This is a genomic window from Streptomyces sp. NPDC048417, from assembly GCF_040651615.1.
Lineage (GTDB): Bacteria > Actinomycetota > Actinomycetes > Streptomycetales > Streptomycetaceae > Streptomyces.
On sequence record NZ_JBEZKI010000029.1, the window covers coordinates 1 to 57,671 of the forward strand.

The 57,671-nt window shown below is 70.8% G+C and carries 40 protein-coding genes and 4 pseudogenes (1 of these 44 running past the window's edge); 22 read left to right on the forward strand and 22 right to left on the reverse strand.

Going from position 1 to position 57,671, the window contains the following annotated elements:
- Positions 1 to 54: 54 nt before the first annotated feature.
- From AB0D59_RS37275 to AB0D59_RS37290, 4 genes are all read right to left on the reverse strand, one after another.
- Entirely contained in the window at positions 55 to 3,384 is a 3,330-nt protein-coding gene (locus AB0D59_RS37275) for a lectin (RefSeq protein WP_362575153.1), read from the reverse strand.
- Between the two features lie 362 nt (positions 3,385 to 3,746).
- Positions 3,747 to 6,671 (reverse strand): hypothetical protein, encoded by a 2,925-nt coding sequence (locus tag AB0D59_RS37280; protein WP_362575154.1) that lies wholly within the window; start codon positions 6,669 to 6,671, stop codon positions 3,747 to 3,749.
- A gap of 2 nt (positions 6,672 to 6,673) precedes the next feature.
- Positions 6,674 to 8,521, reverse strand: a complete 1,848-nt coding sequence (locus AB0D59_RS37285; RefSeq protein WP_362575156.1) for an HSP90 family protein — start codon at positions 8,519 to 8,521, stop codon at positions 6,674 to 6,676.
- Positions 8,522 to 8,593: 72 nt separating this feature from the next.
- Positions 8,594 to 9,577 carry a hypothetical protein gene (locus AB0D59_RS37290; protein ID WP_362575157.1) on the reverse strand — a complete coding sequence of 328 codons (984 nt, stop codon included), beginning with the start codon at positions 9,575 to 9,577 and terminating at the stop codon, positions 8,594 to 8,596.
- 495 nt (positions 9,578 to 10,072) lie between these two features.
- Here AB0D59_RS37290 and AB0D59_RS37295 point away from each other — a divergent pair, with 495 nt between their 5' ends.
- The 3 genes from AB0D59_RS37295 to AB0D59_RS37305 all read left to right on the forward strand — a co-directional run bounded on the left by AB0D59_RS37295 (position 10,073) and on the right by AB0D59_RS37305 (position 12,629).
- A complete protein-coding gene (locus tag AB0D59_RS37295; RefSeq protein WP_362575159.1) occupies positions 10,073 to 11,035 on the forward strand; it encodes a redoxin family protein in 963 nt (320 codons plus the stop codon).
- 24 nt (positions 11,036 to 11,059) lie between these two features.
- A complete protein-coding gene (locus AB0D59_RS37300; RefSeq protein WP_362575161.1) occupies positions 11,060 to 11,956 on the forward strand; it encodes a dihydrodipicolinate synthase family protein in 897 nt (298 codons plus the stop codon).
- Between the two features lie 166 nt (positions 11,957 to 12,122).
- Positions 12,123 to 12,629: a pyridoxamine 5'-phosphate oxidase family protein gene (locus AB0D59_RS37305; protein ID WP_362575163.1), complete on the forward strand. Its 507-nt coding sequence runs from the start codon at positions 12,123 to 12,125 to the stop codon at positions 12,627 to 12,629.
- A gap of 208 nt (positions 12,630 to 12,837) precedes the next feature.
- Here AB0D59_RS37305 and AB0D59_RS37310 read toward each other — a convergent pair whose 3' ends face one another.
- The 3 genes from AB0D59_RS37310 to AB0D59_RS37320 form a co-directional block, all read right to left on the reverse strand.
- Positions 12,838 to 14,811 (reverse strand): discoidin domain-containing protein, encoded by a 1,974-nt coding sequence (locus AB0D59_RS37310; protein ID WP_362575165.1) that lies wholly within the window; start codon positions 14,809 to 14,811, stop codon positions 12,838 to 12,840.
- Positions 14,812 to 14,879: 68 nt separating this feature from the next.
- Positions 14,880 to 18,440, reverse strand: a complete 3,561-nt coding sequence (locus AB0D59_RS37315) for a choice-of-anchor D domain-containing protein (RefSeq protein WP_362575167.1) — start codon at positions 18,438 to 18,440, stop codon at positions 14,880 to 14,882.
- 277 nt (positions 18,441 to 18,717) lie between these two features.
- Positions 18,718 to 21,540: a discoidin domain-containing protein gene (locus AB0D59_RS37320; RefSeq protein WP_362575169.1), complete on the reverse strand. Its 2,823-nt coding sequence runs from the start codon at positions 21,538 to 21,540 to the stop codon at positions 18,718 to 18,720.
- A gap of 304 nt (positions 21,541 to 21,844) precedes the next feature.
- Here AB0D59_RS37320 and AB0D59_RS37325 point away from each other — a divergent pair, with 304 nt between their 5' ends.
- Both AB0D59_RS37325 and AB0D59_RS37330 read left to right on the forward strand, forming a co-directional pair.
- The gene (locus AB0D59_RS37325) at positions 21,845 to 22,576 is read left to right on the forward strand and encodes an ABC transporter ATP-binding protein (protein ID WP_362575171.1); all 732 of its coding nucleotides are present in this window, start codon (positions 21,845 to 21,847) and stop codon (positions 22,574 to 22,576) included.
- Between the two features lie 302 nt (positions 22,577 to 22,878).
- Positions 22,879 to 23,931: an ABC transporter ATP-binding protein gene (locus tag AB0D59_RS37330; protein ID WP_362575373.1), complete on the forward strand. Its 1,053-nt coding sequence runs from the start codon at positions 22,879 to 22,881 to the stop codon at positions 23,929 to 23,931.
- Positions 23,932 to 23,979: 48 nt separating this feature from the next.
- On the opposite strand, the gene AB0D59_RS37335 is transcribed toward AB0D59_RS37330, so the two are convergent.
- Together AB0D59_RS37335 and AB0D59_RS37340 are read right to left on the reverse strand one after the other, a co-directional pair.
- Positions 23,980 to 26,853, reverse strand: a complete 2,874-nt coding sequence (locus AB0D59_RS37335; RefSeq protein WP_362575172.1) for a hypothetical protein — start codon at positions 26,851 to 26,853, stop codon at positions 23,980 to 23,982.
- A 65-nt stretch (positions 26,854 to 26,918) separates the two neighbouring features.
- The gene (locus tag AB0D59_RS37340; RefSeq protein ID WP_362575174.1) at positions 26,919 to 30,158 is read right to left on the reverse strand and encodes an ABC transporter permease; all 3,240 of its coding nucleotides are present in this window, start codon (positions 30,156 to 30,158) and stop codon (positions 26,919 to 26,921) included.
- Positions 30,159 to 30,695: 537 nt separating this feature from the next.
- On the opposite strand from AB0D59_RS37340, the gene AB0D59_RS37345 reads away from it, so the two are divergent.
- Together AB0D59_RS37345 and AB0D59_RS37350 are read left to right on the forward strand one after the other, a co-directional pair.
- Positions 30,696 to 31,529, forward strand: a complete 834-nt coding sequence (locus AB0D59_RS37345; protein ID WP_362575176.1) for a PIG-L family deacetylase — start codon at positions 30,696 to 30,698, stop codon at positions 31,527 to 31,529.
- A 341-nt stretch (positions 31,530 to 31,870) separates the two neighbouring features.
- Positions 31,871 to 32,941, forward strand: coding sequence for an acyl-CoA desaturase (locus AB0D59_RS37350; protein WP_362575178.1), 1,071 nt, complete (start codon positions 31,871 to 31,873; stop codon positions 32,939 to 32,941).
- A gap of 216 nt (positions 32,942 to 33,157) precedes the next feature.
- On the opposite strand, the gene AB0D59_RS37355 is transcribed toward AB0D59_RS37350, so the two are convergent.
- Both AB0D59_RS37355 and AB0D59_RS37360 read right to left on the reverse strand, forming a co-directional pair.
- Positions 33,158 to 33,928 (reverse strand): alpha/beta hydrolase, encoded by a 771-nt coding sequence (locus AB0D59_RS37355; RefSeq protein WP_362575180.1) that lies wholly within the window; start codon positions 33,926 to 33,928, stop codon positions 33,158 to 33,160.
- Positions 33,929 to 34,865: 937 nt separating this feature from the next.
- Positions 34,866 to 35,102 (reverse strand): hypothetical protein, encoded by a 237-nt coding sequence (locus AB0D59_RS37360; RefSeq protein WP_362575182.1) that lies wholly within the window; start codon positions 35,100 to 35,102, stop codon positions 34,866 to 34,868.
- 233 nt (positions 35,103 to 35,335) lie between these two features.
- Here AB0D59_RS37360 and AB0D59_RS37365 point away from each other — a divergent pair, with 233 nt between their 5' ends.
- The 3 genes and pseudogenes from AB0D59_RS37365 (at position 35,336) to AB0D59_RS37375 (ending at position 37,714) form a co-directional block, all read left to right on the forward strand.
- Positions 35,336 to 36,067, forward strand: coding sequence for a ferritin-like domain-containing protein (locus AB0D59_RS37365; protein WP_362575183.1), 732 nt, complete (start codon positions 35,336 to 35,338; stop codon positions 36,065 to 36,067).
- A 167-nt stretch (positions 36,068 to 36,234) separates the two neighbouring features.
- Positions 36,235 to 36,936: pseudogene (locus AB0D59_RS37370) on the forward strand (serine/threonine-protein kinase); the annotation flags it as partial.
- 136 nt (positions 36,937 to 37,072) lie between these two features.
- Positions 37,073 to 37,714, forward strand: a complete 642-nt coding sequence (locus AB0D59_RS37375) for a TetR/AcrR family transcriptional regulator (RefSeq protein ID WP_362575185.1) — start codon at positions 37,073 to 37,075, stop codon at positions 37,712 to 37,714.
- A 4-nt stretch (positions 37,715 to 37,718) separates the two neighbouring features.
- On the opposite strand, the gene AB0D59_RS37380 is transcribed toward AB0D59_RS37375, so the two are convergent.
- From AB0D59_RS37380 to AB0D59_RS37390, 3 genes are all read right to left on the reverse strand, one after another.
- Complete coding sequence (locus AB0D59_RS37380) at positions 37,719 to 38,249, reverse strand: cupin domain-containing protein (protein ID WP_362575186.1); 531 nt, start codon at positions 38,247 to 38,249, stop codon at positions 37,719 to 37,721.
- Positions 38,250 to 38,269: 20 nt separating this feature from the next.
- Positions 38,270 to 39,025 (reverse strand): SDR family oxidoreductase, encoded by a 756-nt coding sequence (locus AB0D59_RS37385; RefSeq protein ID WP_362575187.1) that lies wholly within the window; start codon positions 39,023 to 39,025, stop codon positions 38,270 to 38,272.
- A 62-nt stretch (positions 39,026 to 39,087) separates the two neighbouring features.
- On the reverse strand, positions 39,088 to 39,924 hold the full coding sequence (locus AB0D59_RS37390) for an SDR family oxidoreductase (protein WP_362575189.1): 837 nt from the start codon (positions 39,922 to 39,924) through the stop codon (positions 39,088 to 39,090).
- 282 nt (positions 39,925 to 40,206) lie between these two features.
- Here AB0D59_RS37390 and AB0D59_RS37395 point away from each other — a divergent pair.
- Positions 40,207 to 40,647, forward strand: a pseudogene (locus AB0D59_RS37395) (helix-hairpin-helix domain-containing protein); the annotation flags it as partial.
- Positions 40,648 to 40,946: 299 nt separating this feature from the next.
- On the opposite strand, the gene AB0D59_RS37400 reads toward AB0D59_RS37395, so the two are convergent.
- From AB0D59_RS37400 to AB0D59_RS37415, 4 genes are all read right to left on the reverse strand, one after another.
- A complete protein-coding gene (locus AB0D59_RS37400; protein WP_362575191.1) occupies positions 40,947 to 41,408 on the reverse strand; it encodes a hypothetical protein in 462 nt (153 codons plus the stop codon).
- Complete coding sequence (locus AB0D59_RS37405; RefSeq protein WP_362575193.1) at positions 41,405 to 41,833, reverse strand: ATP-binding protein; 429 nt, start codon at positions 41,831 to 41,833, stop codon at positions 41,405 to 41,407. The genes AB0D59_RS37400 and AB0D59_RS37405 overlap by 4 nt, the downstream gene beginning before the upstream one ends.
- Before the next feature lie 465 nt (positions 41,834 to 42,298).
- Complete coding sequence (locus tag AB0D59_RS37410) at positions 42,299 to 43,087, reverse strand: zf-HC2 domain-containing protein (RefSeq protein WP_362575195.1); 789 nt, start codon at positions 43,085 to 43,087, stop codon at positions 42,299 to 42,301.
- A 25-nt stretch (positions 43,088 to 43,112) separates the two neighbouring features.
- The gene (locus tag AB0D59_RS37415) at positions 43,113 to 43,715 is read right to left on the reverse strand and encodes a sigma-70 family RNA polymerase sigma factor (protein ID WP_360497428.1); all 603 of its coding nucleotides are present in this window, start codon (positions 43,713 to 43,715) and stop codon (positions 43,113 to 43,115) included.
- A 635-nt stretch (positions 43,716 to 44,350) separates the two neighbouring features.
- Here AB0D59_RS37415 and AB0D59_RS37420 point away from each other — a divergent pair.
- From AB0D59_RS37420 to AB0D59_RS37440, 5 genes are all read left to right on the forward strand, one after another.
- Positions 44,351 to 44,644 (forward strand): plastocyanin/azurin family copper-binding protein, encoded by a 294-nt coding sequence (locus tag AB0D59_RS37420; RefSeq protein WP_362575197.1) that lies wholly within the window; start codon positions 44,351 to 44,353, stop codon positions 44,642 to 44,644.
- Entirely contained in the window at positions 44,644 to 45,648 is a 1,005-nt protein-coding gene (locus tag AB0D59_RS37425; protein ID WP_362575199.1) for a metallophosphoesterase, read from the forward strand. The genes AB0D59_RS37420 and AB0D59_RS37425 overlap by 1 nt, the downstream gene beginning before the upstream one ends.
- Positions 45,645 to 46,097, forward strand: coding sequence for a hypothetical protein (locus AB0D59_RS37430; RefSeq protein ID WP_362575201.1), 453 nt, complete (start codon positions 45,645 to 45,647; stop codon positions 46,095 to 46,097). Before AB0D59_RS37425 ends, AB0D59_RS37430 begins: the two co-directional genes overlap by 4 nt.
- A 21-nt stretch (positions 46,098 to 46,118) precedes the next feature.
- On the forward strand, positions 46,119 to 46,391 hold the full coding sequence (locus AB0D59_RS37435; protein ID WP_362575203.1) for a hypothetical protein: 273 nt from the start codon (positions 46,119 to 46,121) through the stop codon (positions 46,389 to 46,391).
- Between the two features lie 356 nt (positions 46,392 to 46,747).
- Positions 46,748 to 46,930 carry a hypothetical protein gene (locus tag AB0D59_RS37440; RefSeq protein ID WP_362575205.1) on the forward strand — a complete coding sequence of 61 codons (183 nt, stop codon included), beginning with the start codon at positions 46,748 to 46,750 and terminating at the stop codon, positions 46,928 to 46,930.
- Positions 46,931 to 47,122: 192 nt separating this feature from the next.
- Here the strand turns inward: AB0D59_RS37440 and AB0D59_RS37445 are convergent, their stop codons facing one another.
- The 3 genes from AB0D59_RS37445 to AB0D59_RS37455 form a co-directional block, all read right to left on the reverse strand.
- On the reverse strand, positions 47,123 to 47,938 hold the full coding sequence (locus tag AB0D59_RS37445) for an SAM-dependent methyltransferase (protein ID WP_362575207.1): 816 nt from the start codon (positions 47,936 to 47,938) through the stop codon (positions 47,123 to 47,125).
- A gap of 82 nt (positions 47,939 to 48,020) precedes the next feature.
- A complete protein-coding gene (locus AB0D59_RS37450; protein ID WP_362575209.1) occupies positions 48,021 to 48,272 on the reverse strand; it encodes a DUF397 domain-containing protein in 252 nt (83 codons plus the stop codon).
- Positions 48,269 to 49,135 carry a helix-turn-helix transcriptional regulator gene (locus AB0D59_RS37455; protein ID WP_362575211.1) on the reverse strand — a complete coding sequence of 289 codons (867 nt, stop codon included), beginning with the start codon at positions 49,133 to 49,135 and terminating at the stop codon, positions 48,269 to 48,271. Before AB0D59_RS37455 ends, AB0D59_RS37450 begins: the two co-directional genes overlap by 4 nt.
- A 134-nt stretch (positions 49,136 to 49,269) precedes the next feature.
- Here AB0D59_RS37455 and AB0D59_RS37460 point away from each other — a divergent pair, with 134 nt between their 5' ends.
- Both AB0D59_RS37460 and AB0D59_RS37465 read left to right on the forward strand, forming a co-directional pair.
- On the forward strand, positions 49,270 to 49,860 hold the full coding sequence (locus tag AB0D59_RS37460) for an IS3 family transposase (RefSeq protein WP_362575213.1): 591 nt from the start codon (positions 49,270 to 49,272) through the stop codon (positions 49,858 to 49,860).
- Positions 49,745 to 50,221 carry an integrase core domain-containing protein gene (locus tag AB0D59_RS37465; RefSeq protein WP_362575215.1) on the forward strand — a complete coding sequence of 159 codons (477 nt, stop codon included), beginning with the start codon at positions 49,745 to 49,747 and terminating at the stop codon, positions 50,219 to 50,221. Before AB0D59_RS37460 ends, AB0D59_RS37465 begins: the two co-directional genes overlap by 116 nt.
- Positions 50,222 to 50,949: 728 nt before the next feature.
- Here the strand turns inward: AB0D59_RS37465 and AB0D59_RS37470 are convergent.
- Positions 50,950 to 51,585, reverse strand: coding sequence for a ParA family protein (locus tag AB0D59_RS37470; protein ID WP_362575217.1), 636 nt, complete (start codon positions 51,583 to 51,585; stop codon positions 50,950 to 50,952).
- A 360-nt stretch (positions 51,586 to 51,945) separates the two neighbouring features.
- Between AB0D59_RS37470 and AB0D59_RS37475 the strand changes: the two are divergent.
- From AB0D59_RS37475 to AB0D59_RS37490, 4 genes and pseudogenes are all read left to right on the forward strand, one after another.
- A pseudogene (locus tag AB0D59_RS37475) lies at positions 51,946 to 52,863 on the forward strand (integrase core domain-containing protein).
- Between the two features lie 251 nt (positions 52,864 to 53,114).
- Positions 53,115 to 56,612: a trypsin-like peptidase domain-containing protein gene (locus tag AB0D59_RS37480; RefSeq protein WP_362575219.1), complete on the forward strand. Its 3,498-nt coding sequence runs from the start codon at positions 53,115 to 53,117 to the stop codon at positions 56,610 to 56,612.
- A gap of 39 nt (positions 56,613 to 56,651) precedes the next feature.
- A complete protein-coding gene (locus AB0D59_RS37485; RefSeq protein ID WP_362575221.1) occupies positions 56,652 to 57,056 on the forward strand; it encodes a CU044_2847 family protein in 405 nt (134 codons plus the stop codon).
- Between the two features lie 324 nt (positions 57,057 to 57,380).
- A pseudogene (locus AB0D59_RS37490) lies at positions 57,381 to 57,671 on the forward strand (integrase core domain-containing protein); it runs 803 nt beyond the window's last position.

Sequence of the window (57,671 nt, forward strand, 5' to 3'; positions counted from 1 at the left end):
GTCCCCGGACGTGAGTCCGGGAACCGGCCCTCCTGCTCGGTGCCGCGGTGTCTCCTACTGGCCGAAGCCGTAGGAGAACAGGTGGTCGGTGCCCGTCTGGCCGGTCACCGGCAGCGTGACCGATGCCACCTGCTTGGACGGGTCCAGCGGGACCTTCGTGGCGAAGACGAAGGTCTTGACGCCGTCCCGGCCCCCGCTCCCGGTGTTCCGGTAGGCGGTGGTGACGGCCGTCGTGTCACCCGGCAGCGGCTTGCTCGGTCCGCCGTTGAGCGTCCAGTCCGAGAAGCCGACCGTCGCCTGGGAGGTGGTGCCGTCGGTGTAGGTGACGGTCAGCGTGCCCGAGACCCCGCTGCCGTCGGTCGGGGCGTTGACCGCGGCGCCCAGCAGGCCCAGCGACGACCCCGACGTGCCGGCCGGCATGGCAATCGTCTGGCCGGCCATCTCCAGGTTGTCCAGCTGACCGGACGTCACCGTCGGCCAGGTGTAGGAGATGCCGTCGACCGTGAGGGGGGACCCGCTCGTGACACCGGCCGCGGACAGCGCGTTCTGCGAGTAGGCCCAGCCGCCGCCGTCGAACCCGCCCGAGTAGGTGGCGCCGTCGGGATAGATGCCCTCATTGGTGGCGTACGGCCACAGCGCACCGGCCTTGGCGACGGCCACGCGCAGGGTCGCCCCGGACAGTGCCGCACCGGTGCCGTGGTCGGTCAGGGCGAAGGCGACCGGGTACGTCCCCTCGTCCGGGCCCGCCGTCACATGGACCTTCGCCTCGACGCTGCCCGAGGCGGGCACCGTCAGCGAGCCGGAGGCCTTGTCCAGTGTGACGCCGGAGGGCACCGTCGCCGTCCAGTCGACCGTGACGGCCTTGCTGCCGAGGTTGGTCAGGTCGAGGGTGGCGTCATCGCCCTGGCCCGGCTGGAGGACCAGGCCGTTGCTGGGGCCGGTCGCCGCCAGTACCCGGCCGCCGCCCGTGGTGTCCGACGGCGGCACCGCCGACGGGCCGGACGCCCAGGAGGCGTTCGGCTGGGTGCCGAGCGTGTAGTCGAGCGTGCCCGCGCCCTTGAACTGCTGGTACGTCAGCCAGGAGGTGTTCCAGGCCTTGCCCTTGACGTTCAGGGACTGCACGTACGGCGCGTCGGGCGCGGCCTGCGGGGCGTTGATCCGCACCGTCCTGCCGTTGCCGAGGGTCACCTGGGCCACCGGGAACGCCGGGCTGCCGAGCACCAGGGTGTCCGTGCCCGGGGTCTCCGGGTACATGCCGAGCTCGGACCAGACGTACCAGGAGCTCATGGCGCCGAGGTCGTCGTTGCCGAACGAGCCGACCGGGGCGTTGAAGTACAGGCCCTGCTGGGCCGCGCGGACCGCCGCCTGGGTCTTCCACGGCTGGCCCGTGTAGTTGTACTCCCAGGGAATCTCCACGCTGGGCTCGTTGCTCAGGTCGGCGTCGGTGCCGCCGGGGCTGGTGATGTCGTCGAGGAGGCTGTCCAGGTAGGACGAGTACGCCTTGGTGCCGCCGCGGGCCTGGATGAGCTGTTGCAGGTTGAAGGGGACCATGGGGGTGTACTGGGCGGAGGTGCCCTCCACGAAGCCGTTGGAGGTGCCGGGGGTGAAACCGCCCGCGAACTGGCCGTCCTTGTTCCTGGCCTGCATGTAGCCGGTCTGCGGGTTGAAGACGTTCATCCAGTCCTGGGCGCGGGTGGCGAACTTCTCGTAGACGGCCGTCCTGCCGAGCGACTTCGCGAAGGCGGCCAGGGCGTAGTCGGCGCTGTCGTACTCCAGTTGGGTGGAGACCGGGCCGTAGAAGTTGCAGCAGTTGTAGTCGTTCTCGTCCAGCGGGAGGTAGCCCTTGGCGTCCCGCACCGACTCGCCGGGGCGGTCGTTGTTCGGGACGGTGGCCTCGTGCTGGAGGGCCGCGAGGGCCTTGCCCGTGTCGAAGTCCGTCGCGCCGAAGGCATACGCGCCGGCGATGATGCCGGCGGCCGGGTCACCGACCATCACATAGCTCTCGCCGTTGTTCGAGGCCCACTTGGGCAGCAGGCCCGTCTGGTCGTAGCCGTTGAGCATCGAGGTGACGACGTCGCTCGCGACCTTGGGCTCGACCATCGCCATCAGCTGGGTCTGGGAACGGTAGGTGTCCCAGCCCGAGTAGGTGGCGTACTGGGCTTTCTGCCCCTTGGCCAGCTTGTGGATCTGGTTGTCCATGCCCATGTACTGGCCGTTGTCGTCGGAGAAGACGTTCGGGTGCAGCAGGGCGTGGTAGAGCGCGGTGTAGAACTGCGTCTGCTGATCGGCGGACCCGCCGCCCACCTGGATGTTCTTCAGCACCGCGTTCCAGGCGTCGTGGTTGGCCTTCTCGACGGCGCCGACGTTCCAGTTCTTGATCTCCGTGGCGAGGTTGCCCGCCGCGTTGGCGTCGCTCGTGTACGAGATGCCGACCTTCGCCGTGACCGTGGCGTTCGACGAGGTGTCGAAGGTCAGGTACATGCCGTTGGCGCCGGTTGTGGGCGGCTGGGCGGCCTGGGCGGCCTTGGACAACCGGGATGCCGTACTGGCGCTCGGTGTCGCGGAGGCCGTGGCGGAGGCCTTGGCCGCGCTCCCGTGGACCGTCGGGGCCGGCTTTGCCGGGACGGTGAAGTGCTTCTCCTTCAGCGGCTTCGACGTGGACTTCTGCGGGGTCTGGCTGACCTTGCCCGCCTTCAGCGACTTCGCGTCGGGGGTGACGGTGCTGCCGACCCAGGTGCCGCTCGCGGCGAACGGACGGTCGAACCTGATGTCGAAGTGCAGCGTGTACCGGTTGTTCGCGCCGCAGAAGTGGCCGCTGTCGATCGCGCCGCTGATCTCCTTGCTGTTCACCACCTGGACGCGGGTCCCGTCCACCTGGGTGGCGCCCCCGCTGAGCTTGAACAGCAGGTTCGCCTGCTCTCCCGCCGGGAAGGTGAAGCTGCCGAGACCGGCGCGGGTGGTGTCGGTCAGCTCGGTCTTCACGCCGTTGGCGTCGGTGACCTGGTAGGACCCGATGGCGGCCTGCTCGTCGGCGTGGCTGAAGCCGACCGACGCGCTGCCGAGGTCGCCCGGCAGTGCGCCGGTCACCGGCAGCACGGGCAGGTCGCCCGCGACCGGGCAGCCCGGGCCCGAGACGTGGGTGAGGCTGAAGCCGGAGAGCTTCTTGTCGGCGTACTCGTAGCCGCCGCCGTCGGGGCGGTTCGGCGTCGTGTCGGGACCCCACTGCACCATGCCGGCCGGCATGTCGGGGCCGGGGAAGGTGTCCACCGCACCGGAGGTGCCGATGAGGGGGTTGACGAGGGACGCGGGGTCGTTCACGAGAGGCGGCGTCGCGTTGCCCGCGGCCTGGGCGCTTCCGATCGCCGGAAGCGGAAGGGCTGCCATACCCAGGACGCAGACCACAACGAGGCGTCGGCGGAATCTTGCTCGGTCGGCTGGTGCAGCTGAACGTCGGGGTCTCACCATCGGTTGCCTCCGCAGCGGTTCGTGCTTCGCACATCAGGTGTCGGCGCGCCGAAAAACACCGGAATGCCGGCGACAGGCAACGGTTCGGGTCGCTCCCACGGCCTGACAACGTTGCCATGCACGAGTGTCGAGTGAAACGCCTGTGCTTGCGGCGTGTCAACGAGGCCAACAAGACTTTCTGGGTGCGAAGTTCACGGCCCGCGCCGTCGAGGACGCGAGCCCGCCTTCGGGGCGGGCGAGTTCCGGCCGGGGTGCCCCGCGGTCCCCGGCCCACCGCCGTGTCACCCCTCGTCGCGCAGCTGGGCCGCCAGGGAGGTCAGGGGCTCGGTCTCCTCGGTGTGGCCCAGGGGGGTGAGGTGGGAGATCGCCGCGTCGAGGCGGGTGAGCGCGGGGACGGGGCGTTCCAGGTAGATGCCCTCCACGACAGCCGCGAGCCGGACGCACTCGGCCCACTCGCCCGCGTGGTCCTTGTCGGGTCCCGGTGCGCCGACCAGGGTGAGGGCCCTGTCCAGCGCGGCCAAGGAGGTCTCGTACTCACCGGCGTAGGCGTTGACCCGTCCGTGTTCGTAAGCGAGGGCACTGTCCAGGGAGCGGTCGCGGGCCTCGTACTCGGCGGCGCGGGCCTCGTCGGCGACCCTGCCCGCGTCGGCGAGGACGGCGAGGGCGTCGGCCAGGCCCTCGGCGCCCTGCCGCTGGGCCTGGAGGCGGGCGAGTTCGCGCAGGCAGCTGCTGAGCTGCTCGTAGCGCGGGGCCCGGGCGTGGGCGGCGAGGGCCTGGTCCGCGGCCTCGCGGGCCCGGCCGAACTCGCCGGACTCGGCGAGGAGTACGGCGGTCTCCGCGGCGATCATGGCGTGGCTCCCGGGGTCGTCGTCCCAGCCGGCCGACTCGGCCGCCAGGGCGGCGAACTCCGCCGTGGCGGCCTTGAGGTCCTCTCCCGCGCGCAGCGCGCGGGCGCGGTACAGGCGCAGCTGGGCGACGAGCCGGTCGTCCATCTCCCCGGCGGCGGCGTCCGGTTCGGTCAGGAGGGAGTCGAGCAGCGCGATGCAGTCCTCGACGCGGCCCAGTTCGAGGCTGAGCTGGGCGACGTTGCCGTAGGTGCAGAAGGCGTCCGTGCGGCTGCCGTGGCGCAGGTCCAGCTCCGCGGAGCGGGACAGGTGCCGCAGCGCCTCGTCGGGGCGGCCCAGGTGCATGCAGGCCTGGGCCAGATCACCGTGCAGGCGTGCGGTGTCGACGGAGTCGGACGGCCAGTCGGCGGCCAGCCGCAGACCCTCGGTCAGGTCCTCGTGTGCGGCCCGCGCGTCTTGGAGGCCGAGCCGGAGCCGGCCGCGCAGGCCGAGCGTGCGGGGCAGGTGCCAGGCGGGGCCGTCCGCCTTCAGCCGGTCGAGGAGGGCGTCGATCTCCGTGACCGCGGTGGGCAGATCGCCGGAGAGGGCGTGGGTACTGGCCCGCAGCAGGTGGGCGCCGGAGATCTGGCCGGTGATGTCGTGCCGGGTGGCGAAGGCGAGCAGCAGGTCCACCTCGGCGAGAACCGGCGCGATGTGCTCCTCGTCCCTCGTCGCCTGCAGCCGCAGGCCGAGCGCGCTCGCCCGCAGCCGCAGCACACGGGCCTCCTGGTACGGGGCGAGGTCGGGCGTCTCCTCCTGCAGACGGACGAGGGCCGCGTGGGCGGCGGTCAGCGCGGCGGCCTTCGCCTCGGCTCCGTCGGCGCGCTCCGCGGGGAGTTCCGCCGCGGGGAGCACGGCGCAGGCGCGGGCGAGTGCCGCGTCACCCGGCGCTCCGGCCTCGTCGTACAGGCTCGCGGCCTCTTCCCACAGGGCGGCCGCCTTGTCGAACTGGTCCTGTTCGCCCACCCGGCCCGCCTCGTCGGCCAGCAGGTCCGCGCGCAGTTGTACGAGCGGTCCGACGGCCGGGTCGTCGGGGTGGGCGTAGCCGGGGGCGGCGACGAGGGTGCGCAGCCGGGCCCAGCAGGCCGTCGCGTCCGGATGCCCCTGCTCCTCCGACTTCCTTGCGCGAGCGATGAGTTCGGGCAGCGACTCTGGGACGGCGACGGCGACGGCGGGCGCGGCGGCCGGGGCCACGTCGTCGAGGCCGCGGGCGCGCAGGGTCAGCTCCAGTGCGTCCAGGAGGGGCGCACGGTCGAGGCGGGCGGTGTGCCGGTCGGTGTGGGCCGTGGTTCCGTTGCGGGCGTCGAAACGCGCGGCGAGGTCGGCGGCGCGGCCGCGTACCTCGGCGCGCAGGCCGGCCACCGTCCAGGTGCGGCCGGCGTAGCCGGCGGCGGGCAGGTCGCCGTGGCCGAGGAGTTCGACGCGCTGGAGGAGGACCTCGACGCCGGTGAGGAAGCCGACGAGGTCCAGCGGCGAGTCGAGCTCGTCGAACAGGGCCCGGTTCTCGGCGAGGAGTTCCAGGCCGCGTGCCTCGTTACCGGTCAGCGCGCAGAACTCCAGGTGCCGGCCGACCTCGCCGGACATCGCGGGGTTGCGGCGGCAGGCGCGGTAGCCGGTGAGGTGCAGCTCGCGGGCCCGGTCGGTGCGGCCGGTGCGCAGCAGGGGAAGCAGCGCGTAGGAGACGGAGCGGGCGGGCTCCTCCTGGCAGGACTCCTTCCCGGCCAGGACGGGCTCCCAGGTGCGCAGCGCCCGCTCGTCGTCGCCCGCCGCGAGGTGGTACAGGGCGCGCTCGCAGATCTCGCAGGCCTCGCAGTCGCTGAGCTCGGTACGGGTCCGGCCGGCCCACAGTTCGAAGGCCGGGTCGGTGTCCTCGCCGACGTGTGCGGCGAGCCGGTAGGCCTGTCCGTAGTAGGGCTGGAGCCCGAGGCCGGCCTTCTCGTAGCGGTCGCGCATCTCGGTGAGCCACTGGCGCAGGCTGGCCAGGGGTACCTCGGGCAGGGCGAGCAGGGCGCCGGCGACCCACTTGAACCGCCAGAACAGCGTGTGCCGCAGCCGTTCGTCGAAGACGTCGGGCTGCTCGTCGAAGAGGGTGAGCACGCGGGCGAAGACGACGGGCGACTTCCTGGGCTCGGAGCCGTAGTTGTACGCCTTCTGGAGTGCGAGGAGCGCGTGGACGAGCGGGCGGGGCTCCGCGAACTGCTCGGCGGCCTCGACCAGTTCCTCGGCGGTGACGGTGCGGGTACGGCCGTAGGGGCGCCGGTCGTTCTCCTGGAGCGCCCGGTACAGCTCGTCCGTGTTCTGGGCATGGGGTGCGGTCGGCATCGTCAGCTGTCCTTGCGGAGGGCGTGGGCGAGGAGGTCGAGGAAGGAGCGGTTGATGAGGCTCGACTCGGCGGGCCTGAGCGGGCGCCGGGACAGCATCGCGGCCTGTCCGTAGAGGGCTTCGGCGCTGGTGCGGGCCAGTTCGGGTTCGTCGATGGTGACCGCGGTACGGACCAGCGGGTTGAGCTGGTTGAGGATCAGCTGGGCCCGCGGGGCCTCCTGGCGCAGGTGGCCGAGGATGTCGCCCCACACGCCGCCCTGCTGCTCGCGGGCGAGCTGGGAGCGGGTGCGCTCGTGCCTTGCCTCGCGGCTGTCGAGGAGGAGGGCGGGGGCCGAGGCGGGCTGGAAGGTGCGCAGCGCGACGTCGCAGTCGAAGACGGCGAGGGCGTCGCGGGCCACCGCGAGGTAGGGCGAGGCGGCGAGTTCCGTCTCCCGGTCGACCGGGTCGAGGTGGGCGGTGAGCGTGGCCGGGTCCAGGTCGGCGACACTGACCTCGGGCCTGATCTCCGGCAGCCGGTGGACCAGTTCGCGGTCGTAGGTGTAGCCGCCGTTGACGACGCCGAGTCCGGCGGCCGAGGCGATCGCCGCGACCTGCCGGAACTCCTCGACGCTGGAGGTGACCAGCACGGTGCGGTGGGTGCGCGCGAACTCGTCCAGGGTGGCGTGTCCGGCGGTGGTCTCGAACGGCAGCCAGGGCAGCAGCATCCGCAGGATCTCGTCGTCGTGCACGGCGAGGGACTTCACGGCCAGGTGGTGGGCCTGGAGGAAGCGGCCGAGGAGGTCCGGGTCGCTGGCGGCGGTCCGGGCGATCCAGGCGCGCAGCCGTTCGGCGAGGGCGTCACGGACCGCGGCGAGGGTGTCGTCCTCGTACAGGGACTCGCGGGACGCGGTCGGGCGCAGGCTCTCGGCGTCGAGGACGCAGCGGACGAAGAACGCCCACTCGGGCAGGATCTCCTGGGCCTGCTCGGACAGCAGCATGCCCTTGACGTGCACGCGGTGGCCGTGGCGGCGCCCGGCCGGCACCGCCTCGGGGAGCACGCACGCGATGCCCTTCAGGCCCACGGCCGGCAGGTCCAGGTCGATGGTGTCCAGCGGTGTGAACCCGAAGACCTCCTCGCCGTACCCGGCCAGCGCGCGGGAGCGTGCTCCCGGCGTGGGGTACGTACGCGCCCAGGGTGCGGGCTCGGGGTTGACGGGCGCACCCGGCCCTCCGGTGCCGCCGTCGAAGGTCACCGGGTGGCGCAGCAGGGAGCCGAAGTGCCGGGCCAGCGCCTGCACCTGGACCGGGCGGGTCCACTCGCCCGCGTCGGCGCGGGGGGTGAGGGTGACGGTGGTGCCGGGCCGTGGGCGGGCGGCGGCGGGCAGGGTGCGGACGGAGTAGCTGCCGTCGCCGCGGCCCCGCCACTCCACGGCGGGGGCGCCGGGGGTACGGGCGGAGCGGCTGACGACGTGGATCTCGTCGGCGACCAGGAAGCAGGAGAGCAGGCCGATGCCGAACTGGCCGATGAAGTCGGCACGTTGCTCGGCGACCTCGTCGGCCCGCTTGCTGCTGCGGCCGATGGTGGCGAGGAAGGTGTGCACGTCGGCCTCGCTGAGGCCGACGCCGTCGTCCTCCACGCGGACCACCGAACCGTCGGCGTACAGGCGGATGCCGAACGCGCCGACGGCGGCGTCCGGTTCGAGGGCGTGCCGGGCGGTCAGCGCGTCCACCGCGTTCTGCAGGAGCTCGCGCAGGTAGACGCGGGGGCTGGAGTAGAGGTGGTGGGAGAGGAGGTCGACGAGGCCGCGCAGATCCACCTGGAAGGTGCGGTCGGCGCCGGCCGGGCTCTCGGGGGTGTGGGGCAGAGTCATCAAGGAGTCCGGGGTGGGGTGGTCGAAGGGTGACGGGCGGTGAAGGAGCCACCGGTGACGGCGGCCGTCGGCTCAGGCGCGGCGCCGGAAACGGGCGTACGTCTTCTCCGGCTGCGCCATGTAGGTCCAGGGCCACCGGGTGAAGGCGCCGTCCAGCTCGTGGTAGACGCGCGGGGCCACGATGGACTCTGAGGCCAGCGACAGGGCCATGGCGAAGATGTTGAAGTCCTCCTGCCAGCCCGGGCGCCGCCGGTAGTCGGGGTGGAGGATGCTGCGCTTGGCCGCGACCCTCAACTCGCCTTGGATTTCGGGGGTGTCGAGGCAGTTCTTGTCGTCCGACTCCACCCAGTCCTCGATATGGGCCATGGCGACCACACAGCCGAGGCGATGGCCGTCGGGAGCGTCGGCGAACGCCGTACGCGCGAACTCCAGGGCCGCGCCCGGCTCACCGTGCCACCGCGGCTGAAGGTGCGACACCCATTCGATGTGGGTCTCCAGGTCCAGCGGGTCGCGGCGCAGGGCGGCGTCGAGCCGGGCCTCGTTCACGGCGGTGTCCAGCGACATGCCGCGTCCGGAGGTGAGCAGACGGCGCCACGGCGTGATCCACTCCGGCCGCAGTTCGGCGGCTGCGAGCAGGTGCTCCTCGGCGACGCGGAGCCGCTCGTGGAAGATGCGCCACTGCTCCTGCGAGACGTTCGAGGCACGCGCGGAGGTGCGCGCCTCCCAGCCCCAGATGATGTGGCGCGAGCCGGAGACGAGCAGGGCCGTCGCCCGGTGCTCCTCGTCCTCCTCGACGGCCCGGCCGATCCACTCCTCCAGCCCGTCCACGTCGGACAGTTCACCCAGCACCTGATGGTCGCGGCCGAGGTCGAAGTGGGCCGACGCCATCTTGACCGCGTCCCAGTCCCCCGACTCCGCCGCCACCACCAGCGCCATGACCCGGGTGTCCCCGAGGGTCCGCAGCTTGTACACCCCGTCCTGCTTGCGCGGCGCGGGAAGGGCATGCGGATCCGCCGCCGGTCTCTCCCCGCCTCTGCCGAACAGCTTGCCGAACATGCCGCGCCCTCCCCAGGTTCCGCGTGATCATTCCGGTGCAGCATAAGCGGCCCCACCGACATCGCTTCCACAAGGTTTTCGCGGGCGGCTCACGGGGACCGGTCCCGCTCTCGCGCCCCTCCCCCGGCCGCCGGCGGTCAACCGAACGGCAGAGGCATGTCGCAGGCATGCGCGCCCCGCCCCGCTCCCCACTCCAACCAGGGGATCTCGTCCGTACGATCAGGACCAGACCAGCGTCTCGCAGGCGTACGGCATGTCCGGCTGGTGGTCGTGCCCGTCGGCGGGGTCCCGGTACGGCAACCGTGTGAAGGGCTCCGTGACCTGGCGCTCCCCCGCCCGGCAACGAGGCGGTGGACAGGCGAGGAAAGGGCGTTCGCGCGGGGTGGCGGTTCACCCCCGTGACCGCACTGCACGGCAGCGGCGTCGCGCCCGCTCAGCGAGGCGGCTTGACCTTACCCTCAAGGGCAGGGTTTAGCGTCGGTCGAGGTGAGAGGCATGTTGATCAGTGAGCTCGCCCGCCGGGCGGGTGTGACGGTGAAAGCGGTGCGTTACTACGAATCGCTGGGACTGCTCGCGCCGGGCCGGCTGGCCAACGGCTATCGGGACTACGACGAGGGCGACGTACGGCTCGCGCAGGAGATCCAGGCGCTCGGCAGGCTCGGGATCCCGGTGGAGCGCACGCGTCCCTTCCTGGAGTGTCTCGCGGCCGGTCATCAGCACGCCGACGACTGCCCCGCTTCGCTGGCCGGGTACAGAGAGGCCATCGACGACCTCACCCGGCGGATCGAGGGACTCACCACGCGCCGGACGGCACTGCTCGCACACCTGGAGCAGGCCGCCCACCGCAACAGTCGTGTCTCACCGACCGCCGCACGCGAGGGAGAGGACCTGATGAGCGACTACCTGACGCTGCCCGCCGACCTGCCCGTCCCCGAGGACGACGGGCAGGCCGCCCATCTGCCCGGTGCGAAGCTGCCGCACCTGGAACTGGAGGCCACCGACGGAGAGACGGTCGGTCTAGACGCGCTCGGCACGGGCCGGACGGTGCTCTACGTCTACCCGCTCACCGGACGCCCGGGCACCGATCTGCCCGAGGGATGGAACGCGATTCCCGGGGCGCGCGGCTGCACCCCGGAGGCGTGCGGCTTCCGCAGCCACCACCAGGAGCTGCTGGCCACCGGAGCGACCGGCGTGTTCGGCCTCTCCAGCCAGGACACCGACTACCAGCGGGAAGTCGTCGAACGGCTCCGCCTGCCGTTCCAGATGCTCTCCGACCCCACGCACAGCCTGGCTCGCACCATGGGGCTGCCGACGTTCGACACCGCCGGGCGGACGCTCTACAAGCGGCTGACACTGATCGTCCGGGACGGCGTGATCGAGCACGTCTTCTACCCGGTCTTCCCGCCGGACGAGCACGCCGACCAGGTGCTGAGCTGGCTGCGCGCCAACCCCCGATAGGACGAACGGCCTTTGGAGTCACCCATGTTCACCGGTCTGAGCGCGTTTCCGCTCACCCCGATCGCCACCGACGGGAGCATCGACGAGGCGGCGTTCGCGAACCTGAACCGTCGCCTCGCCACGGCCGGCGTCGACTCGGTCGGGGCGTTGGGCTCCACCGGGTCGTACGCGTACCTCACGCTCCGGGAGCGGGCCCGCGCCGCCCGGATCGCGGTGGAGCACGCCGACGGCGTCCCGGTCATCGTGGGCATCGGGGCGCTGCGCACCCGGGACGTGCTGGTGGCGGCCGAGGACGCGCAGAACGCCGGGGCCGCGGGGGTGCTGCTCGCGCCGGTGTCGTACCAGCCGCTGACCGACGAGGACGTGTTCGGGCTCTACGAGGACGTCACGGCGAACCTCTCCGTTCCGCTGGTGGTCTACGACAACCCGGGCACCACCCGGTTCGCCTTCACCGACGAGCTGTACTCACGGGTGGCCCGGCTGCCCCGGGTGGCGTCGGTCAAGATTCCCGGAGTACCCGCCGACCCGGCCCGGGCGCGGGCCCGTGTGGCACGGCTGCGGGAGATCCTGCCGCGGCATGTGACCGTGGGCGTCAGTGGAGACGCGTTCGGAGCGGCCGGGTTGAACGCCGGATGCGACGCCTGGTACTCGGTGACCGCCGGCACCCTCCCCCTGCCGATCCTCGCCATCACCCGGCTGGCCCAGGGCGGCCGGGCGGATCACGCCCAAGAGGAGTCGGAGCGGCTCCAGCCGCTCTGGGACCTCTTTGCGCGGCACGGATCGCTGCGGGTCATCGCGGCAGCAGCAGCCGAGCTCGGCCTCACTCCGCACCCCAACCTTCCCCTCCCCCTGCGCGGCCTCCGCGGCCACGACCAGAAGCAGGTCGCCGACGTACTGGCTCAGCTCCAGCTGGACGGGTGAGCCCCGGCGGCCGACGAGCGCCGCGGGCGCAGCGGCCGACCGACTTGATGCGGCCATGGCCAGACGAGCACCAGCGGCTCAACTCGCGGCGGCCCTGGACGGCAGGCCGGGAGGCTTAGGTCCAAGGTCGGATTCCCACGGACTCCGACGAGAAGAAAATGAAGGGATGGCCTCCCCCGCGTTCGATGTGGACTCTTTCCTCAGCCGGCCGCTCACCGCGCGCATCGCGACCAACGGCCCGACGGTGCGCCCCGTGTGGTTTCTGTGGGAGGACGGAGCTTTCTGGGTCCTGACGGGACCATGGGCCAGGCTCTTCGATCACGTCAGCGCAGACCCGGGGGTCGCGCTCGTGGTCGACGTCTGCGACATCCCGACGGGCCTTGTCCGACAGGTGATCGCACGCGGCGACGCCGAGCTCGTGCCCTTCGACGTACCGCGGGGCCGGCGCAAACTCATCCGCTACCTCGGCGCGGACGAGGGACGCTGGGACTCGCGTTTCGTCCACTATCTGCATGATGACCCCGAACAAAAGGGCACGATGTGGTTGCGGCTGGTACCCGACTCACTCACTGCCCAGGACCTGAGCTATTCCGTCGGCGATCAGGCGTCGGCGAGGATCGCTGCTCCCGGCCGGGTGTACTCGCCGACAGCATCGGGCACGTCGTCGGAGTAGTCGTCCCGGAAGCCGAGGCGCTGCCATTCCTGCGGCGCCGGTCTCAGGGATACGGAGCAGGGCTCGGTGTTGTGGAGCTGACGATTCGAAGGCACCGGACGATCATGCGGGCAGCCTCCGGTCGGGTCCGACCATGGCGTCGACGGCATCCACCCCGGCGACGCCATGGTGCCCGGACTGAGCCGACGCATGCGGGGGTGGTCGGATGTCAGGCGTTGAAGACCTGGAACTCCGAGACCTGCGCGGCCGGCCAGCCGTTGTTGGCGGTGAAGGTGAGCCGTACGTAGCGGATGGTGACGGTGGCGGGGAGCGTGAGGGTCGCGGTGTTGCCGGTGGCCGGGTCGAAGGTGTAGCCCGCCGGGGCGAGGAGTTGGGTGGAGGTGCCGGCGTCCGTGCCGCCCTGGACGGCGATGGTCTGGGTACGGGTGGCCCAGGCGGTCGCCGGGGGGAGCCGGAGGACGATCCGTCTGACACCGGTGGCGGCGCCCAGGTCGACCTGGACCCACTGCGGGAAGGCGTTGTTGGCGGACTCCCAGTAGGTGTTGGCGTCGCCGTCGGTCGCGTTGCCCGAGGCGTAGGTCTGGGTGTGACTGCTCTCCGAGGTGGGGCGGTGGAGGGCGAGGTTGGTGGTGCCCGAAGGGGGGTCGGTGGTGACGGTGACCTGGTTGGAGGGCTGCGACACGTTTCCGGCCGCGTCGAGGGCGACGACGTCGAAGGTGTACGCGGTGGACGCGCCGAGTCCGGTGACGGTGAAGGAGGTTGAGCTGGTGGTGCCCACCTGGGTGCTGGTCGAGCCGGACACCTGAAGGACGCGGTAGCCGGTCACAGCGACATTGTCCGTCGACGAATTCCAGGTCAACGAGACGGAGTTGCTGGCGTGCCCGGTGACGGTGAGGGCACTCGGCGCGGCGGGTGGTGTCGTGTCACCGCCGTTGGGGACGATCGGCTGGGTGGGGCGAGTTGCGGTGAGCGCGATCTGGCCCTTGAGCATGCGGCCGCCGTCGCCGGTCAGGCGGAGGTAGTAGTCGGAGGAGCAGGCGGTGCCGTCCTCGTCGAGGGCGAGGAACCCGGAGTTGGTGGGCACCCAGGCCTGGGTCTCGGCGGTCTTGGCGATCTGGTTGCCCTCGTTGTACTCGTCGAACATCGAGATGTAGATGCCCTGCACCCCGGCCCGCACCATGTTGTAGAACTGCCGCCACATGAAGTCGCCGTGCGCGCGCTGCCGGCCGGAGACGTCGCCGGGCAGGACGCAGGGCTGGAAGTCGATGCCGTTGGCGTTGCAGTCGGCCTGGTCGGGGACGGTGTAGCTGTTGTACGCGTTGTCGGCCTCGTTCACGTTGCCGATGGCGCCGACCATCCACGGCGAGATCATGTTGAAGGCGTGGTAGACGCCCAGGAAGCCGGGCTGCGAGCCTCCCGTGCCGGTTCGCCATTCGCGCGGGACGCCGCCGATGACGTAACAGCCCTGGCCCTTGAACCAGTTGACGACGTCGAGGCAGGCGTCGGGGGTGAAGGGGTGGTTGGGATCGTTGAAGCCGAAGCCCCAGATGCAGACGACCGGCTTGCCGTTCTGCTTCGCGTACGCCGAACTCGCGGTGTGCGCGGACATCTTGTTCGTCCAGTCCGTCTTGATCTCGGACTGCATGTTCGTCCAGTTGGACACGTCGTACATGATGTAGAACTTCCGGCCGTACGACTCGGCGGCACTGCGCACCTTGGTCGCCATCGCATCGCGGGTGGGGCCTTCGCCGCCGGTGGGGTTGAAGCGCTGGAGCGCCGCGGTGTCGATGTTGTTCTGCTGCATCCACAGGAAGTGGGTGTTCACCGTCTGCTGGTCGTAGGAGGAGAACAGCTTGGCGAGCTGGCCGTTGCCCAGGGCGGCGTACGACGTCTGGTACGTGTTGGTGTACTCCCGCACATCGGGCCAGCAACTGATGCCGGTGTTGGTCGGGGACGGCGGCTGGCCCCAGTTCTGGGTCCAGTGCCACCAGCCGTTGATGGGCGCGCCGTCGCCGGTGCAGGCGAACCAGCCCTGGTAGCCGACGGTGATCTTGCCGACCACGTCGCCCGGTGGGCTGGCCGCGGACGCGGTCTGGGCGAGTACGGTCTCGGTGGCGCCCGCGGCTCCCACCGCGGTGGCCGCGACCGCGGCTCTTAAGAAGACTCTGCGTGTGACACCCATCTGGACTCCTCTTCGGTGGTCGGTGCCGCCGAGCGGCCCCCCGCGCTCGGCGGCACCATCGGGTCGGTTCAGGTGTTCCAGACCTGGAACTCGGAGATCTGCCCGGCCGGCCAGCCGTTGTTCGCCGTGATGTTCACCCGGACGTAGCGCTGGGTGGTCGCGGTGAACGTGATGGTGACCGTGTTGTTGGTGGTGGGGTCGAAGGTGTAGGTGGCCGACGACTTGATGGTGGTGAAGGCGGAGCCGTCGGTGCTGCCCGACAGGGACAGCGTCTGGTTACGGGCGCCCCAGCCCGCGGGGAGTTGAAGGACGACACGGCTCGCACTCTGCGCGGAACCGAGGTCGGCCTGGACCCACTGGGGGAAGGCGTTGTTGGCGCTCTCCCAGTAGGAGCCCTGGTTGCCGTCCGTCACGTTCGACGACGCGTAGACGTCGGTGTGGCTGGACTCGGTGGTGGCCACGCCGGCTGCCAGGTTCCTGCTCGCCGTGCCGGCACCGGTGCCGGTCAGCGCGACCGTGGTCGTGCCGTTCGACGCGTTGCTGGCGATGCTGAGGTCGCCGGCGCGGGTGCCGGACGCGGTGGGCCTGAACGTGACGTTCACCGTGCAGGAGGCGTTCGCCGCGATCGACGAGCCGCAGTTGTTGGTCTGCGAGAAGTCACCCGTGGCGGTGATGCCGGAGACGGTCGCGGCGGCGGTTCCGGTGTTGGTCACCGTGACCGTCCGCACGCTGCTGTCGGTGTTGAGCGCCTGGGTGGGGAACGACAGTGACGCCGGGTCGGCCGACAGGGTCGCCGGTGAGGAGCCGCCGGAGCTGGGGAACACCTCGAAGTCCGACAACTGGGCCGCGTTCCAGCCGGTGTTGGCGGTGATGTTGACCCGCACGTATCTCGCCGTGGCGGCGTTGAACGTGATGGTCACCGTGTTGCTGTTGGTGTTCGGGTCGAAGGTGTACCCGGCCGAGGCCTTGATCGTCGAGAAGCTGGTGCCGTCCGTGGATCCCTGCACCGACAGGGTCTGCGTACGGGCCGACCACGCCGTCGCCGGCGGGAGCTTGAGCACGACCTTGCCGACGCTGTAGTTCTGGCCGAGGTCGACCTGGGCCCACTGCGGGAACGAGCCGTTCGTGCCCTCCCAGTACGTCGAGGCGTCCGGGTCGGTGAGGTTCGAGGCGACGTACGGACTGGAGCTCGAACTCGCCGACGCCGGCCTCCCCGCGGCGACATTGGTGGTGCTGTCGATGCCGCTGCCGGTCAGGGAGACGGTGGTCGGGCTGTTGTTGGCGTTGCTGGTGACGGTCAGGTTGCCGTTGCGGGTTCCGCCCGTGGTGGGCTTGAAGCCGACGGTCACCGTGCAGGACGCACCGACTGCGAGGGTGGAGCAGTTGTTGGTCTGGCTGAAGTCTCCGGTCGCCGCGACCGCCGAGACGGTCGCCGACGCGGTGCCTGAGTTCGTCACCTTCACCGTCTGCGCGGTGGCCGACGAGCCGACCACCGTACTCTCGAAGGACAGGCTGGCCGGGTCGGTGTTCAGCACCGGGCCCGGCGCGGTGCCGGTACCGGAGAGGCTGACCGTGTTGGTGTTCCCGCCCGCGTTGACGGTCAGCGTGCCGTTACGGCTGCCGGTCGCGGTGGGCGCGAACTTCACGCTGACGGTGCACGAGCCGTTCGCCGCGATCGACGAGCCGCACGTGTTGGTCTGGGAGTAGTCGCCGCTGGTGGAGATCGACGAGACGGAGGCGGCGGTGTTGGTCGGGTTGGAGACCGTCACGGTCTGTGCGGCACTCGTCGAACCGGTCGCGACCGCACCGAAGTTGAGCGCGCCGGGGGTGGCCGTCACGCCCTCGGACGGGTAGGGCGGGTAGACCGGAGCCGGCCAGCCGCCGCAGTACGGCGTGCCGCTGATCCCGGAGTTGCCGCCGCCGTCGGTGACGACGAAGTTGCCGCCCGAGCAGTTGTACACCGGCGACGAGTAACCGACTCCGGTCGCCGTGACGTTGGTGAACTTGGCGGCGCCGCCGGTCTGTTCCTGCAGGGCGAAGGTTCCGGTTCCGGCGATGGTCACGTTGTTGAGGTTGACGCCGCTGATGGTGCCCTCGACCCATTGGACGGCTTCGTACGGGCTCTGCTGGATCAGCGCGTTGGTCACGTTGATCGGCCCGTTGATCGCGCCCTGGCTGCCGTCGAACCAGAGTGCGCCGACGCCGAACTGCCAGTTCGGGTCGAGGCTGCCGTCCCGGATCAGGGTGTTGTCGGAGATCGTGGTGGTGCCGACCGGCGTCGACGTGAAGCGTTGCCCCACGTGGATGCCGCCGCCCTGGGTGATACCGGAGTCCACCACCCGGTTGCCGCTGACGGTGTTCTCGTGGCCGCCGTAGATCGCGATGCCGTTGGCGAGGATCTGCAGGGACACGGTGTTGTTGGAGATCGTGTCGTTGGCGTCGGCACCGATGGCGGAGTCCGCCCAGGTGGCGATGCCGTCGTCGCCGGTGTTGCGGATCTCGCTGTTGGTCACCTTGGAGTTGGTGACGCCGCCGTGGAAGTTGATGCCGTCGGCGGTGGTGTCACGGATGCGCATGCCGGTGAACGTCAGCCCGTCCATCGGCCCGTCCATCCAGGCGCCGACCTTCATGTGGTCGATCCACAGGTTGGAGACGGTCGAGTCGCTCATCGCGCCGCCGATGCCGTTGACCTGGGCGCTGTCGTCGCGCTCCTGCACGTTGCCGAAGATGGCGAAGTTCTGCAGGCGCACGCCGGTGCTGGCCGAGGGCGCGGAGTTGCCGTAGAAGCCGGGTGCCGTGCCGGTGACGGTGGAGTACCACATGCCGGCGCCGGCGATGGTGACGTTGTTGACGCTGATGTGGCCGGGGATGTTGTAGGTGCCCGGCGGGATCCACACGGTGCCGCCGGGTCCTGCCGAGCTGATCGCGGCGTTGAACGCGCTGGTGGCGTCGGCCACGCCGGTCGAGTCCGCGCCCTTGCTGGTCACCGACACCGAACCCGAGGGTGCGGTCAGGGCGGCGCCGACCTGCTCGAAGTCGGCGAAGTCGATCGTGTACGAGGAAGCGGTGTCCCCGGCGTCGACCTGCAACTTGAAGGTCGTGCCCGCCGGATACGTGGTGGAGAACAGGCGGTGGGCCTCGTCGTAGAAGTGGTGCGGGTTGCTGCCCGGCGAGTTGGTGAAGGGGTAGCTGCCGTAGTACCAGCTGTAGGCGTTGGTCAGGGTGAAGTCGGGCTGCTTGACGCCGTCGATGTACAGGGACAGCGCAGCGGTGTAGACCGAGCCGTTCGAGGTGTCGGGGATGCTGTAGCGGAAGTTGATCGAGTTGGTGGCCACCGGCGTGGTGAACGTGACGTACTTGCCGGTGCCCTGGAGCGTCGTCGCCTTGCGGTACGACGCCTCGTCGGCCAACTGGCCCTGGGTGTAACTCGGGCCGATGGGTGAGCCGTTGGTGGCGGAGTTCTCCGCCTGCACCTCGACGTACGGCAGGCTCGCGCCGCTGCCGCCGGTGGCGGCCGCCGCCGCCCAGGCCGGTTGGACAGCCAGAGCGACGACGCCGACGGCAGCCACCATCGCGGTGCTGACCGCCCAGACGAGGGCTCGTCTCAGATCTCGGATGGAATGGAGCACTTGCCACTCCTTTGATGAGAAATGCCGGAACTGTGCCGCTGACACCGCCAGAGAGGGAGGGGACCCAAGGGGGGAGGGGGAGACAGGGGGCGGTAACGACGCGAGGGGGACCGTAATATCCTCGACATGGACACGCAAGAAGTAGACAGAGCATTGCAACAATAAAAATTCCACCTGCAAGATCTAATGCGTCGTCCTGAGGCGGCATCAGCGGCGGGCCGCGCGCATGGCGGTGCCGCCGGACGGGCTGTCCGGCGGCACCGTGGAAGGGGTAGGGTCAGGAGTTCCAGACCTGGAACTCGGACACCTGGCCCGCGGGCCAGCCGCTGTTGGCGGTGATGGTGACGCGGTAGTAGCGCTGGGTGGTGGCGGGGAAGGTGAGCGTGACGGTGTTCCTGGTGCTCGGGTCGAAGGGGTAGGCGGCCGAGGACTTCAGGGTGGTGAAGGTGGTGCCGTCGGTGCTGCCGCCGAGGGTCAGGGTCTGGGTACGGGCGCCCCAGGCGGGGGGCAGTTGCAGCACCACGCGGGAGGCGCTGCGGGCCGAGCCCAGGTCGACCTGGACCCACTGCGGGAACGTGTTGTTGGCGCTCTCCCAGTAGGAGCCCTGGTTGCCGTCCGTCACGTTCGACGACGGGTACACGTCGGTGTGGCTGGCCTCGCTGGTGGGTTTGCCGGCGGCGAGGTTGCTCCCGGTGGGGTCGGTGCCCGCGGCGAAGCCGAGGTGGTTGAAGTTCCAGCCGCCGCTGTCCTGGTTGAGCGTCAGCACCTGCCGGCCGGCGGGCAGGGTCACGTGGGCGGTCGCGGTGCCCCAGGTCTGCCAGTCGCCGGTGGCGGGCAGGTCGACGGCTCCGGTGAGGTTGGTGCCGGAGGCGTCCGACAGGTGCAGGGCGCCTGTCACCGCGGCCGGGGCCGCGACGCGCAGGCTGACGGTGTAGGTGCCGGCCGTGGCGACGTCGACGGTGTAGCGGAACCACTGTCCGGCGCCGGTCCAGCCCAGGTTGTAACCACCGCCGGTGTCCGAGGTGTTGTCCAGGTCCACGCCGTCGGCGCGGTAGGAGTTGGCGTTGCCGTTGACCGAGGTGACGTTGTACGCGACCCCCTGGCCGCCGGTGTCGTAGTTCTCCGCCTGCACCGTACCGGGCACGGCGGCCGGGGTACCGCCGTACGGGCCCTCGGGAGCGGGCGGCGGCCAGTGGTTGTCGCTCAGCGTCGCGACGAACCCGGTGGAGTTGTTGACGAAGGCCGAGGCGCCGGCGGTGAGCCCGGTGACCGTGTTGCCGGTGATCGTCGCGGAGCCGGTGGGCGCGGGGTAGAACGACGGTGAGATCGCGATGCCGTTGCGGCCGGGGGCGTTGACGGTGTTGTCCTGCAGCAGGGTGTTGGTCGAGGTGGAAAAGGCGATCCCGTCGTAGAGGGAGTCGGTGACGGTGTTGCCGGTGACCGTGACCTTGTCGACGATCCCGGTGTTCTGGCCGTCGCCGCCGTTGCCGATGTGCAGGGCGGGCTGGCCCTGGCTGTAGGCGTTGCCGCCGGAGCGGACCACGGTGTTGCCCGACACGGTCGCGGACAGCAGGTCGCTGCCATTGACGCCGAAGCGCCCGGCGCCCAGCCCGATGTAGCGGGCCGTGTCGCTGATGTAGTTGTTCCTGACCTGGTGGCCGCTGCCCCCGTAGATCCCTACGCCCTTGCCGCCCCACGGGGCGATCGAGGTGTTGTCGCTGACGGTGACATTGGTCATCGGGTGGTAGAAGGTCTGGGAACCGTCGCCGTTGGTGTTGTAGTTGACCGAGTTGATGGCGATCGCGTCGTCCCCGGTGCCGCGGACGAAGTTGTTCGTGACCGTCAGGTTGTTCCCGGTGTCCGCGCCCAGCGACACGTTGTTGACGTTGATCCCGTCCGCCCAGATCGACGTCAGCCTGCTGTTCTTCACCGTCCCGCCGGTGCCGGAGGCCCAGAAGCCCGACATGGTGTGCTGGGTCCAGATGCCGTCGGCCAGCCAGTCGGTGCCGGTGGTGTCCATCGCGCCGCCGTCCCCGCCGATGGTGCTCCGGCTGACGGCGTTGGCGTCGATGTGGAAGTTACGCACAGTGCAGGAGGTCAGGTCGAACAGGGCCGCCAGCGGTGTGCTGTTGGGGACCGGGACGTCACGGTAGACCGTGCTGTACCACAGGCCCGCGCCCGCGATGGTGATCCCTTGCGCGTTCAGACCCGCGGTGCCCTTCACGTAGAAGGTGCCCTGCGGGATCCACAGGGTCTTGCTCTGCTGCTGGGCCTGGTCGATGCAGGTCTGGATGGCGGCCCGGCTGTCCACCGACTGGCTGTCGGCCGCGCCGTTGGTCGGGTTGTTGTCGGCGACCGCACCGCAACTGGTGATCGAGATCGAGTTCGCCGGCTGTGTCAGCGGCGCCGGCGGGTTCTCCACGTCGACGGAGTCCACGTCGTAGGAGGACGCGCTGTTGTCGGAGTCCTTCCGCAGCGAGAACGTGGCGCCCGCCGGGATCGGGGACCCGGTGACGAAGGTGTGCGACTCGTCCCAGAAGACCCTCGGGTCGCCGTCGGCCGGGTTCTGGTTGTCGCTCGTGTTGTAGTTGCCGTTGCCCTCGTACACCCAGCTCTGCTTCGAGTTGAGGTTCAGCGCCTGCCGGAACACGCCGTTGACGTACAGGTTCAGCGTCCCCGTGACACCACCGCCGGAGGCCGAATCCGGGATGCTCGCGCGAACGTTGAGGAAGGAGATCGGCTGCCCGGTGGTGTTCGTCCACTGCACCGACTGACCCGTGCCGCCCAGGTGGACGTAGGAATGGCCCGAAGCCTCCAGGGCGGCGCTCGAGTACTGCGTCGTCGGCGCCGAGGTCAGCGACCGGACGGCCGCACCCCCGCCCGGCGTTCCCGCCTCGGCCTCGTAGACCGAGAACGGCGTCGTCGCACCCACCGCCGCGGCCCGCGCCTGCCGGGGAGCGGTGGCCGTCGGGCCGGCCCGGAGTGCCTTGGACGGCGGGGCCCCCTGGGCGGCGGAGGCCGGTAAGACGGACACGCACATCGCGCCGACCGCGGCGACGACGGCCACCGCCAGTCGCCGGGGTCTGGGGATCGTCAGCATCTGATGCTCCTTCAGGGAAGCAGGGAAGTCGGCGCCCCGACCGTACAGAGCACTCATCCACCCCGCTAGATTCTGATGAAGTAAAGAATGAATCTCCCAAGTTTCCGCAAGATACTTGCCTATTGACGCAAATCCACGATGGCGCGAACGCTCAGTGATCGCGGAGTGGGCGTGTCAGGTCGCCGTGTCGAGCGCGTTCCGCCCGGTGGTACGCCAGGGCCGACCTTCCGGCGGAGGTCCGGCGTACCGTACGGTGCGGATGCAGGACCGCTCCGGCCGAGCCGGGCGGGGCGGGAGAGGACGTATGAGCGAGCAGTCCAGCGGTCACAGCGCTGTTGCGGATGTCGGGACGCCGGCCGGCGAGATGGTGGTGGTCGAGGACCTGCGCCGCACCTACGGCAGCGGCGACACCGCCGTCCACGCCCTGCGCGGTGTCTCCTTCAGCGTGGCGCGCGGCGAACTCGTCGCCCTCAGAGGCCGTTCCGGCTCCGGCAAGACCACCGTGCTCAACCTGGTCGGTGGCCTCGACACGCCGGACGGCGGCCGGATCGTCCTGGACGGCACCGACCTGGCCGGCCTCGGCGACGACGACCTGCTGGCGCTGCGCCGCGACCGCATCGGCTTCGTCTTCCAGTCCTTCGGCCTCATCCCGATCCTGACCGCCGCCGAGAACGTCGGGGTCCCGTTGCGCCTGCGGAAGGTCCCGGCCCGCGACCGCGAAGCCCGCGTCGACCTTCTGCTCTCCCTCGTCGGCCTCTCCGACCACGCCGACCAGCGTCCGGGCGAGCTGTCCGGCGGCCAGCAGCAGCGGGTCGCGATCGCCCGCGCGCTCGCCAACGACCCGGCCCTGATCATCGCCGACGAACCCACCGGCCAGCTCGACGCCGACACCGGTCTCACCGTGATGGACCTGCTGCGCGCCGTCGTCCGCAGCGAATCCGTCACCGCCCTCGTCGCCACCCACGACACGCAACTCCTGGCACTGGCCGACCGCGTGCTCGAACTCCGCGACGGCCGCGTCATCGAGGACGGCTGACAGCCACCGCCCGCGGCCCGGCGGCGAGAGCCGACGCCGGGCGTTCGGGGCGGCCAGGCCGCCCGTGCCCCGGCCTGGCTACGGTCATGGACCTGGCCACCCGGGACTCGTCCTGGACGTGACGGGCAGCGACGGCGACGTCCGCCTGCGGAACGCCCCGGACGGCGAGTACCAGTGCCACGACGGGCACTGGCACGGTCTTCCGCATTACCCTGGCGGCTGTCCGGACAGCGTCATCCGCAGACTTCACCTCCTCGGGGGATCGCGTGGCAGTTCACCAACAGGCGACCGGGGTACCGGACTTGGCGGAGCTGCGCCGGCGGGCCGCTGCGGCCGCCACCCCGCAGCGCGAGGAGGGGCTGGTCGTCTGCGAGAACCTGGTGCGGATCTACCAGACCGAGGGCGTCGAAGTGCAGGCCCTCCAGGGCCTCGACCTGGCCGTGGCCCAGGGCGAGATGATCGCGGTGATCGGGGCCTCCGGCTCCGGCAAGTCCACCCTGCTGGGCATACTTTCCGGCCAGGACGTGCCCACCGCGGGAGCCGCCGAGGTCGCCGGACACGACCTGCTGGCCATGAAGCGCCGCGAGCGGCTGGAGTACCGGCGTACCACCGTGGGCTTCGTCTGGCAGCAGACCTCCCGCAACCTGCTGCCCTACCTCTCGGCGGCCGAGAACGTGATGCTTCCGATGACGTACACCGGGGTCAAGCGCTCCCGGCGGCGGGCCCGGGCCGAGGAACTGCTCGACCTGCTGTCCGTCGGCCACTGCCGGGACCGCATGCCCGACACGCTCTCCGGCGGCGAGCAGCAGCGGGTCGCCGTAGCCGTCGCCAACGCCAACGAGCCCCGGGTGCTGTTCGCCGACGAACCCACCGGCGAACTCGACACCGCCACCAGCGACGAGGTCTTCGCCGCGCTGCGCCGGGCCAACGAGGACCTGGGCGTCACCGTGCTCGTGGTCACCCACGACGCGCTGGTGTCCGAGCAGGTCCAGCGCACCGTACGGATCCGCAACGGCCGCACCTCGACCGAGGTGCTGCGCCGGGTCGCCACCGGCGAGGACGGCGTCGATGTGCTCACCGCCGAGGAGTACGCGGTACTGGACGCCAGCGGTCGGCTGCAGCTGCCGGGCGAGTTCACCGAGCGCCTGCACATGCGCAAGCGGGTGCGGCTGGCGCTGGAGAGCGACCACATCGGCGTATGGCCCGACGAGGCCGCCCGGCGGGCGAAGTCCGACGCGGAGAAACTCGAGAGCACGGAGATCCCGGAGAAAACGGAGAACCCGGGGAACGCGGAGGTCGGCGGCCCGAACGCCGGGAACGCCGGGAACGGCGAGAGTGCCGAGCGCGCTCGGTAGGCGGCTGCCCCGTGGCTGCCCCGGGCGGTCGCCGCGTGCACGGCCCGTTCACGTGAGGCGCAGTACGGCCCCCAGGCGGCGCCGGCGGGCGAGGACGGTCTCGGTGGCCGCGGCGGCCAGGATCAGCGCGGTCACGCCGACGACGAGGGCGACGGTCAGCGAGTAGTCGGTCCGCAGTGCCGGTTGGGCGGGTCCGCCGGTGAACTGCCGAAGGTCCAGTGTCGGCGCCATGAGCCGCGGTTCGAGCAGCCCGAGCAGCGTGCCGCCCACCGCTGACGCCACCGCCAGCGGCAGCAGTTGCAGGAAGTGCAGCGCCCCGGCTTCCTTGCCGCCGAGTCCGAGCGTGCGCAGGAACGAGGTGGTGCGGCCGCGCTCGTGGGAGGTGAGGGTCAGTTCCAGGGCGAGCGCGAGCAGGCCGGACAGCGCGGCCAGGATCGAGGTGGTGGTGTAGATCGTGCCGAGTCCCCGCGTCAGGCCGTCCGCGCGCAGGGTGCTCAGCGCCTCGGAGCGGACGCGGATCCGGGCCAGCGGCCCGAGCGCCCTGGCCGCCGCCGACCGCAGTGCCGCGGGCTCGGCGGTGGCGGACCCCCGGGAAGCACCGCCCTTGAGGAGCAGGACAGTGCTTCCCGAGGACTGCTGGGGCATCAGGTGCTCGGCGGTGGCGGTGGTGATCAGCATGGGTGTCCCGGCGGCGATCTGCGCCGTGACCGGCCCGAGGAGGGGGTCGTGCAGTTCCGCGGCGGTGAGGGTGCCGACCGGCTTGAGGTTCAGGTCCACCGGGGGCTTTCCCTGGGTCACCACCGTGGCGGTGAAGCCGCCGGTGCGCTCGCTCGCCCGCAGGTCGGGCGAGAGGAAGGACGGCAGCGGGGCGCTCGCGGCGGCCCGGGGCCCCGGCGGGGTGGCCAGCCCGGACAGCAGGGCGCCGGCCAGCGGCGACTTCGGGGCGATGGCGGCCAGTTGCCGGGGATCGACGGTGACCACGGCGACCCGGGAGATCACCGCGCCGTCGGCCTGTCCCACCAGGTCGAGGGCGTGCAGACGCTGGAGGGCGGTCCGTATCCCGGTGTCTGCCCCGGGTGCGGAGGTCACGGTCCCGGCGACGGTCGCGCTCGCGTCGGCGCCGGTGGTCCAGGCCGCCCCCGTGGCCAGGCCGTCGCCGATCGTACGGTGCACGAGGCCGCCGAACACGGCCGTGCCCAGGGTGAGGACCAGGACGAACAGGGCCAGTCCGGTCGCCGGGGCGTCGTGGGCGGCCCGGGCCGCCCCGATGAAGCCCACCGTGCCGCGGCCGCGCCGGGCCTGCCGCAGCACCAGGCGCAGCACGAGCGGGTAGATCCGCAGCAGGATCAGTACGACGGTCAGCGCCACCAGCACCGGCACCGCGCCCAGGATTCCGTCGGGGCCCTGCGAGCGCAGCGCGACCACGCCCGCCGCTGCCGCGAGCAGCACCGTCAGCTCCAGGACCACGCGCCGGCCGACGGCGGTCTTCCGGCGCGAGCGCCGCAGCCGGCCGGCCCTGCGCGGCTCGCGGACCGCGAGCCAGGTCATCACCGGCACCGTCAGGGCCACCACCGCGGCGGCGAGGGCGGCGGGCACCGGTTGCGGTGATCCGGACGTGCCGGTGGGAGCGAGGGCCCGTCCGGCCGCCCAGCCGAGCAGGGCGGCGATCGACACCACCGGCCAGGTCACGGCGCAGCGCAGCAGCACCAGCCGCGCGGTGGACGCGCCCCGCGCGCGCTGCAACCGCAGGTGCGGCTGCCTTCGGCGCAGCAGCAGCCGTACCGCGACGGTGACGGTGGCCAGCGCGACCGCGGCCAGCGCGTCGACGGCGAACGTCGCGAGCGCCCTGGCCTGTTGGTCCTCAGCGGTGAACGCGGTGAGCAGCGGCGTCAGGAAGTCGGTCACCAGCAGGGGCCCGGTGGTCTGGCCGTCGACCTGGCAGCTGACGTCGCCGGTGATCGGGTCGAGTCCCTGGCACAGGGTGGCGCTCAGGTCCGCGCTGTAGTGGGACAGTGGCCCGGTCAGTGCGTGGGCCCGGTCGAGCGCCGCCCCGGACAGGTCGGCGCGCAACTGCCAGGTCACCCGCGGGCCGCCCACCCCGGCGCCGGCCAGCAGGTCGGCGGCGTCGAGGCCGACGAGGCCGCGGACGGCGAGCACCGTGCCGGCGGAGTGCTCCGCCGGGTAGCGCGACGGCTGGTCCAGCGTCTCCCGGCCGGTCCAGAAGTCGTCGGCCGCGGCCGTCGTGCGGTAGACCCCGCTCACCAGCAGCCCCGCGTCGGGCGGAGTGCTCTGCACTCCGGGCGTCTTGGCGAACTCAAGGGTCAGCCGGCTGCCGGCCCGGACGCCCAGCGCCTGCGCGGTGGCCTGCGACAACCCGATCTGGGGCGCGGTGCCCAGCGGCGTGTGGTCGGCCGGCGCCCGGCCGCTGACGTAGTGCAGACGGGCCCGCGCGGACGGCAGATAACTGACCGTCAGCCGGGTGCTGGTGTTCGCCGGTCCCGGCGGCCGCGGTGCGATCAGGGACGCCTGGTTGTAGTCGTAGCTGCCGCCGCCGGCGAAGGTCAGATGCCGCGCGGCGGAGCCGCCGAGGTGGTCGGTGAGGGTCCGGCCGGCGCCGAGCAGGGTGGCCATGTCCACCGCGGGCGGCTGGGTGTCGAAGACCTCCGGTGTCGTACTCAGGCTGATCAGGGGCGCCTGAACCTGCGCGGCGTCGACACGCTGCCGCAGTGCCCGGTCCTCCTGGCGGCCCGCGAAGACGGGCGCCCAGGCGCACAGTGCCGTCAGCACCAGGACCAGCACCGCCAGGCAGGCCAGCAGCGGCAGATCGCCACGAGTCTCCTTGCGTATCAAGCGCCGGGTCACCGCCGCGCCCGTGCCCGTGGGCCGGGGCACCGCCGCGCCCGTGCCCGTGGATGGGGGCACCTCCGCACCCGTGCCCACGGGCTGCGTCCCCGTCCGCCCTTTCCGGTCGTGTCCGGCCGCCCGGCTCAACGGTCCTCCCCCGCTCGCAGTACACGTACCAGGTCCACCCGGGCCAGCAGCCGGGCGAGCGCCAGCACGACCGCGCTGATGGCCAGAGCGGTCGCCACCGCGGTCAGCGCCACGGTGCCCCAGGGGATGACCTGTGGCAGCGGCGGATAGGGGGCCTGTCCGCTGTCGTCCACGGTGACCAGCGGGAGCACCGCCGACGCCAGGGCCATGCCCATCAGCGCCCCGGGGACCACCGCGAACAGCGCCAGACTCAGTTGCTCGGCGCCCAGCAGCCCGGACAGGCTCTGGGAACGGACGCCGATCGCCCGCAGCAGGGCGAACTCCTTGCGGCGCTGCCGGGTGGAGACCACCGCGTGCACGGTGAAGGCGATGACCGCGAAACCGGGGGCCAGATAACGGACCAGTTCCAGCACCCGGCGCAGCCCGCTGCGGAACGGGTCGGCCTGCAGGGACGCGGCGGTGCGCGCCGTGGTGGTGACGCGGCCCAGCGCGGGCTGCGCCTCGGCGGCGGCGGCCGTGCGCGCGCTGTCGGTGCTGCCGATCCACCAGAACGCGGGATCTTCCTGGTCGGCACCGGCCAGCGTCATCGCGGTGGCGAGTCGGCGCTGGTCGGCGATGAGATGTCCCTGCCCGCGGCCGAGTCCGGGCAGCGAGTCGACCCGGCCCACGATCGTGGCGGTGACCCGGCCGCCGCCCAGATCCAGTGTGGTGGTGCCGCCCACGCGCAGGCGCGCGTCGCGCAGCGCCGCGGCGTCGGCGCGCACCGGCAGCGGCGCCGGATCGCCGGCCGAGCGGGCCAGGAGCCGCACCTGGCTGCCTGGCTTGGTGTCGTAGTCGCTGTCGGCCAGGCCGCCGAAGGCGTCGCTGATGGCCCGGGAGGGCCGGCTGCCGGTGCTGATGGTGGTCCGGAGCACCTCGGAGCCGTCGTGAACGATCGAGCACACCCCGGGGGTGCCGGGATCGTAGCGGCCGGCCGGCTTTCCTGCACAGGCCCCCGCGGTGGAGTCGGCGGCGTGGTCCGTGCCGTCGGCCCAGACCTGCCCACCGGGCAGCCTGGGGACCCAGGTGTCCGCGGCGCCGCGCGCCCCCACCCGGAGCAGTTCCAGGTCCAGCCGCGCGGGACGCATGTTCGGCTGCGGCAGGACGTCGACGGCGGTCACCGTCAGCGGATACGCCCGCGGGTGGCCGCCGCTCAGCGCCACGTCGAGCGGGACCACGACGGTGTGCCTGGCTCCGTCGGCGGCGGGCAGGTGGGTCGCCACGGTGCTGACGACGCCGGACGCGTCCTGCACGGTCAGTTCCAGGCTCGGTGCCGCGCGGCTGCCGTCGCTGCGCACCCGCTCGTCCAGCAGCAGCGCGGTCGGACGCCCGGGGAGCGGTATCCCGAAGACGGCCGGTGACGGAGTGCGGGGAGCGGGCCCGCCGATCGTGCCGACCAGGTTCTCGGTGGCGCCGCCGGGCAGGTTCACCGTCGACTGGGTCACGGGTGTCACGGCGGTCACCGCGGGCAGCGCGCGGTAGGCGGCGCCCAGTACGGAGGAGGGGTAGCCGTCGTCCGCGGACGGGGAGATCCGCACGTCAGCGCCGACGGTGAACGCTGCCTGCTCGGACGCCAGGCCGCCCAGGCAGGCCAGCGCGGTGGTGGCGAAGGCGCTCACCGACACGGCCAGGCACATCAGCACCACCGGCCCCGCGTTGCGCGCGGCCCGTCGGCTCAACTGCCAGCCGGCCAGCGCGAGTACCAGACCCCGGCTGCGACGACCGAACGCGTCCAGCAGCAGGGAGGTCAGCGGCAGCAGCCGCAGCAGCAGGAGCGCGGCGGCGCCGGCCACCAGGGTCGGCACCAGGACCAGTACCGGGTCCGCGGACGCGCCGCCGGTGCCCACGTCGGCGATCAGCGAGTGGTGCCGTCGTAGCTCCAGATACCCCAGGGCAGCGATGGCCAGCAACGCCAGGTCGGCACCCAGTCGCTGCGCGGCGGCGGCCCGTGCGCCGCGGGCCGGCCGCGACCGCGCCGACGGCAGCACGGGCAGCAGTACCGCCGCGGCGTGCACCAGCAGGGCCAGACCCACCGCCGCCCACGCGCCGGTGCCCCGGCTGCCGGGGTGCAGCAGACCGGCCAGGAAGGGCGCGACGACGGCGGCCGGGACGCCGGTGAGCGCCCACTCGGCGGCCGCGCCGCGCAGCAGCCGCAGGGTGCCGGCGCCTCTGGCCTGCTGGAGGGCCAGCTCACCACTGCGGCGCACGGTCAGCTGGCGGGCGGCCAGCAGCAGGGTGGCCAGGGCGAGGACCGCCAGCAGCACGCTGGGCAGGTACAGCGAGGACCGGGCCGCCACCATCGGCACCGTCAGGTCGTCGATCGCGCCCGGCAGACCGGAGACCACGGTCAGGTCGTCCAGCGACGGCTGCCGCCCGCCGAACACCGACACCCGGCTCTGGCTGCCGGAGAAGGCACGCAGCCGGTCGTGCAGCCCGGCCAGGCTGCCCGCGTCGAGACGGGAGAAGTCGGGCTGCACACTCCAGTGGACCGTCAGATGCCCGTTCAGGACGGCGCTGCCGTTGAGAGCCGACGGCGAGACCACCAGCAGGTCCTGGTCGGCGGTCTCCCCCTGGGTCAGAACGCCGGCCATCGCGGGCCAGAACCCGACGGCACCGGTCGCCCGGAAGACGCCGGTGATCCGCAGGGTCATGGCGCGGTCGAAGGCGTCCCGCACCTGGAGGCCGGAACCGGGTTCGACGCCCAGGCGCTTGGCCAGCGCGTCGGGCACCGCCACGTCGACCGGGGCGGTGGACCCGGTGGCGGCCCGGACGTCGGGCAGCGAGGTGAACGCGCCGGCCGGGGCGTCGGCCGTGCCGGCCGGCCATCGTCCGGCGACCAACTGCCCGAACCTTCCGCCGTCCTGCACCGCGACCGGGTGCAGCCCGCTGCCCCCGGGACCGCGCGGCGGGCCCGTGATCCCGTCGATCCCCGTCACCGAGACCGGCGACGTGCCCAGCAGCCCCACATAGGTTTGGTGCGGCACCCCGGCGAACACCCGGTCGCCGGCGGCCCGCACATCCCGGTCGGCGGCGGCCATTCCCCCGGCCCGGAAGGACGCGTTGACGGCCACCTGCGCGTCGAGGTCGGCGGCCAGCCGTCGCACGGCCCCGGCCTGCACCGAACTCCCCGCCAGCGCCGCGAGCGCGGCCAGCGCCGTCGCGCACAGCAGCACGGTCACCGCGACAGCGGTCAGCACCAGCCCGTGCTGGGTGGCCCGCCTGGCAACGGCGGGAAGCCGCCGGGCCGGGCGCGGAGCACCCGGGCGTCGCCGCGGCGAAGTCGTGAAGGCCGTGGCGACCACATGAACCCCCGCGAAATCGAACATGTGACGGTGACGGCGCGCCACAGTCCTACCAGGCATCCCCCAACTACGCAAGAATCACTGATCTGTTGCGGCCTGGGGCACCGGAGCGGCCGAAGCCGCCACCGCGCTCCGCGAGGACCGTCGGCCCCTGCGCGCGGACTGAGGAAACGGGGAGCGGTGCGAGTGGGTGATCGAAGGCCGTTGCCCGAGCCCCTTCCACGGCGGGAACAGCATGTCCGGCCGGCGGTGTTGCACCGGCGGGGGGACCGGCGTCGCGCGAGCGGGGAACACAGTGACGAAAAGATCGTCCGCTCCGGCGTGATCCGGTGCCCTCGGGTCCTCGGTGCACCCTTTCATCTGCTATTGAGGGCACCCGGCCATGTGCGCCGCGGACTCGGACCAGGCTGCTTCACACAGGAGGACTGTTTCATGAATGACCGACCCTTGACGCTCATGGCGGTACACGCGCACCCCGACGACGAGGCCACGGGAACGGGAGGCGTCCTCGCGCGGTACGCGGCGGAAGGTATGCGCACGGTGCTCGTGACGTGTACCGACGGCGCTTGCGGTGACGGACCGGGGGGTGTCAAGCCGGGCGATCCCGGACATGATCCGGCGGCCGTCGCCTTGATCCGGCGTCGAGAGCTGGAGGCCAGCTGCGACATCCTGAAGATCAGTCATCTGGAGATGCTGGGCTACGCCGACTCCGGAATGATGGGCTGGCCGTCCAATGACGCCCCCGGGTCCTTCTGGCGGACGCCTGTGGAGGAGGGCGCCGCCCGGCTCGCGGAACTCATGCGGCGCTACCAGCCCGATGTGGTCGTCACCTACGACGAGAACGGCTTCTACGGCCACCCCGACCACATCCAGGCCAACCGCATCACGATGGCGGCGCTGGCGATGACCGCGCCGACACCGAAGGTGTACTGGACGACGGCGCCCCGCTCGATGATGCAGCGGTTCGGGGAGGCCATGCGCGAGTTCGGTGCGGACGTACCGGAGCCGGATCCCGCCGAGGCCGCCGCGCTGGCGAAGATCGGACTGCCCGACGAGGAGATCACCACCTGGGTGGACACCACCGCGTTCGGCGGCCAGAAGTTCGATTCGCTGGCCGCGCACGCCAGTCAGGGCGAGAACATCTTCTTCCTCAGGATGGGCCGGGAGAGGTTCACCGAGTTGATGGGCGTCGAGACCTTCGTACGGGTCCAGGACACCACCGGCGCCGCCGTGCCCGAGAACGACCTCTTCGCCGGCCTGCGCTGATCCGCCCGTGACGACAACGCGCTGATCCGCGTGGATCAGTCCGCGCCGAAGATCCTGAAGTGACCTGGGAGGACGGGACGGCGCGCACCCGACGGGGACGCGGGGACGCCGGGCGAGGAGACGGTCGAGCACGACCCCGTCCCACGCGGACCATGCGTGACGTCCTCCTTGAAAGGGCCTGGCGAGAAGATGCCGAGCACGGGCAACAGCACCGGCGCCTGAAGCCGAGGTCAGCGGCGTAGGAGGGGTGGTAGCCCCCGGGGGGTCGGGAGGCAGTCCCCCTGCGGATCCGGTGGCTGGCCCGCTGTCGGCGCGGTGCGGCCGTGCCCAGACTCAGCGGTATGACGTTCTCCATCGACGCTCCGGTCGCGGCCGCAACGCCCGCCGCCCCTGCGCGGCCCTCCGGTCCCGGCAGTGATTTCGCCAGACTCTCCCAACGCATCAGCGAGGCAGGCCTGCTGGGCCGGCACCCGGTCTACTACACGGTGCGGCTCGGCCTGGTGATCGCGGCTCTGCTGGGCGGCGGGGCGGCCTTCGTCGCGCTCGGCGATACCTGGTGGCAGCTGGCCGTCGCCGCCGCCATGGCCCTCGTTTTCGGCCAAGTGGCGCTCGTGGCGCACGATCTGGCGCACCGGCAGGTCTTCCGCCGGCGCCGCCCGAGCGAGACATGGGGCCGGCTCTTCGGCAACCTCGCCATCGGCATGAGCTACGGGTGGTGGATGAACAAGCACACCCGTCACCACGCCAACCCCAACCACGAGGAGCTCGACCCCGACGTCGCTCCGGACATCGTGGTGTGGTCCACCGACCAGGCACGCGACAGCACCGGCCTGGCCCGGTTCATCGGGGGCCACCTGGCGTTCCTGTTCTTCCCGCTGCTGGCGCTGGAGGGTTTCAACCTGCATGTGTCGAGCATGCGGGCGCTGCGCTCGCCGTCCATGAAGAACCGGGTGCTGGAGGGCGTACTGCTCCTCCTGCACCTGGCGGCCTACCTGTCCGCGCTGTTCCTGGTGCTCTCACCCGGCAAGGCCGTGGCGTTCCTCGTCGTGCACCAGTGTCTCTTCGGCATCTATCTCGGCTGTACGTTCGCCCCCAACCACAAGGGGATGCCCACCTTCACCGGCGACGAGCGGCCCGACTTCCTGCGGCGTCAGGTGCTCACCTCCCGTAATGTGCGGGGCGGTCGGTTCACGGACGCGATGCTCGGCGGGCTCAACTACCAGATCGAACACCACCTGTTCCCGAGCATGCCCACCCCTCATCTGCGACGCGCCCAGGTGATCGTGCGGGAGTACTGCGCGGAGATCGGTGTGCCGTACCACGAGACCGGCCTGCTGCAGTCCTACCGCGAGGCCCTCACGCACCTGCACCGGGTGGGAGAACCCATCAGGCGGCAGCGCAGGGCGTCCTGACGGCGACCGCACCCCTCCGCGCCGCCGGGATGGTCGGGCTTGTGGTTCTGTTCCGCAGAAGGGGAACCGTTCATGACGTCAGGCAGCACGGGCCCCTGCCGAGAGTTCGGCAGGGGCCCACGGCGTACAGAGCTGCGGAAGGCCGGGAGCTGTCCTCGATGAGGGGCGTGCCGGCCGACATCAGCTACCGTCCGCTGCCGGTCTGACGGCCCGGCCTCACTTCAGATGGCGGGTGATGAACTGGGCCGCGGCGTCCCCCGCGTACTGCGGGACGCCGGTGTGCCCGCCGAGATGGGCGTGCAGGGACTTCTCCTTGGAGCCGAAGGCGTCGAACAGGTCCAGGGCCGCCTGCCGGTCGTTCCCTTCGTCGTCCCACTGCAGCAGGACGTGCAGTGGAATGGTGACCTGCCGGGCCTCCTCGAACAGGGCGCGAGGCACGAAACTCCCGGCGAACAGAACGGCGGCCGAGATGCGGGGCTCGACCACCGCCAGCCGGATGCCGATGGAGATCACTCCCCCCGAGTACCCGACCGGGCCGCCGATCTCGGGCAGCGAGAGGAGAGCGTCCAGGGCGGCCTGCCATTCCGGGACCGCCTTGTCCACCAGCGGGAGGACGAGGGCGTCGACGATCTCGTCGCTGACGGGCTGGCCGGCCTCCATGGCCCGGCGCAGGTCGGCGCGGGCCTCCTCGACGGCGGGCCAACGGGGCCGGTCGCCGCTTCCGGGGAGCTCGATGGTGGCCGTGGCGAAACCCTCCGCCGCGGAGTGCCGGGCCCGGGCCACCAGTCGGGGGTACATCCTGCGCAGCCCGAGGGGAGGGTGGCCGAGCAGGATCAGCGGCGCCGGCGCGGATGCCGATGCGGATGTGGGTGTGGGTGTGGGTGTGGGTGTGGGTGTGGGTGTCCACAGGATGCCGGGGATCTCACCGAGGGTGAATTCGCGTTCGAGGACGCCGTCGTCGAGGCGCTGCTCGGAAGTGAAATGCATGGTCGTGCCTTTCGGGAGAGCACTGGAACGGCGCTCCCGGACGACCTGCCTATCGCCCGACCGTGACCCCGGAGGGGAGCACCCATGTCGATACTGCGTTCACGGGTACCACCTCCTCGGTCTCTCGCACGGCCTCGAAAACGTAGCAGTGGTCGCCCTCGTCCGCCAACGGGTTTTTGCGGAGTCCGCGATCCGGATGCCACGGAGACACCACGCAGAGCATGAACATCGAACCCGGGACACCGCCGACGCCTCCCAGACTCACGTACAGGTGCTGTCGTTTCTCGGCTCTGGCAAGATCTCGCGGAGCGGTCGCGGAGGGTCACCGCGGTGTTCGCTTGTGAGGAGTGGCCACGAGCCCCCAGTCACTCGGCCCGCGCGTACCGTCAACTCATCGGCTCCTCGACCCTCCTGGATCGGTACGCTTCCGTCCGGAGGCGGGATGTCTATTGCTGTGGCTTTCGGTACTGGTGGCGCCATCTGCGTGGCCCTTGGCATGTGGTTCGTCCGGCGGCAACACCGCAGGCGCGCCAGCACCCTCGTGGGATGGGGCGGACTGGCCCTGGGGGGCGCGCAGTTGATACACGCGGTGGGCTCGTTGAGCCGAGACCGTCAGCCACTCGGCGTCATCCTCGCCATCTGTTGCGCAGCGCTCAGCATGGTCGGCTACATCCTGTTGGCGCGTGGCTCGGACCCGTTCCGGAACGGTCGCGGCGGCCGGAAGCGCCGGAAGCTGCCTCCGATCCGCCCATGACGGGCCGCACCTCCCACACACTTTCCAACGGGGGTGGTGCGGTGTGCCGGGCACCACTCGGTCCCGTCCGACCGCTCGTGAACGGCGCTGAAGGAGACGGAAACCGGGACGTGCGTCGCCCCAGCCGGTACAGCGGTCGGCCTACAGGCCGCGAAGCGCCTCGTGGAGGTCGCTGTAGACGCTTCAGCAGGTGATGCGGCCGTCGTCGTTCAGGCTGCCCATGTACCAGTCGCCGTCGTCGATGGCCTTCACCAGACACAGGCCGTGGAATCCCAGGATGATCTCGGGGTGCAGGCGTTCGCCTTGGGCCGGCCGGCCCGTCACGACGCGACCGGTGTCGAGAGGAGTGGCCTCCTGGTCGCCGGATATCCTGCGGATCTCTTCCAGTGCCCAACCTGCTGGTAGTTGTCTGTCTGCCATCCCATGATGATGAGCCACCCACGCGCCGAGTGCGGCACGGCTTCTCAGAGCACCGCTTCGGGAGTTCGATCAGTGAGACGCGTGGGCTGCCGAGGGGACCGGCAGTCCTCTCGCCCGGCGCGCGCCTGTGAATCTGTGAACTGTGAGCGCCGGGCAGCCGTGGAACGGTTCGGTGTCCGGCTGCGTCGTCCCTCTGCGGGGCACGGTGGCCGTGTTCCGGGGAGGGAGACCGGGTGCATACGGGCGGCTTCGCCAAGTGGACAGGACGGTTCGAGGACGAGCGCGAGCGCAGGCGTGCCCAGGGTGATCCGGACTGGGGGCTCAGCGCGACGCTGCATCCGGCGGTGTGGGCCAGCATCCAGCGCTTCCAGGTCGGCGAGGACGGTGACGGTGCCAACCTCGTCGCCAAAGCGGACCAGGCCGGCGACGCCGACTATGGGCAGGCGGTCCGGCTCTTCATCGCCGAGGAACAGAACCATGCCCGTCTGCTGGCTCGGCTGCTGGCCGCGGGGGGTATGCCGACGTTGACCGGGCACTGGAGCGACACGGTCTTCGTACGGCTGCGGCGCCTCATGGGCCTGCGCATGGAACTGCTGGTGCTGATGATCGCGGAAGTCGTGGCGCTGCGTTATTACCGGGTCCTGCGCGATGGCACCGACGACGCGCTCACCGCGGATGTGGCGGGGCGGATCCTGTCCGACGAGGAGCGTCACGTCCCGTTCCACTGCGAGCGCCTACACGCCTCCCTGGCGGAGCTGCCCCACGCCGTGCGCCGCCCGGTGATGGCCCTGTGGCGACTTCTGCTGCTCGCGGTCTCTCTCGTCGTCGCCGCCGATCACGGTCCGGCACTGCGCCGACTCGGCATCGGACGCCTGCGATTCGTGGGCGACGTCATGGCCTCGTCCTACGCGGTGGTCTCCGCGGTGCTGGCACCCCGCCCCGACGCATGGACGAGCACGGGCTGACAGAGACGGCCCGCTGAAGCGCTCCGGGGCGGCCTCCGCCTCCAGTCACGGGTGCCCTCCGCGCTCCGGGGGCGGCCTCCGCCGGCGGTCACGGCTGCCCTCCGGTCTGTCCCAACCCCCTTGTGGTGATTGCATGTTGAGCGGCGCGCGTTCGTGAACCGGTTACGATCCGATCGGCCGAGGACCCCGAGACACTCGGCGGGCACCGGCTGCTCGCCCGGCTCGGAACCGGCGGCATGGGCACGGTCTGTCTGGCCCGCTCCGCCGACGGGGCGGTCGTCGCCGTGAAGACGGTCCGCGCCGAGTACGCCGCGGATCCCGCCTTCCGGGACCGCTTCCGCCGCGAGGTACGGCTGGCCACCGGGCGCACCGCCCGCTGGGTGGTGCCGGTGACGGCCGCCGACACCGAGGCGCGCGAGCCGTGGCTCGCCACCGCCTTCGTGCCCGGCCCGTCACTGGCCGAGACGGTCGACGGGTACGGTCCGCTCCCCGCGCACACCGTCGTCGTACTCGGCGCGCGTCTGGCGCGGGCGCCGGCCGAGGTGCACACGGCGGGCCTCGTCCACCGCGACGTCAAACCCGGCAACATCCTGCTCGCCCACGACGGCCCCCGGTTGATCGACTTCGGCATCGCCCAGGGCACCGGCACCACCACGCTCACCGCTCCCGACGCGATCATCGGCACCCCCGGCTACCTCTCCCCCGAACAGGCCCGGCCCCATGAGGGCGAGGTGGGGGCGCCCAGCGACGTCTTCTCCCTCGGCTGCGCGCTGGCGTACGCGGCCACGGGCCGACGGCCGTTCGGCACCGGCGACCCGGCCTCGGTCCTGTACCGCACCGTCCACGAGGGTCCCGATCTCACCGGCCTCGACCGTCTCCTGCCGCCGCCGGTGCCCGGGCCCTTCCGGGACATCTGGGCGCCCTGCGGAAAGTCGTCGTATCCGATTCGCCCCAGCGGCAGGACGAGACCGTTCCACGGGCCGGTGGGCGACCTATACTCGCCGGGTGAGCCAGCCCAGCAAGCGCCCGTCGACCAGCGAGGATGCCCGTCCCACCCCGGGCCGCAAGCGCAGCGAGGCATCGCGGCTCGCCATCCTCTCCGCGACCCGTGAACTCGTCGGCGAGCAGGGCTACGAGAAGTTGTCGATCGGTGCGATCGCGGCGCGCGCGGGAGTCGGCAAGGACACCATCTACCGCTGGTGGCCCTCGAAGGGAATGGTCGTGGCGGACGCGGTGATGGAGGAGACACAGCCCTTCCACCTCGCACCGCCGGCGCGCACCGGCTCGGTGGACAAGGACATCCGCACCTGGGTGCACGCCCTCGCCCGGGACTTCGTCGACCCGGTCCGCGCCGACCGGATCCGGGCCGTCACCTCCGCGGCGAGCGAGGACCCGGCCACCGCGGAGCGGCTCTACGAGCGCTTCACCCAGGTGCAGCGGACCGGGTTCATCGACCGCCTGGGCGCGGCGGCCGAGGCCGGAGAGGTGCGCCCCGACGCGGACTTCGGCGCGGTCGCGGACGCGATCCTCGGCTCCCTCATGTACTGGGTGACCGCCCGCCGCAGCGATCTGAGCATCGAGTCGGTGGACTCGCTCCTCGAAGTGCTGCTGCGCGGCCTGCGGGCGGACCCGGCCACCGGTTCATAGCCGGTCAGTAGCCCCGGTGCTCGGTCGCGAGGAAGACCACGCCCAGCCGCGCGGGCCTGTCCCCGTAGTTGTGCCACTCGTGGCGCGTGCCGTTCTGGACGAGGAAGTCGCCCTGCCTGAGCACGGTGCGGGCACCGTCCAGGACGACCTCCACCTCCCCGTCGAGGACGACCACCAGATCCACCGAGGCGGTGAAGTGCATCGCGGTGTCATCGGTCCGCAGGACGGTGCGGGAGGTCACGTCCGGGTCACCGGGCGGGAGCGGGGCCCCCTCCGGGTGGATCACGCACTGGATGAGCCGGACGCTGCCGGGGCCGGAGGCGTGCGGCTCGATCGCCGCCAGGCCGTCGTCCGGGAGCGAGGGCAGGGACTTGACGCTCCACAGTTCGCGGGCCTCCCAACTGTCCGCGGCCAGGCCCGGCGTGGGTCCGACCCGGGTGTCGCGGACGATGACGCCACGTTTGTCGGCATCGTGGCCCGTGACGACGAGCCGGACCTCCGGCACGTTCGCCTTGTCCACCGAGATGTCCGTCAACGCAGGATCTCCTGTCGGGTCTAGATGGTGGTCCAACCGCCGTCGCTGGGCAGGATGACGCCGTTGACGTTGGGGGCGTCCTCGGAGAGCAGCCAGAGCAGCGGGTGGACGACGACCTCGGGGGCGACCGAAGGGGTACCGGCGGCGATGGCGGGTGCGGTCAGTTCCTGGGCGTAGGAGGAGCGGAAGGCGGTGTCCATCCCCGTGTTGACCCCGCCGGGCGCGACGGCGTTGGCACGGATGCCGCGTCGGCCGTAGTAGAAGGCGACGGACTTCACGAAGCCGTTGAGGGCGTGCTTGGAGCTGGTGTAGGCGGCGCCGGAGAGCGAGGAGCGGAAACTCGCCTCGGAGGAGACGTAGACCAGCGCGCCCTCGCCGCGCTCCAGCATCTGCGGCAGCACGGCACGGGTCAGGCGCATGGGAACGGTGACGTTGAGGTCGAAGACCCGCTGCCAGGTCCGGTCGTCCATCTCGGTGGCGGGCAGCCAGCCGTCCGTGATCCCCGCGATGTTGGCCAGACCGTCGATCCGGCCCTCGCCCGCGGCCACCACCGTGTCCACGACGGTCTGGTCGGTGAGGTCACCGGGTACGGCGACGATCGCCCCGTCGCCGCGCGCCTCACCGGCGAGGGAGTCCAGGTTCTCGGCCGAGATGTCGGCGGCGATCACCCGGGCACCCTCGGCGACGAGGCGCAGCGCGGTGGCGCGCCCGATGCCGGCGCCGGCGCCGGTGACGAGGACGGTGCGATCGGCGAAGCGCTGTGCGTTGTCTTGCATGGTGGCGTCTTTTCTGTGCGGTTGTTCTCCGGCCGCCGGGAGGCGGCCGTGGGAAGGTGGGGTCAGAAGGCGGTCGGATCGAAGCGACCGGTGGTGATCGCGGCCACGGCACCGCCGTCCGCCAGCAGGTCGGTTCCGGTGACGAAGCTCGCGCCGAGCAGGAACTCCGCTGCCGCGGCGATCTCCTCGGCGGTCCCGGGGCGCTTGACCGCCGAGGCTTCGACCAGGCCCCGCACCAACTCCTGGTCGCCGCCGTCGAGTTCGGCGCGGCCCATCGGCGTGGAGATGACACCCGGACTGATCGAGTTGAGCCGCACGCCTCGGTCGCCCCAGGCTCCCGCTGCCGCCGCCTTGACCCTCAACTGCGCGGCGTGCTTCGCGAATTGGTACGCGATGCTGCCGTCGGCATAGCGTTCTGGGCTCAGCAGCGCGTGGCCGGCGAGTTCCTCGGCCGGGAATTCGGACAGTGCGTGGATGTCCTCGGGCGACAGCGGCCCCGGATAGAAGTACCCGGCGTTGCTGGCGATGACGACGCCCGCACCGCCAGGGGCCATCACGTCCTTGAACTCGTCCAGCACCAGCGCCGGGCCGAGGACGTCCACCGCGAGGATCGCGGGGATGGGTGCCTGGGCCGGAGAGACGCCGGCGGTGTGGACGAGACGGGTGACCCTGCCGAGCTCCGCCGCGGTGCGCGCGAGTCCTGCCACCGACGTGCGCGAGGTGACGTCCACGCTCTGCGTGGTCACCTCGAACCCGTCGTCGCGCAGCTGCTCGGCGACCGGCTCCAGGACCTCTTCCTTGTAGTCGGCGATCAGGAGTCGGTGGCCGGCACCGATCCTCCGCGCGACGGCGCGCCCCATCCCCCCATTCCCGATGACAACGCTGACCTCGGTGTTCATGTGCGGCTCCTGGAGCGCCGGCCTGGCCGGCGACGTACACGATGCAGCTATTTCTATTCGGGTCGACCCGTTTGGAAACGTACTCCGGAGATGCCATGGGCGCAAGACCGGCGGATTCGCCAAGAAGCAACGACAGCAGCGGCATCGATGCCGGCCGGCGGCAGGGCTGGGGGGATCGGTCGCGTCCCGGAGCAGGCCGAGCCACCCGTGAGGACGCCGAACCCCAGCGCGGGCCCGAGGCCTACCAGAACCTCGGCCTCAAGCGCACCTGCGAGACCCCCACAGCAACCGCTGTCGCGGGTGCCGTGCGCCCTCGGGGTACGCGGCACCGGCCGCTCCATGTCCCGTCGTATCGCGCGCCACTTCGCCACCATGGACAACATCCGTGCCGCCGACACCGAGGCGATGCAGCAGGTCGACGGAATCGGCGCGGAGAAGGCTCCCACGATCGTCGCGGAACTGGCCGAACTCGCCCCGCTCATCGAGAAGCTCGCCGCCGCCGGGGTCAACATGACCGAGCCCGGCGCCACTCCGCCCGTAGCTGCCGACGAGGCGGACGCCGGCGGCGGGGCGTCCGCGGCCACGACGGAGGCGGGCCCGCCGGCCGGGATGACAGTGGTCGTCACCGGTGCGACGACCGGAGCCCTGGAGAAGCTCTCCCGCAACGAGATGAACGAACTCATCGAACGAGCCGGCGGCCGCTCTTCCTCCAGCGTCTCCAAGGGGCCCGGCCGCGAGGTGTTCGGTGAAGAACGGTGCGGCCTCCGCGACGGCGCGGTCGACTTGGGGACGTCGTAGGAGTCCAAGGGGGTGCCGCCCTCGACGACCTCGAGGTTCTTGGGGCCGCGGGCCCGTCCGTGGAGTTCGGCGGACATCCCCTGACCGGTCCCGCCCTCCCCGTCCAGCAGGTCGTCATCTGGACGGCACGGCCCGGCAGCCCGGCGGATGACGGGCTCCGACTCCTCGCGACAGCCGCGGCCTCGCCCGCGCGAGAAGCCTCGGCCTGACGGGGTCGGGGCGGTTCAGGTGCCCGGCCGCCCGGCGGACGCCCAGGCGGCGTATTCCTGGCGGACGTAACGGCGGCGGCCGGGGCCTGGCGTGACCGCGTCGGGCCGGTGCGGCCCGGCCACCAACTCGGGCCGGCACCGGTCGTGCGCCACGAGTTGTCCGGCGGTCCGTGCGGCGGCGCCGGCCGGGCCGGGGTCGGAGCTTTCCAGGGCCATACGGTCCATGAGGGCTGCCCGGCGCAGCAGCCAGGCGCGTTCGGCGACCGCGGCGTCGGCCGGTGGGCGGGCGACGGTCCTGGCCCGGCGGCCGTCGCGCTCGGCTCCGAGGGCAAGCACATGGTGCATTTCGCGGCGCAGGTCGGGCGCGTTCGCGTACGCCTCGTGCGGGGGCGGAGCATCGATCCCCTCGCCGGCGTCCGGGGTGCCGCCCTCGTCCGGTGGGCCGGGGCGCACGCCATGGCGTGCGGGGCCGGTCATGCCGAACACCTCAGGCAGGCGCGGACCTCGCGGCCGCTGCGCGTCTGGTGGACCTCGGTCGACTCTGCGAGGCACTGGACGATGCCGGTGCCGCGTCCGTGCTCGTCCGGGGCGATGTCCGGGCGGGGGCGCTCCACGGCGGTGCCGGAGTCACTGACCACAATGTGCAGCGTGCCGAGGTCGAGCAGGAGCAGCAGGGTCATGCGCTCGCGCCCGTACCGGGCGGCGTTGGCCGCGAGTTCGTCGACGATGAGAACGGCGGAGTCCCGCTCGCTCTCGGGAACGCTCCAGGTCTCCAGCAGATCGGCCGCGAAGTGACGAGCGGCGGGAACGTGCGCCTCCTGCGCGGGCAGGGTGAGCAGTGCCTCGCGGCGGCAGAGCGGGGAGAGCAGTGAGCTCAGGCGGGGGGAATCGGTTACAGACATGGTCTTCTGACTCTTCTGTGGATGTGCGGAGACCGGAACGTGGGAGACCGGATCGTGGGAGACCGCCTACACATTCGAGGAGCGGTCGGTATGCCGGATCCTGTGGAGAAGGGCTCATTCGGTTCCACGGGCGAGGCATGCCGAGCGGTTCGAGGAATTCGCACCTTTTGCCATATTTCCTGTCAGGTCAGGTCGGGGCCGGCGGAAGGCCGACTCGTTCGCCTCGGCCAGGGGAGCCGAGGACGCCGGCCGTCGGGTGGCCGGGGCCGGCAGACCTGCCCCGGGGCGGGACACCGACGCGTCGAGCAGGCCAAAGGCCGGTCCGCTTCGCGAGAGCCTGCGAGAAGGGCCGGCGCTCACCACCGTGGCGACCGCAGGAGGGGAGCGGGCCGGAGTCCCGTGAACGACCGTGGTCCGGTGCGTCAGAGTCCGCCCGACCCAGGGTCGGGCGGACTCCTCGCGACCTCATGCCCGGATCGTGACGAGCTTCTGACCGTTGCCGGCGACGATCTCGAAGTGCTCGATGGCACTCGGAGACATGGGGACCGCACCTGGGACCGTGGTGCCAGGAGGGTATTCGCCCGCCCGCCAGGTGGCGCCATCCGCTATGACCCCGCCGCGGCCGACCGCCTGCAGCCGGCAGGTGATCCCGGCGGGCGCCCCCTTGGCGGAGACCAGCAGGACGCTGCCCCAGGCAGAGGGTGAGACCTTCACCGAGGCGGTGACGCCGGTGGTGGGATCGTTTCCGGAGAAGGTGCGCGCGGGAGCCGGCGCGGTCGGTCCGGGCTGCTTCGCCTCACTGCTCAGGGACCCGGCGGTCGCCAACCAGGTGCCGGCGACCGCTCCCGCCATGAGCATCACGGAGGCGGCGGCGCCCGCCAACTGCAGCCGCCACGTCCTGCGGCGCCGGGCCGCGGCCTGCCGCAGCAGCCTTTCCAGCACCCCCGCCTCGTGCGCCTGCGGCGCCCCGGCCGCGGCAGGCCGCGCGGGCGGAGTGCCCTGCGCGCTCTCGGCTGCCCGCGCCACCAGCCGACCCGCCAGGTCCTCATCGGCAGCCGGCACCGTCCGGCCCGCGGCTTCCATCGCGGTCACCGTCGCCAGCAGTGCGGGCAGTCCCGCCAACTGTGCGTGTTCCGCCCGGCACTCGGCGCATCCCGCGAGATGGTCACGCACCTGTTCCATCTCAGCCGGAGGCAGCGTGCCCAGGACGTACCCTCCCAGCGCCAGCCGGAGGGCGTCGCAATGCACACTCATGGTCGCCACCTCCCGCACGGCATGATCATGGCTCAATGCCCCGTTCCCGCAGCGCCAGCCGCAGGGCGTGCAGGGCGTAGTACGTCCGCGACTTCACGGTGCCCAGCGGGATGCCCAGCACCCGCGCGGCCTCCGCCATGGTCCGGCCGCGGTAGTAGGTCTCCAACAGGACCGCACGGTGGTCCGGGGACAGCGCCCGGAGGGCGTCGGCCACCGCCCAGCTCTGCAGCGCCTGCTCGATCTCGTCCTGGCCCGGCGCCTGCTCCGCGACCCGGTCGAGCGCCTCGCCGCCGACCTCGGGAGGCCTGGCCTGCCGGGCCCGGTGGGCATCGATGACCAGGTGCCGGGCGACCGTGCACAGCCACGCCCGGGCCGGGCCTCGTGCGGGCTCGAACGCGTCGGGATGCTGCCATGCTCGCAGCAACGTCTCCTGCACGACGTCCTCCGCCCATTGCCGGTCACCCGAGGTCAGCCGGAGCGCGTAGTGGAACAGGGGTCCCGCGTGCTCGGCATACAGGGTGCGCAGCAGTTCCTCGTCCGTGGTCGAAAGTGTCCCTGTACCAGAGACACGGTCCGCGGAGCGATCCGGATCGGTCCTCGGGCCACGTTTTCGGGAACGCCAGGACATAAGGCGATCATCGCGCACACTTACGGCTTTGTCCTGTGATGCACCGCACCCGCACCGTCACTCTCCGCGACGCCGCCAGGCTCGCGCATGCGGGACACCGGAGACCCGGAGGCCCGACCGGCCCGCGGCGACCACAAGAAAGCGCCACAAAGGCGACTGCACGAAAACCCCACAAAAAGGTGCGAACCGACCGAACCGTTCGCCCCCGTCGCCCGTGGAGTCGGACAAGAGCCGACGTAGGCGGCACGCCTTGTTCGCACCTCGGGCCGATCCCGGCCCTCGGACAGGGAACTGCCGCGTACCGCCCGGGACTTCGCTTCGTCGCGCACTCCGTCGGCGCACCGCCCATCCCAACCCGATCACGAGGAAGGAGCAGCATGTATCCGCGCCTTCGTACACCAGGCCGGCGGTCACGCTTCGCGGCCGGGCTCGCCGTCGCCACCGCCGCCACCGCCGGCGCGCTGGTTCTCCTGAGCGCATGCGGCCAGTCGTCGCACTCCTCATCCACCGGCGCCGTCGCCCTCACACCGGGAGGGGGTCAGCATCGGACGGCCGGGATGCCCGGTGCCTCCGGACCGGAAAACGCGGCAGGCTCCGCTCCCGGCGCCTCACCCATGCCCAACATGAGCATGGCCATGAGCTCCCCGAACACCGGGACGTCGACCGCGCCGGTGGCCAGGAACGCCGTAGCGATCAAGAACTTCGCGTTCTCCCCGGCCACCGTGAAGGTCAAGGCGGGCACGACGGTGACCTGGACCAACCAGGACACCGACCCCCACACCGTCACCAGCGCCCGAACGGGCGGCCCGTTGCATTCGGCCGCCCTGACCACCCACGCCTCCTACAGCTACAGGTTCACCAAGCCCGGCACCTACGCCTACCTCTGCACCATCCATCCGTTCATGACCGCCACCGTGGAGGTGACCTGATGACCGAGTACCTCGACCCTCACCAAGCAGCACCGGTCGGCGACTCCGAGCGGCCCGCCCGGGAACATGACATGAACCGGCGCCAACTCCTCCGGCACGCAGGATGGTTCGGCGGGGCCGTGGTGCTGACCGTGGCCGGCGGAGAGGTGGTCAGTCACATCGCCGGCCCCCGGGACACCGCCGCCGGGGCCGCCCCGGTGGCACGCGGCACGACAGCGAACGGCGCACTGCGATTCGTGCAGGTCTCCGACAGCCACATCGGCTTCCAGGGTCCGGCGAACACGGACGTGACGGGCTCCTTCAACGAAGCGATCCACCAGGTCAACTCCCTCGGTTTCCGGCCCGACTTCGTCATGCACAGCGGTGACCTCACCCACCTTTCCACGGCGGCACAGTTCGACCAGGTCAGACAGATGATGACCGGCATGGAGACGGACCGCGTCTTCACCGTGCCCGGCGAGCACGACTCCATCGGCGATGCGGGCCGCGCCTACCGGCGGACCTTCGGCAAGGGCACGCTCGGCGACGGCTGGTACAGCTTCGACACCCACGGCGTGCACTTCATCGCCCTGGTCAACACCCTGAGCCTGGAGAAGCTCGGTCATCTGGGCAACGAACAGATCGAGTTCGTGCGCAGGGACCTCAGGGGACTGTCGTCGGACACGCCCATCGTGGTCTTCAGCCACATTCCGCTGTTCGCCATGTACCCGCGGTGGGGCTGGAGTACGGACGACGCGTTGAAGGTCATCGCGCTCCTGCGCCGCTTCTCCTCCGTCACCTGTCTCAACGGGCATGTCCACCAGCTGTTCACGAAGACGGACGGCAACATCACCTTCCACTCCGCCACCACCACGGCCTACCCGCTGCCGAAGCCCGGCCGGGCCCCCGCCCCCACCCCTCAGGTCGTCCCCGCCCGACAGCTCAAGGACGCACTCGGCATTCGCACCGTCGGCTACCGGCAGGGCGACCGGGAGCTGGCGATCAAGGACAAGAGGCTGACATGACGCTCGAAAGACTCCTCGACCCGGCCCTGCGGGTGGCGACCGCCGGCACGCTCGCCGCGAGCGGGTACATCCACGCCCGGCTCTACGCCGACGGGTACCGCTTCATCCACATCGTCGGCCCCCTGTTCCTGGTCCAGGCGAGCGTGTCCTTCGCGGTCGCCGCCCTGCTGCTGATCGGGATGCCTCCGCTGCTGAGCGTCGCCGCCGGCGGTGTGGCGCTGGGTGCCCTCGGCGGATTCGCCGCCTCACGCACCGTAGGCGTCTTCGGATTCACCGAACACGGTCTGCAGCCCGCCCCACAGGCCCTGCTCAGTCTCCTGGCGGAAGCCGGGACCCTGCTGCTCCTAGCCGTCCGGCAGGCAAGCGTGACCAGACGGCGCCGTGCTGCCCGGCCTCCCCTCAGGCCACCCGTCTGGGACCGGGTCACCCTCCACACACCACCCAAGTGACGGAACCAAGGAGTCTCCCCCATGTCACCGCAACCACGCCCGGCAACCACCGGACCGAGCCCGCACCTGCGCAGGCTGAGGGACAGCGTGCGCGTCCTGCTCGGCCTGGACGACGACACAGCCGTCGTGATCCGCCAGTTCCAGTACACCGAACCCGGCCGTCCACCACGGAAGACCGTCGTCGCCGTGCTGCCCATGGACGGCGAGCCACACCGCTGGACACTCCACCGTCCTCCCGACCAGATCACCGAGCGGGTTCTACGGACCGCGCTCCTCCACCACCCGCCGAACTGACGGGAACCGAGTCCGTCCTGCCGACATCCCCGCAACGCCTCCCGGCGGTGCCCCGAACGCAGGGACACCGCCGAGGAGAACCCTGTGGGGTGCCGAAACTCACGTACAGGCCCTGATCAGGCGGTTTGCGAGGGTCGGCGGTCGGAGCTTCCCTCTTGCAGGTGGACACCTTCGATCCGGCCCCCGCCTCGACGCCTGGTGGAACGGCCACCCCCTCGACCGCGCCAACCACAGCCACCTCGCCAGACTCCAACTCTGCCTCGATGCCCAGCAGTTGGAATCAGCCACCGAGATCCCGCAGGGTATCCACGTCGTGCTCAGCGGGGTTCGCATGCCGCGGATGAACTCCCTGATCGTTGGGTGCAGACCTGCCGCGACGAACTCCTGGACCGCACGTTATCTGGAACGAGCGGCACCTGCGCCACGCGCTGCGCGCGGTCCCCGAACCGATCACCGATCCCGAACGAGTGACCCGTCTCAACCTACGCCGCAACGACCGGATCGGTGGCGTGATCCACGAGTACTGGCATGCGGCCTGACCTGGTCGGATGAGGTACTCGGCAAGCGCAGGGCCGCACCCGATACGGCTCACCCAGCGGCCCGAGGAACTACGCGCTGTTCTCGAGGACAACCTTGTGAGTCTCGAGCTCCCACAGCTCCCACAGCTCCCCCTGGTCAACTGCGCTGCGGGCGCAGGTGCCCAGCCGGCCGGACTGTCGGCCTGACCTCGGTCAGCGTTTGATGCCTACGCCCGCCAACAGGCTGATCTCGGCGTCCGCGATCTCCGTACCGTCGGCGGGTCCGGCGGGCCGCCAGCGGTGGCAGCAGACGATGCCCGGTTCGATCAGGTCGAGCCCGTCGAAGAAACGGCGGACGTCGCTGTGCGAACGGAACTGCACCGGAGACCCGGAGTTGGTGTAGGCCTCCGCGACCTTGTTCCAGGTGACGGGATCGAAGTCGGGCGTGCAGTGGTTCATGGCAAGGGCGCTGCCCGTCGGGAGCGGATCGAGCAGCCGGTGGACGATGGCGTACGGGTCGTGCGGGTCTGTGACGAAGTGCATGAGCGCGTTGAGGGAGAGGGCGATGGGCTGGTCGAAGTCCAGGATGTCGGAGTCCTCCACGGCGCTCATCAGCGCATCGGGGTCGGTGACGTCGGCTTCGATGTAGGCCGTGCGTCCCTGCGTCGTGCTGCGCATGAGGCGTTCGGCGTACTTGAGGACGAGGGGGTCGTTGTCGGCGTACACGACGCGGGCGTCGAGCGCGACGGACTGGGCGACCTGGTGCAGGTTGGGCTCGGTCGGGATGCCCGTGCCGATGTCGAGCCACTGGCGGATGCCGTGCTCCTGCGCCAGCACGTGGGTGGCCCGGTGCATGAACGCCCGGTTCTCGCGCGCGGTCACGGGGAGGCCGGGGTGGGCCTTGGCGGCGACCAGGGCGGCCTCCTTGTCGACCTCGAAGTGGTCCTTGCCGCCGAGGAAGTAGTCGTACATCCGGGCCGAGTGCGCCCTGCTCGTGTCGAGATTCCGGCTGGCCTGACTGGTGGTCATGTTCTCCCCTTCATGCGTGTGTCCGTCGGCCCGCAGGCCAGGAACGGGACCGGTGTCGTCGTCCCTTCTGCCCGCCGCCGGTTCACCCGGCGGCCAAGTGATCGGCCAGGCCCTCTTTGACCCCGCGGACTAACGCGGCGATCTCCTCCGGCGTGTAGATCCGCGCCGGTCCGGCCGGGTCGGTCGACTGCCGTACGGCCACGCGGCCGTCGGCGAGTTGTTTCGCCTCGACGCACTGACCACCGTTCGGCCCGCTCCAGGGCCGCTCCCAGCCCTGTTCCCCGAGACTGCGGGCCGGCATCCCGTTGTAGATGCCCTCGTCGGTGATCGTCATGAGTACTCCTTGCGCATGCGGTTCAAGAGCGCCCTGCTGTCCTCGGACGACGTCAGCAGCGCCATACGGGAATGCGCCTCGAGATGGGCGACGACGTCCGCGCGCTGGTCCAGGTAGACGGAGGCGGACAGGAGTTCGCTGTAGACGATGTCGGGCAGCTCGGGTTCCTCGAACCGGAAATACGTGAACGGCGCACACGCCCCGACGTGCGCACCCGCGGCGAAGAGCACGATGTCGAGGCTGACATGCGCGAGCTGGGACACGTCCAGGAGCCGCTCGATCTGCTCCCGCATCACGTCAGGGCTGCCCACCACCCGGTGCAGGACAGCTTCCTCCATGACCACCCACAACGTGGGGGCGTCCTCCCGCTCCAGCAGGCTCTGGCGGCGCAGCCGCAGCTCCACGCGGCGCACGAGCTCCTCCTCGCTGCCGTTCGGCAACCCGCCGCGCAGCACGGCGCGCGCGTAGTCGGGAGTCTGCAGAAGGCCGGTGACGTACTGGGGTTCATAGGCGCGCAAGGTCTTGGCGCTGGTCTCCAGGCTGACGTAGGCAGTGAACCAGCTGGGGACGACGTCGCGGTAGGAGTGCCACCAGCCGGGCTCGTTGGCCTGCTCGGCCAGGTCGACGAACTCGTCGATCTCCTGGCGGTCCGCGCCGAAGGTCTCCAGGAGCTTCTCCACGTAGAGAGGCTTCAGCGCGACCTCGGCCTTTTCCAGTCGACGGATCGTCAGAGTCTTCACGCGCAGTGCTTTTGCCGCGTCCTCCAGCGAGACACCGGCACCGAGCCGCCTGTCCTGCAGCCGGCGGCCGAGGATCATGCGCAGGACTGTTGGCGCGCTGATGCCGGAACGGGCTTCACTCACGCCCAACCTCCTGAGTGATCATCAACAACGCCATTCTTACAGTGACTTGATGAGGACGCCAGGGTGATAACCGACTTCTGAAATTATCAGGGAGTCGGCTGCAGCGTGAGCACGATCACGCGCATAGCTGACATGTGAGCGGCCGAGTCACAGCCGGACCGCGCCATGCTCGCAGCCCTCGCCCGGCACTTGCCGTCCCGCCTGCGCAGGCACCGCTTGGTCACCCCGGCACCCTGCTCGCCCGGCACCGCCGACAGCTGCACTGGAAGTGGAGACAGAAACCTGCGCGGACCGGCCGCCCGTCGATCTCCGAGGAGCTCACCGCACTCATCCTTCTCCTGGCCCGCGAGAACCCCACCCGGGGCTACACCCGCATTCAAGGTGAGCTGCGCCGCCTCGGCCACCGCGTGGGCGCTTCCACCGCGCGCCGCGTCCTGCGCAGCGCCGGCCTCTGCCCGGCACCCCGCCGGAGCCCCCACGCAGGGCCCACGTGGCGCGAGTTCCTGCGCGCCCAGGCCTCCGGCCCGCTCGCCGCGGACTTCTTCCACGTCGACACCGTGACCCTGAAGCGGCTGTACGTGTCCTTCGCCATGGAGGGGCACCCGCACCGTGCACATCCTCGGCGTCACCGCCCACCCCACCGCAGCCTGGGCCACCCAGCTCGCCAGGAATCTTCTCGGCGACCTCGGCGACCGGGCCTCAAGCTTTCGCTACCTGCTGCGTGACCGCGACAGCCGGTACACCGAAGCCTTCGACGCGGCCTTCACCGCCGACGGCATCGAGATCCTCAAGAGCGCACCCCAGGCGCCGCAGATGAACGCCCACGCCGAAAGGTTCATACGCACCGCCCGAGCCGAGTGCACCGACCGGCTACTGATCTACAACGAGCAGCACCTGCGGCGCGTCCTCGCCGAGTACGCCGAGCACTACAACCGCGGACGGCCCCACCGGGCCCTCCAGCTTCGCGCCCCCGCCGACAACCGCGACGTCATCCCGTCCCAGCCGAGCGGATCCAGCGCCACGACATCCTCGGCGGCCTCATCCACGAGTACCGAGACACCGCCTGAAGAAGCTCGCGTCACGTAGCGAACACCCAGGTCAGCACACATCCGGAGCTTTTGGAACCCTACAGGCGCGGAAGAAACTCGACGCGCTCCCCGCCGTCAGCCGGAAGAAGGAACCCCCACTCGACGCCCAGCAGATTCGCGAGATCACTGAGAGCCTTGGAGACCTCGCACAGCGCATCCGCACAGCCGACACCGAGAAGAAGGGCCCGCTCTACGAAGCCCTCGGCATCACAATCAGTTACGAAAACACAACGAGGACCGCGACCGTAAGGTCGAGGCCCTCATCACCGTATCGTCAGTGGTTGTGGTTGTGTCCGAGGGGCGAGTCGATCGCTGACGATAAGCTCGTACCCGCGCAGGGGCGGCTCAAGCTCCAAGATCCGCCGGGTGCCCTCGCTGCCTCCCCATGAGAACCGGCATCCAGCGGGCCCATATTTCCGGGCCTCCGCCATCCAGCGAGATCACCCGGCGCAGTCAAGCCAGTGGGCGAGCGGAGGCCGGTGCACGCACGACTGCGTCACCCGGCTTACGGGGCGCTTCTCGGGGGTCGCAGGGCAGCAGCGCCGGCCCGCACCATCACGGACACCGTTGACCCTGCCCATTGCACGAGGTCACGCGGCAGGCCGGAGTCGAGCTCGATGGTCACCCGCACGTATCGGGTGTGCAGCTGAGTGACTTTGACGGGACGCGGTACGACGGCGTCCGGTCCGCGCTGCAATGCGGCTCGGTAGGTGTCCTTCCGCTGATTCATGCCTTGTCCTGTCGCTTGATGAGTTCGTCTGCGAGGTCCATGTACGCCGAGCCTTTGACCTCCACCGGACTTCCGAATGACTGGGCGTACAAGTCGAGCCGCGGAATGTGCGTGGACAACACGTCGAATCCCCGCTCGGTGAGGGCTTCGCGGGCGTCGGCATCGGGACCGGTACGCGTGGCGTCGGCACGATTCGTCCGGTTCAGCAGAACGGCGGCGTGGGCCGGCTGGACGCGCAAGGACTGTACGTCGCCCATCTCGCCACCGATGGGCGCCATGCGATCCAGCTCGATGGGAGCGGGAGTCACCGGCACGATCCATTCGCTTGCGTACCTCATGATGCTGCGGGCGATGTGCGCGTGGTCCTCCAGCTGCGGAGCGTCGAATACGACCGCCTGCCGGTCGCCCAGGAAGTCGTTCACGCGCCGGTGCACATCGCCCACGGGAAGAGCGACCACAGGAAACGGGAAGCCACCTGCCAGTTCGCTCCAGCGCAGCGCGGAGGAGGCGGGGTCGCTGTCGACCAGTAGCGGTGGGATACCCGACTCGTGAAGTGCGTGGGCCAACCAGACTGCGCTGGTCGTCTTTCCCACTCCGGGCTTCAGGTTCACAAAGGCGTAGCTCAGCGGCACATGAGTCAACGTATGGTGGCGAGCGGCTGCCCGGCCGCCGACTTGGGGCACACAGTGCCATCGTTCACCCTGCGGCGCCAGTGAATCATTCGTATGGGCCAGTACGGAAGTCGCAAGGACCGAGGGATGCGGGTGCCGATAAATCATCCACCCAGGTGGTGGCCTTGATCGACTGATTCCTCAGGCCGCGCTCACCGACAACTCCGGTGTCTTCACGCGCACAGACGCGGACGGCATCATGATCTGTCGTACTGCTACGCCTGGCCTTGCGGGTGCCGAAAACCCCATCCCTGGCCTGTGGCCTGCAGATTCTCGCGAATGGCCAGTGATCGCCGGGTGGGCGTGCCAGGGTGGTGGATCGTGCTGTTACGACTGCCCTACCTGGCCATGTCGAGCATGTTCACCTTCATACGGCTGCTGCCGATGACCACTGTGGACAAGGACATCGAGATCTTGACGCTGCGCCACCAACTGGCTGTCCTCCAGCGGCAGATCAACAGGCCGCGCATCACCCCGGCGGACCGCGCCAACCTGGCCGCGCTCCTCCACCGGCTCCCCAGGCCCAAGCTGCGGCAGCTGCACTTGATCGTCTCACCCGGGACGATCCTGAGGTGGCACCGTCCACGGTCTGGGAGATCCTGCGAGCGCACGGGATTGAGTCGGCGCCCGTACGTGACCGTCAGACCTGGGCCGCGTTCTTGCGCCGTCAGGCCCACGCGACTCTGGCCTGCGACTTCTTCCCCGTCACTACTTTGAACGGCGCAACCCTTCATGTCTTCGCCGTCATTGAGCATGCCAACCGACGCATCCGCATGATCGGCTCGACGGCCCACCCCACCGTGGACTGGGTCACCCAGCCGCGAGGAACCTCGTCATGGACCTCCAGGACGCCGACACCACCATCCGACACCTGATCAGGGACCGCGACAGCAAGTTCACCCGCGCGTTCGACACCGTCTTCGAGGCCGAAGGCATCGAGATCGTCACCACCGGCATCCGCGTTCCCCGCATGAACTCGATCATGGAACGCTGGGTGCAGACTGCCGACACGAACTCCTCGACCGTACCCTCATCTGGAACCAGGCCCACCTACTCCACGCGCTCGGCGAGTTCGAGTCCTTCCACAATCAGCATCGACCTCACCGCACCTTGACCAGTGCTGCACCCCTGCGGCCGCTCCGCGAACCGATCACCGAACCCGAGCGGCCGGACCGCCTCGACATCCATCGACGTGACCGACTCGGCGGCCTCCTCCACGAGTACGCACATGCAGCCTGACCGGCTCGGACGTAATAATCGGCACCCACAACGTTCGCTGAAGGGGATGCCGTGTGTCCAGGCGGAGCGTCTGCATCTCGCCGTAGTAGAAATCCGCGGCGCCGGGCTCGTTCTTGAGGAACCTCAGAGCTGTGAAGACAGGGTGGAGCAGCGCTCCAGCCCCATCCGTCCACTTCTGAACTCGTGTAGATTCAAAAAGAGTTGGCTGTGGTGAGGCAGAGGCGGGGGTGCCTGTGGAGGCGGACAGTGCGGTGCCCAGGGACGCGGCGGTGGTCCGGCTCCTCGACGCGCAGGGCCAGCCGGTCGGTTCCGGATTTCTGACGGCGGAACGTGATGTGCTGACATGCGCCCACGTGGTCGCCGCCGCCCTGAGGTTACCCGAGGACACCGTGGAGCCTCCGGACGCCCCTGTCAGGCTCGACTTCCCGCTGGTGGCAAGCGGCAGGGTTCTCAAGGCCCGGGTCGAGCAGTGGACGCCCACACAGCCGGACGAGTCCGGGGACATCGCGGTCCTCCGGCTGCTCACCGCCCCCCCGTCCGGCGCGGTGGCGGCATCGCTGGTCGAGGGCGGAGCCGCACCAGGCCGCCAGGTGCGCACCTTCGGCTTCCCGGCGGACTACGACGCCGGTGTCTGGAGCGTCGGCGTGCTGCAGGGCCGGCAGGCAACCGGGTGGCTCCAATACGACACGGACCCGGCCAGCCAGTATGAGGTCGGACGCGGATTCTCCGGGGCCCCGGTCTGGGACCTGGCCCTCGGCGGTGTGGTCGGGATGGTCGTCACCGCCGACGAGCGGCCCGGCCGGCGCGCCGCGTACCTGATCCCCACCGAGAGGCTTCACGAGTGTTGGCCGCCCCTGCGCGAGGCGGCACAGGGACCGTGCCCCTTCCGGGACTTGCGCCCCTTCCAGGAGGGCGACGCGGAGCTGTTCCACGGGCGGGACGAGCCCGCCGGCCGGATCGTGGACCGGCTGGATGTCGCCACGGGGGTCACGCTGGTGGGCGCCTCCGGGTGCGGCAAGTCCTCACTGCTGAACGCCGGTGTACTACCCCGCCTCCGGGCCCGCGAGGACCTCCTGATCGTGCGGTTCCGGCCCGGCAAGGCCCCGCTCGAGGCGCTCGCGGTGGCCCTTCTCCCCTCATTCGAACCGCGGTTGGGCGAGACGGCCCGCATGGCCCAGGTGCCCCAGCTGACACAACTGCTGCGCGACGGCCGGATGCCGGCCGTGGTGGAGCGGATCCTGCAACAGCAGGGCAAGAGCAAGCTCCTGGTCATCGCCGACCAGTTCGAGGAAGCGCTGGTCCGCACGGTCAACGGACAGCAGGACACGGATCTCGACGCGTTCGCCGCCGCACTGGGCCATTGCCTGGATCCCGGAGCCGGCCTGCAGACCGTCATCGCCCTGCGCGCCGACTTCCTCGCCCCCGCCCTCAACCACCCGGCACTGGCACCGCTGCTCGACGACAGCCGGCTGTTCATGCTGGGACCGATGCGCGACGACGAAGTGCGCGCCGCCGTCGAACAGCCGCTCAGCGGCGTCGGTGTGCGCTACGAGAAGGGACTGGTCAACCGGCTCCTCACCGACCTGGGCCCGGACCCCAGCAGACTGCCGCTGCTGGAGTTCACCCTCACCAAACTCTGGGAGCGCAAGGAACACGGCGTCATCGGCCACGCCCACTACCAGTCACTGGGCGGGGTCGGCGCGGCCCTGGCGAACCACGCCGAGCAGGTGTGGACGGCACTCAACGAGGAGGAGCGGCGCAAGGCGCGCGCCCTGCTGGTCCAGCTCGTCCTTCCCGGAGGCGCCCGCACCTCCCCGACCCGGCGAGTGGTCGCCCGTACCGAACTGCCCCCGGCTCAGTGGCGGATCGCCCAACGCCTGCTCACCACGCGTCTTCTCGTGCCGGGTGAGGAGCTGCGTACGGGCGGTGCGCAGCCCGTGGAGACCGTGGAACTGGCGCACGAGGCGCTGTTGTCCCGCTGGGCACGACTGGCCGAGTTCGCCGCGGCGGACCAGGGGTTCCGCCGCTGGCAGGAGGACCTGCGACGCCGGGTAGGGCTGTGGCAGGGGGACGAGCGTACCGGTACGCGCCTGCTGCGCGGCGCCGACCTGCGGGACGCCCGAAACTGGCGGCGGGCCCGAGCCGACGAACTCGGCCCCGCGGAGATCGACTTCATCACCGCGAGCATCTCCGGTGCCCGCCATCGCCGGATCATCGCTGCCGGGGTCGCCGTGGTCATGATGCTGACGGCGGGTGTGGGCACCTGGGCGTGGCGATACGGGGCGGAGGCGCACACGGCACGGCAGTCGGCGGCCGTGGCCGCGGGCGTCCTGGCACAGCAGTCGCGGGATCTGGAGTCCAACACGGACCACGTCGACCGGTACACCGCGCTGCTGCTCGCCCTGCGCGCCTACCGCACCCAGGACAACCCCGACACGCGTGCGCTGCTCGGCGAGATGTACCGGCGATTCGGTTCCGCCGATCTTCTGGTGCCGTTATACACACCGTCGGGGACGTCGATCACGGCGAACGGCCGGCCGGCGGTGAGCGCCGACGGCCGGGTGGTCGCCTCGTGGACGGCCGACGGCAAGCCGACTGTGTGGACGGGCATCGGGAACACCGTCGAGAGGGAGGCCATCGGCAAACGGGCCGACACCATGGCCGTCAGCCCCGACGGCTCACTGATCGCGATGGTGGCGGAACCCCTCTCCCCGACGTCCACACCCACCGGCCCGCCAGACCAAAGGGGGCCGACCGTGGAACTGTACGACGTACGGGCCGGGCGGGTCGTGCGTCTGCTGGAACGCCCCTACCAGGGTGATCCGTGGCCGACCATGCCATCGAGCGGGCCCTCACTGCCGAGCTTCCCCGTACCGTCCGGGACCCGTATCCCGACCCAGTACGCGCAGTTCGCCTTCGACCCCACGGGCAAGCGGATGGTGGCACTGACGGGAGTCATGGGGTTGGGCGGCCGCCTCATCGTGTGGGACGTGCCCAGCGGCAAGATCGAGAAGATTCTGCCGGGCCCTGACACACAGGTCAGCCGGCTCTCCTTCACCTCGGACGGACAGGGCCTCGTCGTCGTCGGCCAGGACCTCACGGAGGGCATGTCCGGTTCGCTGGTCATGTCGGTGCGCTCGTGGGATCTGAACAAGCCGCCCTCGGCGGGCCGGACGCTGTTCACACTGGACGGACTGGACGGCGCAGCCCCTTACGACATCAGCCCGGACGGAGCCGTCCTGACCACGGCCACCACTCACACGCAGGGGTTCCACACGCACACCACCGTCACCACGTACGCGCTGCCCGGCGGCAGACGGCTGGCCCAGCGGCACCTGCCCGACGATCAGACCGTCACCGGTGTCGCCGTCGCCGCACGGGGCTCGCGCACCGTGGCCTACCAGGCCATCGGCGACATCCCACTCGGCGGTCGGGGCTCGGCGAAGCCCGGCATCGTCCAGGTGTCCACTCCCTGGCGGGACCTCACGCTGCTCGGTGCGGACAGCCGCCCCACGGTGTTCCTCACCGACGGGCAGAGCATGAACGGCTTCATAACCCCGGCCGGCGGCGACCCGGTCGGCAAGATCCCCGTGCCCGCCACTGGTTCCGCCGCACCCGTACCGGCCGACCGGGCCCGACGCTGGATGGAGCGGTTCTGCCAGATCCTGGGCGACGAGACGCTGCCGCCCGCCGCCGTACAGAAGCTGCCTCCCGCGGCCTACCGCAAGGCTTTGTGTCCACACCCATAGGGATGCCCCGTCAGTCACCCGACCACGAGAGAGGGATGTATGCCCCAGGACACCCAGCTCATTCGCGTTCCGCTCGACGCCTCCGTGAATGGCGACGGCATCGAGGTGTTGCTGGAGACGGACCCCTCCAGCTCCGGCATCGTTCGGGCGGCGCGCCCCGGTGACGTCGTGGCGACGGCCGCCCATACGCTGGACGAAAGCTTCGACCACGTCCGCGCCACGGCGGAGTCACTGGTGGGGCGGCTCACCAGGCTCCCGGTGCAGCCCAAGACGATCGAACTGGAGCTGGGCGTGAAGATCAGCGCGGAGGCGGGCGCCATCATCGCCAAGACATCGGGCGAGGGGAACTTCCGCCTCAGGCTGGTCTGGGAAAGGCCGGACGAGGCTGCGCCGCCCAACGGCCGGGATACGTCGTCGAACGGCTCGCGGCCGGAGCCCGAATGACGCACGTATGCCCCCTGCTGCGCAGGCGTACGGCGCATCTGTCGGTGGTACCGCTCCTGGTCGCCTACGGCGGCGGGCCGCGATCGGACCATCCTGAAAGCATCAAGCAGCACTGCGGGTGACGATAAATCATCCATGCAGGTCGCGCAGTGCCCGCTGCCGTGCTGCGCAGCCGCATGGCCAAAGATGCGGAAGTTCTCGCGCTACGGCATGAGAACGCGGTGCTGCGCCTATGAGTGCCGAATACCTCATCCATTGCGTGTGACCTGCATGTTCTCCGATACGACTGGGGAGCGCCGGACGGGTACGCCAGGATGATCAGTCGTGCTGCTGCGACTGCCGTACCTGATGCTCACGAGCGTGTTCACCTTCATACGGCTGCTGCCGATGAGCGACATCGACAAGAACATCGAAATTCTGACGCTACGCCACCAGCTCGCCATCCTGCAGCGCAAGATCGACGAGCCCCGCCTCACCCGGCCCAATAGGGCCTTCCTCGCCGCCCTCCTCCACCGACTCCCAAGGCCGCAACTTCGGCAGCTGCACCTGATCGTCTCCCCCGATACGGTCCTGCGTTGGCACCGTGATCTGCTCCGCCGTCACCACACCAAGGTT

Bases quoted from the DNA above. Each gene is read 5' to 3' on its own strand.
- AB0D59_RS37390 (WP_362575189.1), bottom strand. From the start codon at position 39,924: ATGAACACCGAGGTCAGCGTTGTCATCGGGAATGGGGGGATGGGGCGC.
- AB0D59_RS37300 (WP_362575161.1), top strand. From the start codon at position 11,060: ATGTTCACCGGTCTGAGCGCGTTTCCGCTCACCCCGATCGCCACCGAC.
- AB0D59_RS37280 (WP_362575154.1), bottom strand. From the start codon at position 6,671: ATGCCGACCGCACCCCATGCCCAGAACACGGACGAGCTGTACCGGGCG.
- AB0D59_RS37285 (WP_362575156.1), bottom strand. From the start codon at position 8,521: ATGACTCTGCCCCACACCCCCGAGAGCCCGGCCGGCGCCGACCGCACC.
- AB0D59_RS37410 (WP_362575195.1), bottom strand. From the start codon at position 43,087: ATGAGTGTGCATTGCGACGCCCTCCGGCTGGCGCTGGGAGGGTACGTC.
- AB0D59_RS37415 (WP_360497428.1), bottom strand. From the start codon at position 43,715: ATGTCCTGGCGTTCCCGAAAACGTGGCCCGAGGACCGATCCGGATCGC.
- AB0D59_RS37425 (WP_362575199.1), top strand. From the start codon at position 44,644: ATGACCGAGTACCTCGACCCTCACCAAGCAGCACCGGTCGGCGACTCC.
- AB0D59_RS37450 (WP_362575209.1), bottom strand. From the start codon at position 48,272: ATGACGATCACCGACGAGGGCATCTACAACGGGATGCCGGCCCGCAGT.
- AB0D59_RS37485 (WP_362575221.1), top strand. From the start codon at position 56,652: ATGCCCCAGGACACCCAGCTCATTCGCGTTCCGCTCGACGCCTCCGTG.
- AB0D59_RS37295 (WP_362575159.1), top strand. From the start codon at position 10,073: ATGTTGATCAGTGAGCTCGCCCGCCGGGCGGGTGTGACGGTGAAAGCG.
- AB0D59_RS37325 (WP_362575171.1), top strand. From the start codon at position 21,845: ATGAGCGAGCAGTCCAGCGGTCACAGCGCTGTTGCGGATGTCGGGACG.
- AB0D59_RS37310 (WP_362575165.1), bottom strand. From the start codon at position 14,811: ATGGGTGTCACACGCAGAGTCTTCTTAAGAGCCGCGGTCGCGGCCACC.
- AB0D59_RS37435 (WP_362575203.1), top strand. From the start codon at position 46,119: ATGTCACCGCAACCACGCCCGGCAACCACCGGACCGAGCCCGCACCTG.
- AB0D59_RS37405 (WP_362575193.1), bottom strand. From the start codon at position 41,833: ATGTCTGTAACCGATTCCCCCCGCCTGAGCTCACTGCTCTCCCCGCTC.
- AB0D59_RS37355 (WP_362575180.1), bottom strand. From the start codon at position 33,928: ATGCATTTCACTTCCGAGCAGCGCCTCGACGACGGCGTCCTCGAACGC.
- AB0D59_RS37350 (WP_362575178.1), top strand. From the start codon at position 31,871: ATGACGTTCTCCATCGACGCTCCGGTCGCGGCCGCAACGCCCGCCGCC.
- AB0D59_RS37430 (WP_362575201.1), top strand. From the start codon at position 45,645: ATGACGCTCGAAAGACTCCTCGACCCGGCCCTGCGGGTGGCGACCGCC.
- AB0D59_RS37320 (WP_362575169.1), bottom strand. From the start codon at position 21,540: ATGCTGACGATCCCCAGACCCCGGCGACTGGCGGTGGCCGTCGTCGCC.
- AB0D59_RS37420 (WP_362575197.1), top strand. From the start codon at position 44,351: ATGAGCTCCCCGAACACCGGGACGTCGACCGCGCCGGTGGCCAGGAAC.
- AB0D59_RS37445 (WP_362575207.1), bottom strand. From the start codon at position 47,938: ATGACCACCAGTCAGGCCAGCCGGAATCTCGACACGAGCAGGGCGCAC.
- AB0D59_RS37345 (WP_362575176.1), top strand. From the start codon at position 30,696: ATGAATGACCGACCCTTGACGCTCATGGCGGTACACGCGCACCCCGAC.
- AB0D59_RS37275 (WP_362575153.1), bottom strand. From the start codon at position 3,384: ATGGCAGCCCTTCCGCTTCCGGCGATCGGAAGCGCCCAGGCCGCGGGC.
- AB0D59_RS37305 (WP_362575163.1), top strand. From the start codon at position 12,123: ATGGCCTCCCCCGCGTTCGATGTGGACTCTTTCCTCAGCCGGCCGCTC.
- AB0D59_RS37385 (WP_362575187.1), bottom strand. From the start codon at position 39,025: ATGCAAGACAACGCACAGCGCTTCGCCGATCGCACCGTCCTCGTCACC.
- AB0D59_RS37360 (WP_362575182.1), bottom strand. From the start codon at position 35,102: ATGGCAGACAGACAACTACCAGCAGGTTGGGCACTGGAAGAGATCCGC.
- AB0D59_RS37290 (WP_362575157.1), bottom strand. From the start codon at position 9,577: ATGTTCGGCAAGCTGTTCGGCAGAGGCGGGGAGAGACCGGCGGCGGAT.
- AB0D59_RS37400 (WP_362575191.1), bottom strand. From the start codon at position 41,408: ATGACCGGCCCCGCACGCCATGGCGTGCGCCCCGGCCCACCGGACGAG.